Source organism: Bacillus stratosphericus, from assembly GCF_020524495.1.
Taxonomy (GTDB): Bacteria; Bacillota; Bacilli; order Bacillales; family Bacillaceae; genus Bacillus; species Bacillus stratosphericus_B.
This window is the reverse complement of sequence record NZ_JAIVLB010000004.1, coordinates 57,672-110,948: the sequence shown is the minus strand read 5'-3', so window position 1 is coordinate 110,948 and position 53,277 is coordinate 57,672. Positions and strand designations below refer to the sequence as shown.

At 42.2% G+C, this 53,277-nt stretch carries 52 protein-coding genes and 2 pseudogenes; 44 read left to right on the top strand and 10 right to left on the bottom strand.

Annotated features, from left to right (window positions below; genetic code table 11):
• Positions 1-141 precede the first annotated feature (141 nt).
• Positions 142-816: a YIP1 family protein gene (locus LC033_RS02885; protein ID WP_226566763.1), complete on the bottom strand. Its 675-nt coding sequence runs from the start codon at positions 814-816 to the stop codon at positions 142-144.
• A 175-nt stretch (positions 817-991) separates the two neighbouring features.
• On the opposite strand from LC033_RS02885, the gene LC033_RS02880 reads away from it, so the two are divergent.
• The 11 genes from LC033_RS02880 to LC033_RS02830 are packed head-to-tail and all read left to right on the top strand — an operon-like array spanning position 992 to position 11,142.
• A complete protein-coding gene (locus LC033_RS02880; RefSeq protein ID WP_226566762.1) occupies positions 992-1,762 on the top strand; it encodes a glycosyltransferase family 2 protein in 771 nt (256 codons plus the stop codon).
• 6 nt (positions 1,763-1,768) lie between these two features.
• Complete coding sequence (locus LC033_RS02875; RefSeq protein WP_226566761.1) at positions 1,769-3,181, top strand: capsular polysaccharide export protein, LipB/KpsS family; 1,413 nt, start codon at positions 1,769-1,771, stop codon at positions 3,179-3,181.
• A gap of 21 nt (positions 3,182-3,202) precedes the next feature.
• Complete coding sequence (locus tag LC033_RS02870) at positions 3,203-4,381, top strand: DegT/DnrJ/EryC1/StrS family aminotransferase (RefSeq protein ID WP_226566760.1); 1,179 nt, start codon at positions 3,203-3,205, stop codon at positions 4,379-4,381.
• Positions 4,378-5,253, top strand: coding sequence for a GNAT family N-acetyltransferase (locus LC033_RS02865; RefSeq protein ID WP_226566759.1), 876 nt, complete (start codon positions 4,378-4,380; stop codon positions 5,251-5,253). The genes LC033_RS02870 and LC033_RS02865 overlap by 4 nt, the downstream gene beginning before the upstream one ends.
• A gap of 1 nt (position 5,254) precedes the next feature.
• On the top strand, positions 5,255-6,379 hold the full coding sequence (locus LC033_RS02860; RefSeq protein WP_226566758.1) for an N-acetylneuraminate synthase family protein: 1,125 nt from the start codon (positions 5,255-5,257) through the stop codon (positions 6,377-6,379).
• Positions 6,369-7,109 (top strand): cytidylyltransferase domain-containing protein, encoded by a 741-nt coding sequence (locus LC033_RS02855; protein WP_226566757.1) that lies wholly within the window; start codon positions 6,369-6,371, stop codon positions 7,107-7,109. Before LC033_RS02860 ends, LC033_RS02855 begins: the two co-directional genes overlap by 11 nt.
• Positions 7,106-8,131 (top strand): PseG/SpsG family protein, encoded by a 1,026-nt coding sequence (locus LC033_RS02850; RefSeq protein ID WP_226566756.1) that lies wholly within the window; start codon positions 7,106-7,108, stop codon positions 8,129-8,131. Before LC033_RS02855 ends, LC033_RS02850 begins: the two co-directional genes overlap by 4 nt.
• A gap of 2 nt (positions 8,132-8,133) precedes the next feature.
• Positions 8,134-8,874: a sugar phosphate nucleotidyltransferase gene (locus LC033_RS02845; RefSeq protein ID WP_226566755.1), complete on the top strand. Its 741-nt coding sequence runs from the start codon at positions 8,134-8,136 to the stop codon at positions 8,872-8,874.
• Entirely contained in the window at positions 8,871-9,836 is a 966-nt protein-coding gene (rfbB, locus tag LC033_RS02840; protein WP_226566754.1) for a dTDP-glucose 4,6-dehydratase, read from the top strand. Before LC033_RS02845 ends, rfbB begins: the two co-directional genes overlap by 4 nt.
• A 3-nt stretch (positions 9,837-9,839) precedes the next feature.
• Positions 9,840-10,694, top strand: coding sequence for a dTDP-4-dehydrorhamnose reductase (gene rfbD / locus LC033_RS02835; RefSeq protein WP_226566753.1), 855 nt, complete (start codon positions 9,840-9,842; stop codon positions 10,692-10,694).
• Positions 10,687-11,142, top strand: coding sequence for a dTDP-4-dehydrorhamnose 3,5-epimerase family protein (locus tag LC033_RS02830; RefSeq protein ID WP_226566752.1), 456 nt, complete (start codon positions 10,687-10,689; stop codon positions 11,140-11,142). The genes rfbD and LC033_RS02830 overlap by 8 nt, the downstream gene beginning before the upstream one ends.
• 400 nt (positions 11,143-11,542) lie before the next feature.
• On the opposite strand, the gene hemQ is transcribed toward LC033_RS02830, so the two are convergent.
• Positions 11,543-12,310 carry a hydrogen peroxide-dependent heme synthase gene (gene hemQ, locus LC033_RS02825; RefSeq protein ID WP_226566751.1) on the bottom strand — a complete coding sequence of 256 codons (768 nt, stop codon included), beginning with the start codon at positions 12,308-12,310 and terminating at the stop codon, positions 11,543-11,545.
• 239 nt (positions 12,311-12,549) lie between these two features.
• On the opposite strand from hemQ, the gene pta reads away from it, so the two are divergent.
• The 4 genes from pta to LC033_RS02805 all read left to right on the top strand — a co-directional run bounded on the left by pta (position 12,550) and on the right by LC033_RS02805 (position 15,785).
• Positions 12,550-13,521, top strand: a complete 972-nt coding sequence (gene pta / locus LC033_RS02820) for a phosphate acetyltransferase (RefSeq protein WP_226566750.1) — start codon at positions 12,550-12,552, stop codon at positions 13,519-13,521.
• A 626-nt stretch (positions 13,522-14,147) separates the two neighbouring features.
• On the top strand, positions 14,148-14,990 hold the full coding sequence (lipL, locus tag LC033_RS02815; protein WP_226566749.1) for an octanoyl-[GcvH]:protein N-octanoyltransferase: 843 nt from the start codon (positions 14,148-14,150) through the stop codon (positions 14,988-14,990).
• Between the two features lie 47 nt (positions 14,991-15,037).
• Positions 15,038-15,523 (top strand): tetratricopeptide repeat protein, encoded by a 486-nt coding sequence (locus tag LC033_RS02810; protein ID WP_226566748.1) that lies wholly within the window; start codon positions 15,038-15,040, stop codon positions 15,521-15,523.
• A gap of 28 nt (positions 15,524-15,551) precedes the next feature.
• A complete protein-coding gene (locus LC033_RS02805; RefSeq protein WP_226566747.1) occupies positions 15,552-15,785 on the top strand; it encodes a DUF5970 family protein in 234 nt (77 codons plus the stop codon).
• A 34-nt stretch (positions 15,786-15,819) separates the two neighbouring features.
• On the opposite strand, the gene LC033_RS02800 is transcribed toward LC033_RS02805, so the two are convergent.
• Positions 15,820-16,617, bottom strand: a complete 798-nt coding sequence (locus LC033_RS02800) for a prespore-specific transcription regulator RsfA (protein WP_226566746.1) — start codon at positions 16,615-16,617, stop codon at positions 15,820-15,822.
• A 242-nt stretch (positions 16,618-16,859) separates the two neighbouring features.
• On the opposite strand from LC033_RS02800, the gene LC033_RS02795 reads away from it, so the two are divergent.
• The 3 genes from LC033_RS02795 (at position 16,860) to LC033_RS02785 (ending at position 19,083) form a co-directional block, all read left to right on the top strand.
• Positions 16,860-17,081: a YuzB family protein gene (locus tag LC033_RS02795; protein WP_003215259.1), complete on the top strand. Its 222-nt coding sequence runs from the start codon at positions 16,860-16,862 to the stop codon at positions 17,079-17,081.
• A gap of 169 nt (positions 17,082-17,250) precedes the next feature.
• A complete protein-coding gene (locus LC033_RS02790; protein ID WP_226566745.1) occupies positions 17,251-18,552 on the top strand; it encodes an HD domain-containing protein in 1,302 nt (433 codons plus the stop codon).
• A gap of 30 nt (positions 18,553-18,582) precedes the next feature.
• Complete coding sequence (locus LC033_RS02785) at positions 18,583-19,083, top strand: YwgA family protein (RefSeq protein WP_226566744.1); 501 nt, start codon at positions 18,583-18,585, stop codon at positions 19,081-19,083.
• 179 nt (positions 19,084-19,262) lie between these two features.
• Here LC033_RS02785 and thmT read toward each other — a convergent pair whose 3' ends face one another.
• Positions 19,263-19,442, bottom strand: coding sequence for a 2-hydroxymuconate tautomerase (thmT, locus tag LC033_RS02780; protein WP_226566743.1), 180 nt, complete (start codon positions 19,440-19,442; stop codon positions 19,263-19,265).
• 107 nt (positions 19,443-19,549) lie between these two features.
• On the opposite strand from thmT, the gene LC033_RS02775 reads away from it, so the two are divergent.
• Together LC033_RS02775 and LC033_RS02770 are read left to right on the top strand one after the other, a co-directional pair.
• Complete coding sequence (locus LC033_RS02775) at positions 19,550-20,212, top strand: site-2 protease family protein (RefSeq protein ID WP_226566742.1); 663 nt, start codon at positions 19,550-19,552, stop codon at positions 20,210-20,212.
• A 12-nt stretch (positions 20,213-20,224) separates the two neighbouring features.
• The gene (locus LC033_RS02770) at positions 20,225-20,743 is read left to right on the top strand and encodes a YwhD family protein (RefSeq protein ID WP_226566741.1); all 519 of its coding nucleotides are present in this window, start codon (positions 20,225-20,227) and stop codon (positions 20,741-20,743) included.
• A gap of 132 nt (positions 20,744-20,875) precedes the next feature.
• Here LC033_RS02770 and LC033_RS02765 read toward each other — a convergent pair whose 3' ends face one another.
• Entirely contained in the window at positions 20,876-22,945 is a 2,070-nt protein-coding gene (locus tag LC033_RS02765) for a transglycosylase domain-containing protein (protein ID WP_226566740.1), read from the bottom strand.
• 215 nt (positions 22,946-23,160) lie between these two features.
• On the opposite strand from LC033_RS02765, the gene speE reads away from it, so the two are divergent.
• From speE to argS, 5 genes are all read left to right on the top strand, one after another.
• On the top strand, positions 23,161-23,991 hold the full coding sequence (gene speE / locus LC033_RS02760) for a spermidine synthase (protein ID WP_226566739.1): 831 nt from the start codon (positions 23,161-23,163) through the stop codon (positions 23,989-23,991).
• 68 nt (positions 23,992-24,059) lie between these two features.
• Positions 24,060-24,932, top strand: coding sequence for an agmatinase (speB, locus tag LC033_RS02755; protein ID WP_226566738.1), 873 nt, complete (start codon positions 24,060-24,062; stop codon positions 24,930-24,932).
• 79 nt (positions 24,933-25,011) lie between these two features.
• A complete protein-coding gene (locus LC033_RS02750; protein WP_226566737.1) occupies positions 25,012-25,200 on the top strand; it encodes a hypothetical protein in 189 nt (62 codons plus the stop codon).
• 92 nt (positions 25,201-25,292) lie between these two features.
• Positions 25,293-25,715 carry a YwiB family protein gene (locus LC033_RS02745; RefSeq protein WP_226566736.1) on the top strand — a complete coding sequence of 141 codons (423 nt, stop codon included), beginning with the start codon at positions 25,293-25,295 and terminating at the stop codon, positions 25,713-25,715.
• Positions 25,712-27,385, top strand: a complete 1,674-nt coding sequence (gene argS, locus LC033_RS02740; protein ID WP_226566735.1) for an arginine--tRNA ligase — start codon at positions 25,712-25,714, stop codon at positions 27,383-27,385. Before LC033_RS02745 ends, argS begins: the two co-directional genes overlap by 4 nt.
• 358 nt (positions 27,386-27,743) lie before the next feature.
• Here the strand turns inward: argS and LC033_RS02735 are convergent.
• Positions 27,744-28,153: pseudogene (locus LC033_RS02735) on the bottom strand (LD-carboxypeptidase); the annotation flags it as partial.
• Positions 28,154-28,308: 155 nt separating this feature from the next.
• Between LC033_RS02735 and cls (LC033_RS02730) the strand changes: the two are divergent.
• From cls (LC033_RS02730) to LC033_RS02720, 3 genes and pseudogenes are all read left to right on the top strand, one after another.
• Positions 28,309-29,811: a cardiolipin synthase gene (gene cls, locus LC033_RS02730; RefSeq protein WP_226566734.1), complete on the top strand. Its 1,503-nt coding sequence runs from the start codon at positions 28,309-28,311 to the stop codon at positions 29,809-29,811.
• 18 nt (positions 29,812-29,829) lie between these two features.
• Positions 29,830-30,654: pseudogene (locus tag LC033_RS02725) on the top strand (ABC transporter ATP-binding protein); the annotation flags it as partial.
• 104 nt (positions 30,655-30,758) lie between these two features.
• Positions 30,759-31,721 (top strand): S66 family peptidase, encoded by a 963-nt coding sequence (locus LC033_RS02720; RefSeq protein ID WP_226566770.1) that lies wholly within the window; start codon positions 30,759-30,761, stop codon positions 31,719-31,721.
• A gap of 307 nt (positions 31,722-32,028) precedes the next feature.
• Here LC033_RS02720 and uvsE read toward each other — a convergent pair whose 3' ends face one another.
• Both uvsE and cls (LC033_RS02710) read right to left on the bottom strand, forming a co-directional pair.
• On the bottom strand, positions 32,029-32,991 hold the full coding sequence (gene uvsE / locus LC033_RS02715) for a UV DNA damage repair endonuclease UvsE (RefSeq protein WP_226566733.1): 963 nt from the start codon (positions 32,989-32,991) through the stop codon (positions 32,029-32,031).
• A gap of 12 nt (positions 32,992-33,003) precedes the next feature.
• Positions 33,004-34,200, bottom strand: a complete 1,197-nt coding sequence (gene cls / locus LC033_RS02710) for a cardiolipin synthase (RefSeq protein ID WP_226566732.1) — start codon at positions 34,198-34,200, stop codon at positions 33,004-33,006.
• A gap of 142 nt (positions 34,201-34,342) precedes the next feature.
• Here cls (LC033_RS02710) and LC033_RS02705 point away from each other — a divergent pair, with 142 nt between their 5' ends.
• The 7 genes from LC033_RS02705 (at position 34,343) to LC033_RS02675 (ending at position 42,221) form a co-directional block, all read left to right on the top strand.
• A complete protein-coding gene (locus LC033_RS02705; protein WP_226566731.1) occupies positions 34,343-36,454 on the top strand; it encodes a heterodisulfide reductase-related iron-sulfur binding cluster in 2,112 nt (703 codons plus the stop codon).
• A gap of 104 nt (positions 36,455-36,558) precedes the next feature.
• Positions 36,559-37,734 (top strand): acetyl-CoA C-acetyltransferase, encoded by a 1,176-nt coding sequence (gene mmgA / locus LC033_RS02700; protein ID WP_226566730.1) that lies wholly within the window; start codon positions 36,559-36,561, stop codon positions 37,732-37,734.
• A gap of 19 nt (positions 37,735-37,753) precedes the next feature.
• Complete coding sequence (locus tag LC033_RS02695; protein ID WP_226566729.1) at positions 37,754-38,617, top strand: 3-hydroxybutyryl-CoA dehydrogenase; 864 nt, start codon at positions 37,754-37,756, stop codon at positions 38,615-38,617.
• Between the two features lie 11 nt (positions 38,618-38,628).
• On the top strand, positions 38,629-39,741 hold the full coding sequence (locus tag LC033_RS02690; RefSeq protein WP_226566728.1) for an acyl-CoA dehydrogenase family protein: 1,113 nt from the start codon (positions 38,629-38,631) through the stop codon (positions 39,739-39,741).
• A 16-nt stretch (positions 39,742-39,757) separates the two neighbouring features.
• Positions 39,758-40,900, top strand: coding sequence for an acyl-CoA dehydrogenase (locus tag LC033_RS02685; RefSeq protein WP_226566727.1), 1,143 nt, complete (start codon positions 39,758-39,760; stop codon positions 40,898-40,900).
• Positions 40,901-41,262: 362 nt separating this feature from the next.
• Positions 41,263-41,451 (top strand): hypothetical protein, encoded by a 189-nt coding sequence (locus LC033_RS02680; protein ID WP_226566726.1) that lies wholly within the window; start codon positions 41,263-41,265, stop codon positions 41,449-41,451.
• A gap of 524 nt (positions 41,452-41,975) precedes the next feature.
• On the top strand, positions 41,976-42,221 hold the full coding sequence (locus tag LC033_RS02675) for an uberolysin/carnocyclin family circular bacteriocin (RefSeq protein WP_226566725.1): 246 nt from the start codon (positions 41,976-41,978) through the stop codon (positions 42,219-42,221).
• 912 nt (positions 42,222-43,133) lie between these two features.
• Here LC033_RS02675 and LC033_RS02670 read toward each other — a convergent pair.
• A complete protein-coding gene (locus LC033_RS02670; protein WP_226566724.1) occupies positions 43,134-43,307 on the bottom strand; it encodes a hypothetical protein in 174 nt (57 codons plus the stop codon).
• A 118-nt stretch (positions 43,308-43,425) separates the two neighbouring features.
• Between LC033_RS02670 and rpoE the strand changes: the two genes are divergently transcribed.
• Both rpoE and pyrG read left to right on the top strand, forming a co-directional pair.
• Positions 43,426-43,965: a DNA-directed RNA polymerase subunit delta gene (gene rpoE / locus LC033_RS02665; protein WP_226566723.1), complete on the top strand. Its 540-nt coding sequence runs from the start codon at positions 43,426-43,428 to the stop codon at positions 43,963-43,965.
• 238 nt (positions 43,966-44,203) lie between these two features.
• Positions 44,204-45,811, top strand: a complete 1,608-nt coding sequence (gene pyrG, locus LC033_RS02660) for a glutamine hydrolyzing CTP synthase (RefSeq protein WP_226566722.1) — start codon at positions 44,204-44,206, stop codon at positions 45,809-45,811.
• Positions 45,812-45,852: 41 nt separating this feature from the next.
• Here pyrG and LC033_RS02655 read toward each other — a convergent pair whose 3' ends face one another.
• Positions 45,853-46,383: a DUF2529 domain-containing protein gene (locus LC033_RS02655; protein ID WP_226566721.1), complete on the bottom strand. Its 531-nt coding sequence runs from the start codon at positions 46,381-46,383 to the stop codon at positions 45,853-45,855.
• Between the two features lie 179 nt (positions 46,384-46,562).
• On the opposite strand from LC033_RS02655, the gene LC033_RS02650 reads away from it, so the two are divergent.
• From LC033_RS02650 to rpmE, 7 genes are all read left to right on the top strand, one after another.
• On the top strand, positions 46,563-46,937 hold the full coding sequence (locus tag LC033_RS02650; protein ID WP_003214681.1) for a response regulator: 375 nt from the start codon (positions 46,563-46,565) through the stop codon (positions 46,935-46,937).
• Between the two features lie 178 nt (positions 46,938-47,115).
• Entirely contained in the window at positions 47,116-47,973 is an 858-nt protein-coding gene (locus tag LC033_RS02645) for a class II fructose-bisphosphate aldolase (protein ID WP_226566720.1), read from the top strand.
• Between the two features lie 111 nt (positions 47,974-48,084).
• Positions 48,085-48,723: a fructose-6-phosphate aldolase gene (fsa, locus tag LC033_RS02640; protein ID WP_226566719.1), complete on the top strand. Its 639-nt coding sequence runs from the start codon at positions 48,085-48,087 to the stop codon at positions 48,721-48,723.
• Positions 48,724-48,967: 244 nt separating this feature from the next.
• On the top strand, positions 48,968-50,257 hold the full coding sequence (gene murA, locus LC033_RS02635; RefSeq protein ID WP_226566718.1) for a UDP-N-acetylglucosamine 1-carboxyvinyltransferase: 1,290 nt from the start codon (positions 48,968-48,970) through the stop codon (positions 50,255-50,257).
• Positions 50,258-50,288: 31 nt separating this feature from the next.
• Positions 50,289-51,254, top strand: coding sequence for a class II fructose-bisphosphatase (gene glpX, locus LC033_RS02630; protein WP_226566717.1), 966 nt, complete (start codon positions 50,289-50,291; stop codon positions 51,252-51,254).
• 367 nt (positions 51,255-51,621) lie between these two features.
• Entirely contained in the window at positions 51,622-52,905 is a 1,284-nt protein-coding gene (gene rho / locus LC033_RS02625; protein ID WP_226566716.1) for a transcription termination factor Rho, read from the top strand.
• A 130-nt stretch (positions 52,906-53,035) separates the two neighbouring features.
• Positions 53,036-53,236, top strand: a complete 201-nt coding sequence (gene rpmE / locus LC033_RS02620; protein WP_003215407.1) for a 50S ribosomal protein L31 — start codon at positions 53,036-53,038, stop codon at positions 53,234-53,236.
• Positions 53,237-53,277 lie beyond the last annotated feature (41 nt).

The window sequence follows — 53,277 nt, the reverse complement described above, 5'->3', positions numbered from 1 at the left end:
AGCTAGCAAACTGGACATGGAAAGGACCATGTCCAGCGTAAGACAACTGATAAATTTTATCAAAATAAGTGAAAACCCCACTTTTACTTGAAGTAAAGGTGGGGTTTGTCTACGGTCTGGGAACTGCTTGGAGCAGTTCTTTTACATCATCCAGTTCATAGCCCGCTGGACATCAAATACAAGTGACATGATTATAAAAAACGCGGCCAACGGTGTGATGACGATCATGAAGGCTTGCCATACTCTTAGCTTCATTACAGCAACAATGCCTAACACAGCCATTCCGAATATCCATGTCTTTGCATATGCTTCAGTCAGTGTCAAAAGATCGAGATAATACCATACTTCATAATGCTGATCTAAATAAGGTGAGATTTTAACAAATGTATACGGACCAAGCATACCAACAGTGAAAATCCAAGTAAGAGCAAATAAAGCGGAAGGGAAAAAGACTGTCAGCGTGCAAGCTTTGAGCACATCTCGATACGCCGTTTTACTGCCAAAAAAGAGCCGTTCTAACCACTGTAAAATGAGTGCACCGAAAAATAAAATGAGATTGCCTACTAAAATACCATAACCCGCACCATGTAACAGAATAAAAGGAAATGGAATATGATTGCCCATATACTCACTAAAATACCCTTCATACATCCAGCTCGTACCAGCGATACTCGCAAGGAGCATCATCAACCAAATCGGAATAGAGGATTGTTGATATGAGCGAATAATCGTTTTTGTCGCGACAAAAATTTTAAAAAATCGAAAAAATCCTGTTACTTCCTCTTTTTGGGATAAATCATTCTTTATAGCTTCCAATGTTCTTTACTCCTTTAATACACACAAATGATTACTTATATTACCAAAAATTTCACGTTTTTCAAAGATAGATCATTAAAAGAATACAATTTTATAAAAAATAGGTCACTCTACAGTCTCTTTAAGAGAAGACACATATGATAACCATAGTTTGAAAGAGACCGAGGTGAAAACTTTGACAAAAGTAACTGTCATTATGACGAGCTACAACAAGGCGGCTTACGTTGGCAGATCGATTGAATCGGTGCTGCAACAGACTTTGTCAGACCTTGAACTTTTTATCATGGATGATGGATCAAACGAAAAAACCCTGGCTGCAATTAAGCCTTTTCGCAAAGATCCGCGCGTCCATTTTATCCAAAGCGGTGTCAAAACGCTGGAGGAGAGAACAGTTAAAACTCGCTATGCCGTGCTCATTAATCAAGCATTAGAAATGGCGAAGGGAGAGTATATTTCCTATGCCACCGATGACAATGTCTATGCACCGTACCGTTTAGAGAAGCTCACAAATTATTTAGATGCCCGCCTGAATGAAGATATTGTCTATTCTGGTTCAAAAGTGATCTATTTAAATAGCAAAAAAGAGCCAGTGAAGGAAACGATTCGACCTGCGCAAACAGTGCAATGGAATGCACCCTGTGCCATTGATCACTGCTCGGTCGTTCATCGTTCGTCCATTTTATCAAAAATTCACGATGAATTTGGTTCCTACTGGGACGAGAGTCCGCACTTTTATCGAATAGGGGATGCTCGGTTCTTTTTTAGATTAAATCACTTTTATCCGTTCTACCCCTTTAATGAAGTGTTAGATACAAATTACATCACAGAACAGTCAATTCATTATCAGTTGGCAGAAGAAGAGAAAAATGACTTTATTCAAGCACTTCCTCTGCAGTCTACCTGCTGGGAGCTTCGCCATATATTAAAACAAAGACATAGGAGGTGACCTTAAGTGTCGCACTATATTCATCATTATTGGCAGGTGTATTTTGAGTATGTGAATTTAATGAAGGATTTGTCCTATCGCCAAATTCCTCTTGGGTTGATCAGTAACTTTTATCAATACATCAGCCCTGAAGTGAGAGAACGCATGGAAGATGAAGCATTTGGTCAAGAACTGACAACCGCTTGTCCGCTGCCGCAAGAGATTCAGCCATTTTTTGATCAACAGAAACAACAAATCAAGCGTATCGCTTATCGTCCGAATAATGGAAAGGTCTTGCTTCACTTTGAACATTTGCGTTTTGCTGAGCACAATTATACACGGTTTCACCCGAACAAAACGGTGTTGCTCGCTCGTTGGAAAAAGGCTGATTATTTCGGATTACCAGTCATCAGCAAGCCGGAATTAGCCGGAGAGGTTAATAAAGAAGCCCATGCTGAATATATTGAAAAAGCAAATGCTCTACTGAAACCTTACGGACAGCACCCTGTCTTTGGCAATGTCTTTTTTAGAGAAAAACTTCGGAAGGACATTGTGCAATTTATTGATGTGATTGACGAGACAGAGACGCTGTTCCATTTGCAGCCTATTGCAGCGGTCATTGTTGGTACGACAGAGGATGTTTATAGCCGCGTGCTCGCTTTACAAACAGTGAAACGTCAACTCATCAGTATCTGTCTTCAGCACGGTGTGCTCATGGGAGACGAAGCCTTTTTGCCGATTTTCACCACCTGCCACGGAGTGTTTGGAAAGTATGAAAAGGACTGGTATGAAGACAAAGGCTGTAAGCCTGAACAGGTGGAGATTACAGGTCATCCTAGATTTGATTTGGTGCAGGATCGAACGCCGCTTCAACAGGAAATGGTCTTTCGTAAATTGAACTTCAGTCCAGCTAAAAAGACCGTGCTTGTGGCAACGCAGCCGTTTTCAGAGGACTTTTATGGAAATGTCCTTGAAACGATTGCGAAACGAAAAGATATTCAGCTGATCATGAAGCCGCATCCGTGGGAAATGGCTCGAAACCGCTTAAATGTATACGTGGCCATTGAGCGGACGGGGAACCATGTGAGATTGATTAAAAAAGAAATCGATTTGTATGACCTACTGTCATATATGGATATGGTCATTACGCTCACATCAACAGTCGGTCTTGAAGCGATGCTTTTTGAAAAAAGTGTGCTGATTGGGAAAATGCCAGAAGGCAGAAGATACCCTTATTACGAGTCGCTTGGCAGCTATTATATGGAAAACCCTGTTGAACTGGCTGAAAAAGCGATCCGTATTTTGCCTGATGAACAAGAGATGAAGCTGGCAAAACAGCAAGGGGCTCATTTCATTAAAGAAAATTATCCGCATGCGCGATCGACCGATGTTCTGCTTTCTCTGCTCAAAACAAAAACTGGTGTGGATTTTCAGAGATGAAGATAGGAGTGTGCAAACAATATGGGACAAAAGAGAGCACAATTTCTTCCTTATGCACTGCCTTTGATTGAACAGGAAGAAATTGATGAAGTCATTGGAACATTAAAGTCCGGCTGGCTCTCAACCGGACCAAAAGTAAGACAGTTTGAAGAAGAATTTAGGCAGCTGACAGGTGCAAAACACGCAATAGCTGTCAATTCATGTACAGCTGCTCTATTTTTAGCGTTAAAGGCGAGAGGTATTGGGAATGGTGATGAGGTAATTACAACGCCCCTGACGTTCTGCGCAACAGCTAATACGATCATCCATACTGGGGCAGCGCCTATTTTTGTGGATATTGATCCAGCGACACTCAATCTGGATGCAGAGAAATTGGAAGCGGCCATCACACCACATACAAAAGCGATTGTACCTGTTCATTTTGCTGGTCAATCATGCGACATGGACAGGATTTTAGCGATTGCCAAAAAGTATGATTTGTTTGTGCTGGAGGATGCCGCCCATGCCCTCTATACGACGTATCACGATCAACCCATTGGATCGATTGGTGATGCGACCGCCTTTAGTTTTTATGCAACGAAAAACATAGCGACTGGAGAAGGCGGCATGCTGACGACAAATGATGATGCACTTGCAGCTCGAATCAGAAGACTAGCGCTCCACGGGATGAGCAAGGGAGCGTGGAATCGTTATGGAGAAAAGGGAACGTGGTACTACGAGGTCGAGGAACCTGGCTATAAAATGAACATGTTTGACGTGCAGGCATCGTTAGGGCTCGTTCAGTTAAGCCGGCTGGATGACATGCAGACCTGCAGAGAACAGATTGCGCAGACATACAATGCGGCTTTTCAAAAAGAAGCAGGGCTGATCTTGCCGCCTGTCCACCAAGAGGGAAGACATGCGTGGCATTTGTATGTGCTGCAAGTTGATCCAGAAGAAGCATTCATCACACGTGATGACATGATCGATCAGCTACAAAAGGAATATAAAATCGGCACGAGTGTTCACTTTATTCCTGTTCATTTGCATCCATACTATCAACAAACCTATAGCTATTCACCAGAGGATTTCCCTGAATCACTCACTTATTACGAACGTACTCTCTCACTCCCGCTTTATCCAAGTATGACAGATGAAGACGTGCAGGATGTCATCACCGCAGTGTTGTCTATTCTAAAAGATAAGAAGGTATCTTCATGAAGGTTATTCATGCAATAGACGATCAGGTGCTTGCCGCTTGGCTGGAGAAATATGATCATCAGGCAAAACACATGGAAGGCTTCAAGCAATTTGCCCTTGTCAGCGGTGCCCAGCTCAAAGCGGTGCTGTTATACGAGTGGTCAAAATGGGAGAGTGGAATTTTCAACCAGCACATTTTTCATGTGAAGCTCGTGGAAGCTGAGTCGGCATCTGCTTTTAAAGAATTGATGGAGCGATTCATCAATTGGATGAGAACCGAAAAATGTGATTTCTTCTTTTTACGTCTTGAAGCGGCTGATCTTGAAAAAAACCGTATTATCCAAAAGCTATCACATGTGTACTATGTCGGCGGTCTCACGCGGCTTGAGGCACCGCCTGCTCAAATAGAGATGCCATTAACAGGTCAAGATGTGGTGATGAGTCTGCCAAATGAAAAGGAATACGATGAAGCGGTGTTACTTGGTCATCAGGCTTTTGTGAAAAGCCGCTATGCACTTGACCCATATTTAGACCAAAGGGTCGTTCAGCATTTCTACCAGGAATGGATGAGAAATAATTTACTTGGACGCGCAGATATCAATCTCGTGGCAAAGCTGAACAATGAAGTGGTTGGCTTGATTCAAGGGATGACAAAGGGCAATGAGATGGCGCTTGAGCTTTTTGCGATTAGACCAGATGTACAAAGAAAAGGGATTGGGAAAAATCTGTTTATTGAGATGATGAAGGTCTCTCATGACAGAGGGCATCATTTCATTTCTGCCGGGACCCAGTTGCATAACACGACAGCCATTCAGCTGTATGAAAAGATGGGCTTTAGGACAACAAATGCCTTTTTGTATTACCATGTATGGCCGAAAAAAGGAGAGAGGTAAGATGGCGCATTTCTATATTGGAGATCGCAAAGTGGGGGGTGGTGCGCCTGTCTTTATCATTGCAGAGGCAGGCATTAACCATGATGGAAAGCTGGATCAGGCGCTTGCTTTAATTGATGTGGCGAAAGAATCAGGTGCCGATGCGGTAAAATTTCAAATGTTTCAAGCTGATCGAATGTATCAAAAGGAACCGGGCTTATACGAAACGGCAAAAGGAGAAGAGGTGTCCATTTTTTCTTTAGTGGAACAAATGGAGCTGCCGCCAGAATGGCTGCCGACCTTATTAACGAGATGTAAGGAAAAGGGACTGATTTTTTTAAGCACAGTGTGTGACGAAGAATCTGCGGATCTATTGAATCAAACCGATCCTCCTGCTTTTAAATTGGCATCCTATGAAATTAATCATTTGCCCCTTTTGCGTCACACCGCTTCATTTCAAAAGCCGATCATTTTTTCAACAGCTGGGGCGACCATTGCTGATGTTCATGAAGCATATGAGACCATAACGAACCAGCAAAATAAGCAAGTCGCTATCATGCATTGTGTGGCAAAGTATCCAGCGCCTAGAGCATACACGAACCTTCGTGTCCTTCAAACCTTAACCTCAGCTTTTCCCGAGGCAGTCATTGGCTTTTCCGATCATAGTGAGCATCCAACTGAAGCGCCTGTTGCCGCTGTGAAGCTTGGTGCAGCGATGATTGAAAAGCATTTTACAATCGATAAAACGTTACCTGGAGCCGATCATTCCTTTGCACTTGATCCTGAACAATTGAAGGAAATGGTTCACCACATTCGAGCAGCAGAAAAGCAGCGGAATCAAACAGAAGCAGATGTTCAATCTTTGCCAGAGGAGATCCTTGGCAGTTCTTATAAAACGACAACTGCCATTGAAGGTCAGATTCGAGAGTTTGCGTATCGAGGGATATTTACGACAAAAGGCATTGCAAAGGGCGAGACCTTTACTTCAGAAAATCTAGCCGTGCTACGTCCAGGGCAAAAAAGCCAAGGTCTTCACCCACGTTATATGGCGATTTTACTTGGTGCAAAGGCTATGAGAGACATTCCAGCCCATACAGGCGTTTCGTGGAAAGATGTGCTCGCACAGGAGTCCCAAGATGATCAATGATGTGCTCTTTGTCATCCAGGCTAGGATGGGTTCAACAAGACTTCCAAAAAAGGTGATGAAGCCGATCGGCGGCATGGCGCTGATCGACTTGATTGTTGAGCGGGTAAAGCAATCAGATGATTACAATCACAAAACGCAAAACCTCATGATCGCCACAACTGTCGAGGCAGAAGATGACTTTTTGGCTCATTATTGTCTATCAAAGGGCTATAAGGTGTTTCGAGGCAGTGAGACGGATGTGTTGCAACGATTTACGCAAATTGTCCGCCAGTTTGAACCACAAACTATTGTACGTTTAACGGGAGATAATCCATTTATAGATCCTCCACTTTTGTCGAAAATGCTTGAAAAACATAGACAGGAGAAGGCTGATTACACCTATACGAACGGAACACCACTAGGTATTTCCGGGGAAATGATTGACGCAGCTATTTTAAGTAAAATCGACACATTTCCCCTCACGCATCAGGAGCGTGAGCATGTCACTCTGTATATCAGAAAGCATCCGGAGCAATTTCACCTTCAATTAATCACACCGCCCAAAGAACTTGCATATCCTGCTTATCGATTCACGATTGATACAGAAGAAGATTACGTGTTTGCTATCCGTTTACTTGAGAAAGCTGGCGGTTCCATTGCTGTGCCAACGGCTGAGCTCATATCCATCTGTGAACAGGATCGAGACATTGTTCGTTTGAATCAATTTGTGAGACAGAAGGATGCTGAATGAACAAAAAAATCATGATTGTTGTCTATGGTGGTTTTTTAAGAGGGATGGGGCATGTCGTCAGAATGAAACGGTTAGCAAGGGAGCTACTTCAGGAAGGGAACGACCTATTTTTCTATACAAATGAGCAGATTTGTGTAGAAATGCTTTCCCATCCAGAGTGGCACGTCCACATGTTGCAGGAATCGAATGCGGTCATTCAATTGCAGCAAGACATGAAAGAGCTGAAACCAGATCTTCTTCTGATTGATGTTCTTGATTGTGACCTGCAGTTCCTTCAAACGATCAAGGATTCCTGCGGCTCAAGACTGGTCTTATTCGAGGAAAAAAGAGATGAAGCCGGTGAGCTTGCGGATGCTGTCGTCAACGGTATCTATGGAGGTCTGGACGGGAAGCACATGCAAGTAAATGGGACGGAATATTTTTATGGAACACCTTATTTATTGTTAGATCACGAGATTGGCCGATTAAAAGACACTTATGAGGTTCGAAAAGAATGCAAAAAGGTGGTCATCAGTCTTGGGGGCAGTGATCCGAGTGGATTGTTATCAAAGGCTGTATCAGCACTTCTCCAAGAAAATCATTTACAGATTCTAGCGGTTACAGGAAAAGCCTCTCACATCAAAGAGCAAGTAGAGGCTGAGCATATTCAATTCATTCGCCATACAGATCAATTACCTGTTCGTCTATCGGAAGCTGATTTGGCCATTGTGGCAGGTGGCATGACGTTATATGAGGCAGTTTGTATTGGGGTGCCCAGTATTGTACTCACGCAAGTAGACCACCAAGCAGTTACAGCGAGCAGTTTTGCGCAAAAGGGAGCCTGTCATCACCTTGGATTAGGCGACCATGTAGATGAAAAAGATCTATTGCGTGCGGTTCAAAGGTTGTCCGAAAGCTACTTCCTCCGCAGGAGCATCCATCTCAATGGACGGACACTCATTGATGGAAAAGGAACCGAGCGAGTGAAAAACATTCTTATACACCTCATGAATCATCACCAAAAAGAACATAAGGATGTGTAGATGTGAAGGGAGTTATTTTAGCAGGAGGAAAGGGATCAAGACTAGCACCATTAACGAAAATTTTCAACAAACATTTATTGCCGGTTGGACCATACCCGATGATTTATTGGTCATTGTTCAAATTGAAGGAAGCGGGTATTTTAGATGTGATGCTAATTTCACAGGAAGAACAAGTCCCGATGTTTCAAAAATTGCTTGAAGGTGATCAGGAACTTGGGATGAACATTGTGTATCAAGTACAGCCAGAGGCTTCTGGTATTTCGGATGGGTTATCCTATGCAAAGCCCTTTGTAGAAGGGAAGAAGTTTGTGCTCATGCTTGGTGATAATGTATTTGAGGATTCGTTAAGCCCTTTTGTCGAAGCCTTTCAGCAGCAAGAAGGCGGAGCCAAGGTACTTTTAACAGAAGTGGCAGACCCGAAGAGGTTTGGCATTGCAGAAATTGATTCCGCACACCACCGGATTTTATCAATACAAGAAAAGCCAAAGCATCCGCGTTCATCCTATTGCGTCACTGGCATCTACTTTTATGATCAAGAAGTCTTTCAATATATTGAGAAAATCTCGCCGTCAGATCGAGGGGAATTAGAGATTACAGACGTGAATAATCTCTATATCTCAAACAGCCAACTGACCTATGATATGTTAAAAGGGTGGTGGATTGATGCAGGAACACATGAATCTCTCCACCAAGCATCTACGAAAATGTTTGAAACGATGAAGAAAAAAGAGGGGTACGTATGACGAAGTCTTATTTAATAACAGGCGGAGCAGGATTTATTGGACTGAATTTTGTGAAACTGCTACTTCAGGAATCGGATGCCCGGCTCACCGTATTTGATAAATTAACGTATGCCAGTCATCCAGAGGAAATGGATGAATTATCAAAGTTTTCTCATTTTCGTTTTATTCAAGGGGATATCACCCTACAGCATGAGCTGGATCAAGTATTTGATGAAGCCTATGATGCCATCATTCATTTTGCAGCAGAGTCGCATGTCGATCGCAGTATTGAATCGGCAGAGCCCTTTATTCAAACAAACGTTCTCGGTACCTATCGTATGCTAGAAGCTGTCTTAAAGGGAAAGGCGAAAAAACTCATTCATATTTCAACAGATGAAGTATATGGAGATTTGGAGATGGATGATCCTGCTTTCACAGAACAAACACCACTTTCACCGAATAACCCTTATTCAGCAAGTAAGGCGAGTTCAGACATGCTTGTGAAATCTTATATCCACACCCACCAATTACCCGCCATGATTACTCGATGCAGCAACAACTACGGCCCCTATCAGCATGAAGAAAAATTAATACCTACCATTATCAAAAAAGCGATCAATGGAGAAAAGATCCCGATTTATGGAGACGGCCAGCAGATTCGCGATTGGCTATATGTAGAGGATCATGTAAGAGCTGTGAAGCAGGTAGTAGAAAATGGTAAATCTGGGCAGATTTACAATATTGGCGGTGGCAACGAGAAATCGAATCTTGATTTAACCAAAACCATTCTCACACATCTCGGCATCAGCCATGACCAAATTGCGTTTGTTCAAGATCGAAAAGGGCATGACAGACGGTACGCCATTGATGCCGGTAAACTAAAAGGAGAGCTTGGCTGGGTCCAGGCGACTTCATTTGAAGAAGGTATCGAAAAAACGATCAAGTGGTATCGTGCCAAATATGATCAGAGCGAAGAAGGGTGACCGATGAAAGTTTTAATTACCGGTGCAGGCGGCCAATTAGGGAAAGAATTGAGCAAACAGCTCAAGGAAAAAGATATCACCGTCATTGCTTTAACAAGGAGCATGCTCAATATCGCAGATCAACAAGCAGTCAGACACGCGATGAGACACTTCAGGCCTGATATTGTGGTCAGTGCGGCAGCATACACATCTGTTGATCAATGCGAAACAGAAATTGAAAAGGCCTATCTTGTGAATGGCATTGGTGCTTATTATACAGCGCTAGAAGCAAAACACGCAGGGGCAGATGTGTTACATGTTAGTACAGATTATGTGTTTGATGGGCAAGCGAATGCCCCTTATCAGGTCGATGCACAAGCGGATCCCCAAACCATTTATGGAAAGAGTAAAAAGCTCGGCGAGGAATTGATTCATCTTGTGTCAGACGAAGTGAAAATCATCCGTATATCGTGGCTCTATGGACATGAGGGACACAACTTTGTTAATACCATTCTTCGGCTAGCTGAAACGAAGGATCATGTGCGCATCGTAAATGATCAAATAGGATCTCCTACTTATACAAAGGATGCAGTAGAGGCCTTGATTCATTTGTTTGATCAGAAGGCGGGTATCTATCACGTCAGTAACCGAGAGAGCTGTTCCTGGTTTGAGTTTGCGTCAGAAATTGTTGCAAAGAGCGGCCTGTCTACCACCATTGAGCCGATTTCCACGGAAGAGTACGGATTCCAAACACCTCGTCCAGCCTATTCTGTTTTAGACCTTGAAGCGATTGAAGCCACAGGCTGGCAGCCAAGACATTGGAAGGATGCACTTCACGAATATTTGCAAAAAGAAGGGAGATGGCATCAGCATGATTGATGGTGTGCAAACGAAAAAACTAATGAAGCATTGTGATGATCGCGGCTTTTTTGCAGAGCTCATTCGAGATGACGAACCGATGCTGAAACGCTTTGGGCAGGCGTCGTGGTCGAAAAGCTTTCCAGGAGTGATCAAAGCCTTTCATTACCATGAAAAACAAGATGACGTTTGGTTCTTCCCAGCAGGTCATGCCCAGGTCGTTTTATACGATTTGAGGGAGGGTTCTCCCACAAAGGGTCAAACCGATGTGTATTATATGGGAGAAGACAATCCGATGTTGCTCCTTATTCCAAAGGGGGTCGCACATGGTTATCGTGTACTAGGCGAGACGCCTCTGCAAATTGTTTATTTTACAACAGAATCCTACGATACGAAAAACCCAGATGAAAAAAGAATCGCTTGGAATGATGAGGCGATCGGATTTGATTGGGAAACGACGTTTAAATAAGAAGAGAGGCCTTTCGCAGGAGAAAGGTCTTTTTGTTGAGATACATTCTGTATGTGCCATTTTATGTATATTTATGAAGATCAAAAGAAAAGGGATGTGTATGAATTTGTCTAAAAGAATTGCATTTGTGACAGGGCAAGTACAGGAATTGGAAAGGCAATCGCCATAAAGCTTGCCGATCAGGTCGATGTTTAAGGTGTTCCTTTGAATACCGATCCCGCCGCAAAGACGCATCCAGTAATCAGCTACCTTTGAGGCAGAGATGGATACATGGAGATCGTTTCGAAAATGCACCTAGCCTTAATGCAAAAATAGCGATGGGGAGTTTTTCATGATGAGAACACCTTTCTAAACAAATACATAAAAAGACTTCGGAGAGATCCGAAGCCTTAAGAGTTTATCAAACATGGAAATAAGACGCTAGCTGCTCGTTTGCTAATCGGTTTCCAACAAAGAAGGAACCAAATTCGCCGTAACGTGCACTAACTTCATCAAAGCGCATTTCATAAACCAGTTTTTTAAATTGAAGAACATCGTCAGAGAAAAGGGTGACGCCCCACTCATAATCATCGAAACCGACTGAACCTGTAATGATCTGTTTGACTTTCCCAGCATAGCTTCGGCCAATTAAGCTGTGGCTTCTCATAAGGGATTTACGTTCGTCCATTGAGAGCATGTACCAGTTGTCATTGCCAGAACGTCTTTTATCCATTGGATAGAAGCACACGTATTTAGAAGAAGGGAGCTCTGGGTATAGACGCGCACGTACATGTGGGTTTTCGTAAGGATCCCCGCCGCCTTCCCCTGCTAAGTAGTTGCTTAATTCAACAACTGAAACGAACGAATACGCTGGAATTGTGAATTCTGCTAGTCGTGACTTGTTGAATTCAAGTTCAATTTCACCCAGTTCTTCTATTGTTGGACGTAAAATCATGAGCATAATATCTGCTTTTTGGCCCACAATACTATAGATTGTTTGGCTTCCAGCCTTATCGTGCTCAACTATCTTCCATTTTTCTAGTAGAGCTGTAAACTCATGAATAATGGCTTGACGCTCATCGCTTGTCAGCAGCTTCCAAGCTGTCCAGTCAATCGTTCTAAAATCATGCAGCGCATACCAGCCGTCTAGTGTTTGAGCTGCTTCATTTGTTTTATGTTGTTCGCTCATTTCTTTCACTCCTATTTACAGTTTTCCATCTGTTCCAACTATAACATAGTTTGTCCAAATGGAGATGTGATCAAAACTTGACGAAGACAACCGTTTTTATCAAAATTGATTGAATTAGTTTGAAAAATAAGAATTTAAATTGTAAGCGCTATAATGTAAGTTGGTAGTTTGAATTTATGTAGAAGAAGAGTATGCTTAAAAGAGAACGCTTTTTTGTAAAATCAAGGAGGGTAATTGAAGTGGCAGATATTTTTTCAACAGTTCAGGAAAAGGTTGCAGGTAAAGGAGTTAAGATCGTTTTTCCTGAGGGAATGGACGAACGCATTTTAACAGCCGTTCAAAAACTAGTAGATGGCAAAGTATTACAGCCGATTATTCTAGGCAAGAAACAAGAAGTTGAAGCCAAAGCAAAAGAATTAGGTCTTACACTTGAAGGTGTTGACGTGTATGATCCTCATACATATGAAGGTTTTGAAGAGCTTGTACAAGCTTTCGTAGAAAGACGTAAAGGAAAAGCAACAGAAGAGCAAGCAAGAAAAGCATTACTAGATGAAAACTATTTCGGTACAATGCTTGTGTATAAAGGTCTTGCAGACGGACTTGTGAGCGGTGCAGCACACTCAACTGCTGACACAGTGCGTCCAGCACTTCAAATCATTAAAACAAAAGAAGGCGTAAAGAAAACTTCTGGCGTCTTCATTATGGCTCGCGGAGAAGAGCAGTATGTATTTGCTGATTGTGCGATCAACATTGCACCAGACAGCCAAGATCTAGCTGAAATTGCGATCGAAAGTGCAAATACAGCGAAAATGTTTGATATTAGACCACGTGTGTCCATGCTTAGCTTCTCAACAAAAGGCTCAGCAAAATCAGACGAAACAGAAAAAGTATCTGAAGCGGTTCGCATTGCAAAAGAAAAGGCACCTGAGCTTGTACTTGATGGAGAATTCCAATTTGATGCAGCTTTCGTTCCTTCAGTTGCAGCGAAGAAAGCACCAGACTCCGTCATCAAAGGGGACGCTAGCGTATTTGTTTTCCCTAGCCTCGAAGCTGGAAACATTGGCTACAAAATTGCACAGCGCTTAGGTAACTTTGAAGCTGTAGGTCCAATTCTACAAGGCTTAAACCAACCAGTAAACGATCTTTCCAGAGGCTGTAATGCCGAAGACGTTTATAACCTTGCGCTGATCACGGCGGCTCAAGCACTATAATATGACAATCAAAAAAAGCTAGCTTCGTTTTTACGCAAAGCTAGCTTTTTTTGTATATTTGTTGAATTCGTATTATTTGGAGAACAGACCAAGCCCTATCCAAAGCCTCTATTATCTCAATCATCAAAATAGCGAAGGTTGGAAAATGTTTTTAAGATTGATCATGGGAAGAATGTGGTGAATAAGGTTACTACTAATACAGAGAGTAAAATAGATTCTAATACAATAAAAGGAGTTAAAAAATTAATGGGCCATGAACTATGGATCGATCCATATTCTGTAAGGTGCTTTCGGTTAAGAGTTAATGACTTTGAATTATCTTGATATCGAAATCCATTGATTGGTTAAAAGCCTTTCAACGTTTATTTTATAATCATTCAACTATAGTATTACGAGGAGTACATAAATGGAAATATAAGTGCGGAGTGACCCATCTAGTTATTTCTACAGATAAAGCAAACATTCAAAACAGAGCATCTATTTAGGAGACTCCCAAAAATGATCAATTTACCTCAAATCCCCAACCTGCTCATTAATTGAACCTGAACATGATTTCCCTCCCATTCATCCCATATTCCTTCCATGGTATAATAAACACAGTTTATGAACGAGAGGATATGCAGGAGATGAAAAATGAACCTATTGAGTTACTGACACAGTCGAAATGGCGAATCATCGATCAGTCAAGTCTGGGTCCTTATGTGGATCCAAAGCAATCCTTTGCCATGGATGATACGCTTTGTGCATCGGTGGGGAAGGGGCTTTCACCAGCGACAGCCCGTTCTTGGGTGCATCACAATACGATTGTTCTTGGTATTCAGGATACAAGGCTTCCATTCCTTCAATATGGCGTGAAGCTGCTTGAGGAAGAGGGGTATCGTGTGATTGTGCGCAATTCAGGTGGTCTTGCTGTGGTGCTGGATGAAGGTGTACTGAATGTGTCGTTAATCTTTGCGGAACAAAAGAAGGGTATTGATATCGACCGAGGGTATGATGCAATGGTGGCGCTGATCCGACGAATGCTGGCGAAGTATGAAGTGAAGATCGAAGCCTATGAAATTGTTGGCTCTTACTGTCCAGGAAGCTACGATTTAAGCATTAATGGAAAGAAATTTGCAGGCATATCTCAGCGTAGATTACGCGGAGGAGTCGCTGTGCAAATCTATTTGTGTGCAGATGGAAGTGGACGAGAACGAGCAGATTTGATTCGCCGTTTTTATGATGCTGCCTTAAAGGATAAACGACAAGAGGTCAAGGCGGTATTTCCTGATATACAGCCTGATACGATGGCATCCCTATCAGAATTAATAGGAGAACCAATTGATTGTACGCTTCTGATGCGTCTTTTACTAGAAGAGCTTCAAAAGCTGAGTGATCAACTGACAGCGTCAGGCCTCACCGTAGAAGAGCAGCTTGAATTTGAGAAAAACATGACGCGGATGATTGAGCGGAATGAGAAGGTGTTTTGATAAAACACATAGGTACTTCAATTTTGAAAAAATTGAGAGGTGAAGTAATGGAAACAAAGCTTGTGAAAGCCATTGAACTTCGAAAAAGTGGACACCTTCAAGAATCAAATGAAATGCTCACTCATCTTGTGGAAGAGTATCCAGACCATGCCTCCCTTTACTATCAATGTGCCTGGAGTTATGACTTGTTAGGAGAGGAAAAACAAGCTGTCTTTTTTTATGAAAAGGCAATCGAGTTAGGGTTGTCTTCAGAAGAACTAGAAGACGCTTTAATAGGGTTAGGAAGTACATACAGAACCTTAGGAGAATATGAAAAGTCAAAACAGATATTCCTAAACGCTATGGAAGCTTATCCGAAAAACAAAGCCATTCAAACATTCTATGCCATGACTTTGTATAATTTGAATGAACATAGCGAAGCGATGGAGGTATTACTGAACTGTTTAACTGAAACAACAAAAGATCCTAATATTTTAAGTTATCGAAAGGCCATTGATTTTTATTCAAATCAGTTAGATACATTGTGGAAATGATATGGTTTAATAGAAAGGAAGGATTCCGGTGAAATCCAAAAACGGCAGTTACCTCTATTTACTTTGGCTTTCTGTGATCATAGGAGCCGGCTACGGCATTTCACTTTTAGTGCCGTTTCTTCAGCCTGTACTGACACTTGGCATCGCAGGTCTTTATATTTTTATCTTTGGTGATTTTCAGGTGAGACAGGTCAGATATATTTTTATGTTCGTGTTTTTGATTAATGTCCTTTTTAGTGTGATGCTATTTTTGGATATTTAAAAAAGTGCTTCCCGTAAGTGGGGAGCACTTTTTGTTATTCTGCCATTTTTTCAAGGTTGCCGTTTCGGTCCATTTTAAAGGTTGGCGCGGCATTGTCGTCATCCTCAAACAAGACTAGTTTTCTCGCACGATTCATGATTTTGACAAGTGTTTCATAATCTTCTTGAATCGTGAGCTGATCCTTTTCAAGCTTTTTCACTTCCGCTTCTAGATGCGAGACTTTATGTGAAAGTTCGTTGTTTTCTCGTTTTAACCGGCTGTTTTCCATACGTAAGGCAGAGGATTGATGTCCATCACCTTCATAGCGGCGTAAGAAATCAATGATATCTTCGATCGTTAATTCCTGACGCTGCCTAAATGGGTTGGTTTCTGGCATTTTCTCTGTGACGTGAGAAGCCTGTGACAATAAATGTGATAAACTAGCTAACTCTTCATTGTAGTTTTGATCAACAAATTGGAGCTGTTCTGCTGTTTCAGCTGCTGGTGCAAATGTTTCTTCTTTCGCTGGTTCCAGCTCTTGAGAGAATTCCTGTGTGATCGTTTCCTCTACTTGCGGCTGATAGAGTAAGCGTTTTTTTGCAGGCTGACCATTGCCGAGTGCGCGCATTCGTTGTTTTCGCTGTTTTTTGGCAAGTGCCAACGCTTTTTCATATTGATGCCTTACGACAGCATTCCATCTAAATCCGCATGCCGCTGAGGTGCGGTTCAGCTTGTCTCCTACTTCTTCAAACGCATTTAGCTGTGTGCTGCCCTCTCTGACATGACGTAAGACGGTTTCTGCCAGAAGGAGATCATTTTCCTCAGACCAAGCATCTTGTCTTTGTTTTGACATGTGTTTAAACCCCCAAATGATTTGATGGTATTAGATTAGCCAAGTTAAAGAAGGTTTATACAAGTTTGCTAAAAGGATAGTGGAAAATACGATCTTTTATGTAAACGTGTATTAGCACTGACAATGCGCCTTGCATGTCTAGGCACTTCGATGTACAATGTTTGGTGGTATATTACTCACTCTTGGTTGTCCAACTGTTTCATATAGAATGAAGTTTCATCATTGAAAGGAAGCGTAAGACCATGGCTAATGAGTTTCGCGTATGTGACGATTGTGATGCGACGAACCTAAAGACGTTATTGCCTCGACTCAAATCGGTTGACCCTGATGCAAAAATTGAGATTGGCTGTCAATCGTATTGCGGTCCAGGACGAAAAAAGGCTTTTGCGTTTGTGAACAATCGCCCATTATCAGCACCAACAGAGGATGAATTACTCGAAAAGGTTCAAAAAAAAGTCAAATAAATGTCACTGAATGTGTTCAGTCGACCTAAAAAGAGGTCCGTCCCTGTCAGGTCGGGCTTTTTATGTCCGTGAAATCTTCGAGAACACATTCATCAGCAAATTCAAGGATGTTTTCGGGAAAAGTTACCCGATATAATAGAAACACGTCTTAAAAAAGAGGGACGAAACGATGGCGTATCCAAAAGGGAAATTATCTGAAGAAAAGGTATTTAAAGATCCTGTGCACCGTTATGTTCACGTACGGGACGCATTAATATGGGATTTAATAGGGACAAGAGAGTTTCAGCGCCTTAGACGAATTAAACAGCTAGGAACCACTTACTTGACGTTTCATGGGGCAGAACACAGCCGATTCAATCATTCACTCGGTGTATACGAGATTGTGAGACGGATTGTGGATGATGTGTTTAAAGGACGACCAGAATGGGATGAGGGGGAGCGCGAGCTTGTACTGAGTGCAGCCTTGCTTCATGACCTTGGTCATGGTCCGTTTTCTCATTCCTTTGAAAAGGTCTTCCACTTAGATCATGAATCGTTTACAACAGATATCATTTTAGGGCAAACGGAAGTAAATGAAGTGCTTCGCCGGGTCAGTGATGATTTTCCAAAGCATGTGGCGGAAGTCATTGCCAAAACCTATCAAAACAAACAGGTGGTCAGTTTGATCTCAAGTCAAATTGATGCCGACCGAATGGACTATTTACAGCGTGATGCCTACTATACAGGCGTCAGCTATGGCCACTTTGATATGGAACGTATTTTGCGTGTGATGCGTCCGAGAGAAGACCAAATTGTGATGAAGCAAAGCGGGATGCATGCCGTAGAGGATTATATTATGAGCCGCTATCAAATGTACTGGCAAGTGTATTTCCATCCAGTGACGCGCAGTGCGGAAGTCATTTTAACGAAAATTCTACATCGTGCAAAAGAGCTGCATGAAACTGGTTATATGTTTACACATGCCCCAGTTCATTTTTACTCGATTTTTGAAGGGAATGTCACCACAGAGGACTATATTAAACTGGATGAATCCATTGTCTTATTTTATTTTCAGGCGTGGGAAGACGAAGAAGATCACGTGCTGGCTGATTTGTGCCGCCGTTTTATGAACCGCCGATTGTTCCATTATACAGAGTTTAATCCAAACGAAGAAATGACGAAATATTTCAAGCTGACCGCTTTGTTCGAGAAGGCAGGAATTGATCCTGACTATTATTTAGTGGTCGACTCTTCCTCTGACTTGCCCTATGACTTCTACAGACCAGGGGAAGAAGAAGAGCGGCTGCCGATCCACCTCTTGACGCAAAGTGGTCATATTAAAGAACTGTCGAGACAGTCAGATATTGTTGACGCCATTTCCGGTAAACGAAGAACCGATCATAAACTTTATTTCCCGATGGACTTAATTGTAGATATGTCGGAAAAAGCTGAAGAAAAGAAGGCGATCATGAAGCTGCTTGAATTGGGATAAGGAAGTATTGAAAAAGGAGATGTCGGGAATTTGTTGAAAGAGCATGCAAAGTTGATGAAGGTGTTCTCTGAATCTGGGGAAATCGTTGGACGGAAGAAGCTGCAAAAAATGATTTACATTGCAAAAAAGTTAGATTTGCCTTTTTACGAGAAATACGATTTTCATTTTTATGGCCCCTATTCAGAAGAGTTGACGCTCAGAATTGAAGAGCTGTGCAACCTTGGATTCTTGGACGAAATGAAGGAAAAAAAGGGCGGATACTATCAATATCGCTATTCGCTGACGGACAATGGGAAAGAATTTCTTGATCAGTGTGAAGTGGACATGCCTGATCTCAAAGTGGTGACGCAGCAGATGAACGAGCAATCATCTCGTTTTCTAGAGCTCGTCTCAACGATTTTATACTTTGATGTCCTGCCTCAAGATGAGGTGAAGGAAAAGGTCTTCACCATTAAAAGCAAGCAGCGCTATACGGACGAAGAATTTGAAGCTGCCCTTACTTATATCAAGCAATTGAAGGAAATGAACTAGTTGGCTTGCCGCATGATCCGCAAGGCAGCGGAATTGTCTCCTTAATGAATTATGATGATTCCTACACAGTCGATTACTTCGATGCGGCTCAAAAAAATCAAGTCAACCGTAACAAAGCGTGTATAGTTAAGATAGGAGACAAAAGGACAAACGCCTCTCTGTTTGTCCTTTTTATATGCTTACAGGTCACTCACTCGCTTCCCTGCTACGGCATAGTGTTCTTTTTTTATTTCTTCAATAATGACAGAAACTTTTTCTGCGCCTGTTGTTTGGACAACGGCATCAGTGACTTTCTCCACAAGGGCTCTTTTCTGCTCGTCTGTTCTTCCTTCAAGCATTTGAACGGTGACAATCGGCAATGCGAAAACCTCCTTTTTCCTTTAGTGTTTCGCTTCCCTTTAGTTTAAGGGACTTCTTATAGTATACTGAATGAAGTAAATCATTGTATAGAAAGAAAGAGGGATTCATGCCTTTGAACCAATTTCTTGTTTATCCATTAGAACTTATTCCATATGTCGCCATTACGCTTGTTGTTGCATTTACGATGCACGAGCTGGCGCATGCATATGTTGCGTATCGTTTTGGAGATCCTACAGCTAAAAATCAAGGCAGATTGACGTTAAATCCACTAAAGCATCTGGATATATTGGGGACGATCTTGATCTTTGTGGCCGGGTTTGGCTGGGCGAGACCTGTACCGGTAAATCGTTACCACTTTAAGAACCCACGCTTAGCAGGGATTTGTGTCTCCATCGCTGGGCCTTTAAGTAACTTGGTTTTAGCATTTTTAGGCTTTTTTGTGTATGTGCTTCTTCAGAAATTTGGTGGAGAGTGGATCATGGGCTTTGAGCCGGGAGTCGATTATTTCTTCCAAATCTTTATTAACCTGAACGTCATTTTGTTCCTATTTAACCTATTACCACTCCCACCGCTGGATGGGTATCGAATTATTGAGGATGTCGTCAGTCCCGGCATTCGTGCAAAAATGACGCAATTTGAACAATATGGGGTGATCATTTTCCTCATATTCGTCATTACGCCGCTTGGTCAGTTTGTTTTTGGTCCATTAATCAGTATGAGAGATCAAATGATAGACTGGTTTAATTTTATTTTGAAACCGCTGCTTTAGGAGGTCTAATGAATGGAAGGTAAAAAAAAGAAACCAATTGGTTTTAACATTATTAAAAAGACAGATGCAACCGATGGACATGGAGGCTTTGGGGCGGGTTCACTAAGCCTCGATAACATCTCGCCAGTCATCATTGATGTAGAGGAAAAGGAAGCTGTCATTGATATTGGAGCAATGCATGCAAGAAGTGCCGTGGAAAAAGGGATTAAATTTTTGAAAAGCAAAGAAGAGGTGCCAAACGGAAAGCCGTATTGGCTCGTATGGGTGACCATTGACCGAAGAGAAGAAGGGCCTTATTATGCAGGGGTAACGGCCTGTGAAATGACAGTTGACCGCTCGATTCGCCGCGGGTATAAGTCGCTTCCAGAGCATGTGAACTTAATGGATAAATCCATGAAGCGTAAAATCATTGTCAGCCATATGGATGATGGATCGAAAAAGGTGCTTGCTGATTTCTTGAAGAGCCACAACGAAGCATTATGGGAAGCATCCACAACTGAATTGAAAGAAGGATTGGCTGTCCCTGAGTAATTGTGAAATTTTTGTGAAGAATGGCGGATGGCTACCAATTCCAGTCGTTTTTTGAGTAAACTGGTGTTAAAGCTAGGACATGGAGAATCCCGAGATGTATATCTCGGGGTTTTTCATGTTTTTTTTTATTCTTCATCGTTTCATCCACTTTTCCCACCATTTCTTTGGCTGTTGATCTTGAGCCGGGTCTTGCTCAGATGCCTTTTCCTCAGCACCATAGCAGACACCTGTAGGCTCCGTTCCTTCTATAAAATAGGTGAATACCTTTGATTCACATCCTGGACCTGCAAGATCACCGGTTTTTGGATTGATATACACACCTTTTACGCCGTCTGGCGGCATGAAGGAGGAGGATGGCTTCTTTGAGAGAGCTGATTCCATAAAGGAGGCCCAAATCTTTTTCGCATAGGCGGTTTCTTCGACTGAGTCAATGGTGCGCCCTTTGTCATAGCCGGTCCACACACCTGTTACGAGCTGGGGAGAGAAGCCGATCATCCAACTGTCTGCTCCTGTCGTCCCCGATTTCCCCCCATATGTCCGCGTAAGTTCCTTCATAATGGTACGTCCAGTGACACTTGTATAGCCGTTTAATTGATCATTGAACATCCCAGACATCATATCGGTGGTGACAAAAGCTGCTCTTTCATCTAGTACTTGCTCCCGTTTTTGTTTTTCCTTAAACAGCACGTTGCCTTTTGCATCCGTTACTTTCGTAATAAAGGTTGGCTTGACCCGTTTGCCGCCATTGACAAGCATGGCATAAGCATTGGTCATTTCAATTGGTTTGACAGGAGATGTCCCTAGCGCAAGTGACGGCACTTGATCCAGTTTCTCGTTGATACCAAACATCTTGCCGGCACGTACAAGCTGTTCCATTCCTAAAAACAGATGGGTTTTAACTGCATAAATATTATCAGATAGAGCCAAAGCTTGAAGCATCGTAATGCCGTCATTGGCGTAATAGCCGTGATAGTTGCTTGGTGAATAATTGGCACCGCTTCCTTGGTCATCCAGTTTAAAAACTGTTTCCTCACTGCGCATGACGGTTGCTGGTGTAAATCCATTTTGCAAGGCCATGTAATAGAGAAGTGGTTTCATTGTCGAGCCTGGCTGTCTTTTAGACTGTGTGACTCGATTGAATGGACTTTTCTTATAATCTCTTCCTCCAACTAGGGCAAGCACATGTCCTGTTTGGGGATGGATGGCGGTAAATCCAATTTGGATGTTTGAGTCGGAATTCATCGTGTTTTTCAGCGTCTTCTCTGCGATTTTCTGTAATTCAGGATGTAAGGTGGTTTGAATATGAAGTCCATAGGTTTTGATCTGTTCCTCTGTTAGGCCCAAGTTTTGCTTCAGTTCTCTAATCACATCATCATAAAAATACGGGGCTTGCTTTGCTTGTAGCTGCTTCTGATGCAGCGAACGATAGGACAGCTTTTCTTTTGCTGCATCAGCGGCTTCTTTTTTCGTAATCACGCCATCCTCTTTCATTTGCCTTAGGATCAAGGCTTTTCTTGAGTCCGCTTTTTCCTGATTGACATAAGGGGAATAGAGAGAAGGCCCCTTTGGTATACCGGCAAGCAAGGCAGATTCAGCTAGTGTCAAATTCTTCGCCTTTTTCCCGAAATAAAGACGGGAAGCGGCTTCCACACCGTACGCTCCGTGACCATAATAGATGGTGTTCAAGTATCCTTCTAAAATCTCATCTTTTGTATAGTTTTGCTCTAAGCGGATCGTGTAAAAGGCTTCATTCCACTTCCGCTTCCACGTTTTATCATGATCTAAATATAGATTCCGTGCATATTGCTGGGTGATTGTGCTAGCACCTTGCACCTTTGCCATTGCACGAATATCAGCCACCGCGGCACCCGCCATCCGTTTCACATCAAACCCATGATGGTCATAAAAAGTTTTATCCTCAACAGCTACAACTGCCTGCCTGATATGCGGAGACATGTCTTTTAATGAAACCCAATACCTCTTTTCTCCAAAGCTGGATTCTCCGAGTTTTGAGCCATCTGCTGCATAAATGGTCGTGGATTGGGGAACTTGAACAGAAGGGGCACCTTGCCACTTTGCAAGTAAAAGAATCGTCAAAAAAACAGTGCCTGCAAATAGAAAGGCAAGCAAGCCAATAAAAAAGCAGGCTCGAATCGTTTTCACGGTCATGCGGATTTTTTTATTACTCATGATTGTGTCCATGCAAAGCCCCCATTTTGACGGTTTTTTATCAGTATGGAACAAAGAAAACCGTTTTAAACAAGCGATCGCATCAGTGTGCGTTGAAAAATGATGCGGTTCTTTACAATTTGATATGAATCCACTATACTTTTTTCTTGAACAATCGATAACGTCATAGCCGTTAAAAGGCGCTAATAATAGATGTTTGTTTATTATTGGATGAGAGGAAGAGAACAATGAGCGAACTTTGGTATACAGAGAAGCAAACGAAGAATTTTGGCATTACATTGAAGGTGAATAAAACCCTTCACACAGAACAAACAGACTTTCAGCATTTAGAAATGGTGGAAACAAGAGAGTTTGGCAATATGCTGTTTTTAGACGGCATGGTGATGACATCAGAGAAAGATGAGTTTGTATACCACGAAATGGTGGCACATGTTCCTCTTTTTACTCATCCAAACCCGGAAAATGTACTTGTCGTAGGCGGAGGGGACGGCGGTGTCATTCGTGAAATCCTCAAGCATCCAAGTGTGAAAAAGGCCACGCTTGTTGATATTGATGGCAAGGTGATCGAATACTCAAAGAAATTCCTTCCTATAATTGCTGGAAAACTTGACGATTCTCGTGTGGATGTCAAAGTGGGAGACGGCTTTATGCACATTGCGGAAGCGGACAACGAGTATGATGTCATCATGGTTGATTCGACTGAGCCAGTTGGACCAGCTGTGAACCTGTTCTCTAAAGGATTTTACGCAGGAATCTCAAAAGCTCTCAAGGAAGACGGGATTTTCGTGGCACAAACGGACAACCCTTGGTTCACACCGGAATTGATTACGAATGTACAGCGTGATGTGAAGGAAATTTTCCCGATCACAAAGCTTTACACGGCGAATATCCCAACGTATCCAAGCGGTCTTTGGACATTTACAATCGGTTCTAAGAAATATGATCCACTTGCTGTGGAAGACAGCCGCTTCTTTGATGTTGAAACGAAATATTACACAAAAGAATTGCACAAAGCAGCATTCGTTCTGCCGAAATTTGTGAGCGACTTAATTAAATAAATGAAGCGAAATGGAAATGCGCAAATGACTCTTTGCGCATTTTTTGAGCATAAAAGGAGGAATCTTGCGTGAGATTCGACGAGGCTTATTCAGGTAAAGTGTTTATTGGAAGTCAGCCTACATGGGAAGATGCAAAAGTCATTTTATACGGTATGCCGATGGATTGGACGGTCAGTTACCGCCCAGGCTCACGTTTTGGCCCGAACCGCATCCGTGAAGTATCTATCGGTTTAGAGGAATACAGTCCTTATTTAGATCGTGAGCTGCATGAGGTGCCATTCTTTGATGCAGGTGACATTCCACTTCCATTTGGGAACGCACAAAAAAGCTTAGATTTAATTGAGGCATATATCGACAGTATTTTAGAAAAAGAGAAATTTCCATTAGGAATGGGTGGAGAGCATCTTGTATCTTGGCCGGTTTTCCGTGCGATGCATAAAAAACACCCTGATTTGGCCATCATCCATATGGATGCACATACGGATCTTCGTGAGGAATATGAGGGAGAGCCGCTATCTCATTCCACACCGATTCGTAAAGTAGCAGGACTTATTGGACCTGAAAATGTGTTCTCCTTCGGTATCCGTTCTGGTATGAAAGAAGAGTTTGAATGGGCAAAAGAAGCGGGCATGCACATTTCTAAATTTGAAGTACTAGAGCCATTAAAGGAAGTTTTGCCAAAGCTGAAAGGCCGTCCAGTTTATGTGACGATCGACATTGATGTACTAGACCCAGCACATGCGCCTGGTACTGGAACGGTCGATGCTGGCGGTATTACGTCAAAGGAGCTACTTGCATCCATTCATGCGATAGCAGGTTCTAATGTTCAAGTGGTTGGTGCTGACCTTGTCGAGGTAGCGCCTGTATACGATCACTCTGATCAAACGGCGAATACAGCGAGCAAGCTTTTACGTGAAATGTTGCTTGGATTTGTGAAATAACATGTTGATAGAAGAGCTTGTCATCTCATGTAGACAAGCTCTTTTTTTGCATTGGACAAAAAGATAAAGAAGGCAGCTTATGTTTGCTGCTATATTCATGGTGTTCCCGCTTTATTGTGTTAGCGGCAGGCTTTCTTACGCTGAAAAGAGAGCTAGCAACAGAGCCGTCTGTTTTCGCTTCAAAAAAGGAGACAAAGGAAGAGATCGTTGGTCTGTTTCATTTTTCTTTTTTTCTAAAGTGATGTTTGAAGATCAAAACGAAGTTTAATGAGAGTGAAGGTGAGAAATGATGGTATGATAGGCAATCGTGAATATGGTATACTATTTTAGTTAAACGGGTCTTAACAAAGGAAGTGCAAAATGACACAAAACCAAATTTCAATTCATGTAAAGTCAGTGATGAAACCAGAGACGGGGCCGGCTGAAACGATCGAATTCCGAACAACTGGAACGTACCAAGAGAAGAATGACAAAACGTATCTCACTTACCATGAAGAACATGAAATGGGTAAAGTAAAAACCGTTGTGAAAATAAGTGAAAAAGGGATTTTTATTATGAGATCAGGTGCCATTCAAATGAAGCAGCGCTTTCTCATTGGAGAGACGACCGTGACACATTACACGATGCCATTCGGCACACTTCAGCTCGATGTGCATACACATAGCATTGATCTCGATGTGGACAACGGTTTACTGCACATTACGTACGATATGCTGACAGGTGAAGATCAAAAGCATTTACATACATTATCGATTTCGTATAAGGAGGATTTACGTACATGAATATCGCAGAACAGGTCAAAGATGCGTTAAAAGAAGAAATCATTGCGGCAGTCGTCAAAGCAGGACTTGCTGATGAAAGTCAGGTGCCAGATGTCCTTTTGGAAGTGCCGAAAGAGAAAACGCACGGTGATTATTCCACCAATATGGCGATGCAGCTTGCCCGCATTGCGAAAAAAGCACCTCGTCAAATCGCAGAGGACATTGTCAATGCGTTTGATAAAGGGAAAGCTTCTATTGAAAAACTGGATATCGCAGGTCCAGGATTCATCAATTTTTATATGAACAATCAGTATTTAACAAAGCTGATCCCAGCTGTCCTTGAGGCAAAAGAGGCATATGGTGAAACGAATACAGGCACTGGTCAGAAGGTACAAGTCGAATTCGTTTCTGCAAACCCAACAGGTGACCTTCACCTTGGACATGCCCGCGGAGCAGCTGTAGGTGATTCCCTTTGCAACATTCTGGATAAAGCAGGGTTCGACGTGAGCCGTGAATACTATATCAATGATGCAGGTAATCAGATCAATAATTTGGCTTTATCTGTAGAAGTGCGTTACTTTGAGACGCTCGGTCTTGAAAAAGAAATGCCAGAAGATGGCTACAGAGGAGAAGATATCAAAGGCATTGGCCAGAAGCTTGCTGATGAATTTGGTGACCGTTTCGTGCATGAGTCAGAAGAAGAGCGTTTAAAATTCTTCCGTGAGTACGGATTGAAATACGAATTAGAAAAATTACGTGGAGACCTTGAGAATTTTCGTGTCCCATTTGATGTATGGTATTCTGAAACATCTTTATATGAAAACAGAAAAATCGAGCCAACGCTAGAAGCGCTTCGTGAAAAAGGCTATATCTTTGAATCAGACGGCGCAACGTGGCTAAGTTCGACTGATTTTGGCGACGACAAGGACCGAGTGCTGATTAAAAAAGACGGCAGCTTCACGTACTTGCTTCCAGACATCGCATACCATAAGGACAAGCTTGACAGAGGCTTTGACCAGCTAATTAACATTTGGGGAGCGGACCATCACGGCTATATTCCTCGAATGAAAGCGGCGATTCAGGCACTTGGATATCCAGCAGACAAGCTTGAAGTCGAAATCATTCAGCTCGTTCACCTATACAAAAACGGTGAAAAGATGAAGATGAGTAAACGGACAGGAAAAGCAGTCACCATGCGTGATCTGATTGAAGAAGTAGGCTTAGATGCCACTCGTTATTTCTTTGCGATGAGAAGTGCGGCAACACATATGGACTTTGATCTGGACTTAGCGATTTCTACGTCTAACGAAAACCCTGTGTACTATGCACAATATGCGCATGCGAGAATTTGCAGCATGCTGCGTCAAGGTGAAGAAAAAGGCTACGAGCCGAACCTTGAGAAAGCAGATTTCTCTCACATTCAGTCGGAAAAAGAATACGATCTTCTGAAAATCATTGGTAGCTTCCCAGAGGTAGTAGCAGAAGCGGCTGAAAAGCGTATTCCGCACCGCGTCACCAACTATATTTATGACCTTGCATCAGCCCTTCACAGCTTCTACAATGCTGAGAAGGTTATTGATGTAGAAAACGAAACAAAAACAACAGCCCGTCTATCACTCATGAAAGCAACACAAATTACGCTAGCCAACGCATTAAAACTAATTGGCGTATCTGCACCGGAAAAGATGTAACTATAACTATGAAAGCCCCGCTATCTTTTAAAGACAGCGGGTTTTGAACATATTAATAATGTTAGAAATAGAATCGAATAATTGGCTGAGGACATCTCAAAACATGTTTTTGCCTCCTCTCTTTTCGTTGTGACATCTTAACGAGGGGGGGGTGAAGGTTTGATCAATTTTTTAAAAATATTTTTAAATTCGATCATGTCATACAAAAAAGCACCTCATTTGGGACTGACCCCCTAAGATGAGACAAATAAAAAACACCTTCAAGTTTGAAAACGGACCGTTGTGATCCGAAATAAAACATGGAGGTGTTTTTTCTATGGGGACAAGAGTGAGTTATCCAGTTGAAGTCAAACAGAAGGCTGTAGAAATGAGGACCTGAATACGTCACCATATCACATTTGGCAGTAATGGCGTTGGCGAGTGCTGTGATATCACTGTAGCCGCAAAGAACTTTTGGGTGCTGACGGATCAAATCATAATCCATATAAGGCAAAAGCTCATTGCAATTAAAGTCGCCGATTGCTGTCAAAATGCCGTCAACTTCATCATGTGAGAACGCCTCATGTAGATCAGAAATACGGTGTTCAATGGACGATGAGGAATGAAGATCACATTCAAACACGTGTTTTCCAAAAGAGACAGTGAAGCCTAAAGACTCTAAACGGTTTTTGGCCTGAGAGATTCCTTCTTTTGATAAAATACTCGCACTTCGGCTTGGGGCGATGACATGAAGATGATCGTTCTTTTTAAAGGAGATGGTGTACGCATAAGCAATTCTTCCTTTCCATCACATATTTCTCCATTATATCGGATTAATTCGCTCCAGTCTGTAAAAGCTAGAAGAAAGCAGTAGACCGTGCGTTTCATACAAACTCTGCAAAGGGTATGGAAGAGAAAAAGACAGAACGAATGAGGGCGAGAATGTGAAAAAGAGGAGACTGGAATTTTTATTTTTATATTTCATGATATTCGGGGCATATGTGGTGTATTGGTGGCCGGTGCCAGCTTGGGCTTTCCAGTTGTACGTAGCTAGTTATATCGCCATTATTTTGTTTAGTATTATCTCACTGATGCTAGAGAACCGGACATCACAGCACACATTGTTATGGATGTATGTGCTGATTTTTTTCCCAATCATCGGCTATATGTTTTATTTGTTCTCAGGGCAGCTCTACATAAAAGGTCATTTGTTCAAATCAAAGAGAATGTATAACCGTGAAAAATTGCGCAGAATATCAGAGCTTGAGAGCAAGCCGGATGAAACATGTTTAACCGATAACCAGCGTGCTTTTTTTCAATACACCGAAAAGGCGACAGGGATGCATGTGAATACAAATAGTGATATGGAGATTTTAAAGAATGGGGAGGAAACCTTTCCCCGGATTTTTGAGGAGTTAAAAAAGGCAAAAAGGTTCATTCATATTGAATATTACATGTTCAAATCTGATTTTCTCGGTCACCGGATGATGGAGATTCTGATTGAAAAAGTCAAGGAAGGCGTAGATGTTCGCTTCATATATGATGCGGTAGGCAGCATTCGCTTCTCCCGTAAAGATATTAAACGGTTAAAGCAGGCAGGTGTAAAAGTCGCTCCCTTTTTGCCTTTAAAATATGGATTCTTTAATCAAAAATTCAATTTCCGAAATCATCGAAAAATCGTGATTATTGATGGGGCAACGGGATTTGTCGGCGGGTTAAATGTTGGGAAGGAATATGCCGGACGAGATGAAAACATCGGCTTTTGGCGAGATACGCATGCGATGTTAAAGGGTGAAGCGGTTCAGAGGCTTCACTCCATTTTTATGCTGGACTGGGAGTATGTATCAGATGAAGTGTTAATTGATGACCCGAAATACTATACGCCGCACCCTGTTACAGGAGAAGATGTTATTCAGGTCGTCCCAACTGGACCTGATATGAAGGAAAGTATGAGTGATTTATATGATGCACTCATTTCAAATGCGAAACAATTAGTCTGGATTGCGACACCGTATTTTGTGCCAAATGAGTCGATTCGCACAGCGTTAAAAATTGCTGTCACCAGAGGGGTTGATGTGCGTGTGATGGTGCCTGAGACAAATGACGGCTTTCTCACGCAATACGCCACACGGTCCTATTTTGATGAGCTTCTGAAAGAGGGTATCAAGGTGTATCATTATCAAAAAGGCTTTATGCATCAAAAAGTCATGATCGCAGATGGAGAGCTTGCCTCGGTCGGCACAGCGAATGTCGATATGAGAAGCTTTCAGCTCAATTTTGAGGTCAATGTCTTTACAGCGGCGAAGAAGCCAATCGAGCAATTGATGGCCCATTATGAGGAAGATATAAAGGAATGTGAGCAGATGAGACCGGTTCATTTTTATAAAAGGGGTTTAAAAGAGCGTTTGAAGGAATCGTTTGCCCGGTTGTTTTCAGGTGTATTGTGATGCGTGTGCTATTGAAATTCGGTCAATAGATCGATCAGTTATATTTTAACGCATCTTGTGACCCTGTTTGTCCTTCTGGCAAGTACATGGTTTATGCTGCAAGGTCAATTGAGCCGGATGTCAAGGATAAAGAAGGGGCTTCAGATGTATACGGGCTGCATGGTGAAATTGAATATCGATATTTGACGTTTGACTACGATGAGCGCAGTCGTGTATTAAAGGATATCAATTTGAAGATCAAACAAGGGGAAACCGTTGCGTTTGTCGGGCCTTCAGGGGCGGTGAAATCGACCATTTGCAGTCTTTAATGGTGTGAGCACAAAGTCCATGACCTTGTCTTCTTTAAGACAGCAGATCGGGATTGTGCAGCAGGATTCTTTTTATTCTCAGGCACGATTCGTGAAAACATTGCGTACAGTGATTTAGAAGTAAGCGATGCACAGATTTGGGAGGCAGTACGACGTGCACATTTAAGAGGAGCTCGTTCAGCGTTTCCCAGAGGGTTTAAATACCGTCATTGGAGAGCGCGGGGTCAAACTATCAGGCGGTCAAAAGCAGCGCCTGTCGATTGCACGGATGTTCCTGAAAAATCCTTCGATCATCATTTTAGATGAAGCGACGTCAGCACTTGATACAGAAACAGAAAAAGCGATCCAAGACGCACGAGCGAACTTGCATTCGGACGGACACACTGGTCATTGCCCACCGACTTGCGACAATCAAACACGCAGTCGTATCATCGTTGTGACAGAGGAAGGTATCCAAGAACAAGGCCGTCATCAAGATTTAATCCAAATGGGCGGCGTCTACAGCAGACTGCATGAAGCGCAGTTTGGTCATTGAAGAGAAAATCCTTTTGATAAAGGGCTTTTTTTGTTAGGATATAAAAAACTTGTGTAGGAAGGATCTGATGGAAGGGACTTCGGCGTTTACAGAAGGGCGATAAGATCGGCATTTTTTCTCCCTCAAGTCCAGCATCAGCTACCTCGCCTATTAGATATCAGCGGGCGAAGGAATGGCTCGAACAAAAAGGATTCATTGTGGTACCAGGATCATTAACAGGGAAAGAGGATCACTATCGTTCGGGTACGATTCAAGAAAGAGCAGCTGAGCTGAATGAGCTGATGGCGAGAGAGGATTTGTCCTGCATCATGTCGATGATTGGCGGGACGAACTCGAATAGTTTGCTGCCTTATCTCCATTTTGAGCTGCTGAACAAGCATCCGAAATTCATGATTGGTTATTCAGATGCGACGGCGATTCTTTTAGCGGCTTATGAAAAAACGGGTCTGCCTGTTTTTTACGGACCTGCGCTTGTGCCGTCTTTTGGAGAGTTTGAACCATTTGTCAATCATACATATCAATCTTTCGAGGACATTCTCATTCATCCGCAGTCCACCCCATATCAGGTGAAAAAGCCGCCCTTTTGGACTGATGAACGGATCAACTGGGAAGAGAAAATACGAGACAAAGAAAAACGTCCAAACGATTGGATGTGCTTCATAGAAGGGCAGGCAGAAGGCAGACTGATCGGCGGGAACTTAAATGCCATGTACGGCATATGGGGAAGTGAATTCATGCCTCAAGTTAAAAAGGGTGATATCCTTCTCATTGAGGATAGCATGAAAACCGCCTCGATTGTCGAAAAAAACTTCTCTCTTTTAAAGGTAAATGGTGTGTTTGAACGGGTATCTGGTATCCTCTTAGGGAAACATGAGCTGTTTGATGATGAAGGAACGGGCAAAAAACCGCACGATCTTTTACTTGAAGTGCTGGGAGATACAAAGAGGCCGCTCATCGCGGAGTTTGACTGTGCCCATACCCACCCGATGCTCACTATGCCAATCGGTACACAAGTGAAAATGGATGCAACGTCATGCGAGGTTTGGCTGACAGAAGCGTTGATATAAGAAAAAGAGCTAAAATAAAAATTATGGTAGCTCCTTGTCCATTCTGAAAGCAGTTGAAGAAGGTCCTGTGCCTTTTCCCCTCTACCATATTTAAGTAGTATGACTCTAAATGAGTGAGTCTGAAGGTTTCTAGCTCTATGATATTCTTAATGTTGACATTGTTTTTTTGAATACACATATAATCGATGCTGAGCCTGTTGGCACTTGAATTCGGATTGAATAGATTTGAGACATCTTCATATCCTCCTGTTCATTACTTTCTCATAATAGCTTTGTTATCCCTGTTTGCACAGGGATAAACCTTTCTCTATGGTTTCCAAACAATGGTCCCTCCACCCGTTCGCCGATTCCCTCTAATGGCAGACAGCTCTTTGACAAGGCGGAGTAGTGCTTGATCTTTTAACTTCGCCTCAATCATAAAATCCACATCACGCCCGAACGGCTTTAATGCTTGAAAAAGCGGTAAGACAAAGGATATGTCCACATTATCCGCATGGCTCCGTATGGCCTTTTCTGATTTTGGTGAGGACAAATGAATTTTAGGCGGAATGCCGGTGCTTGCCCAAGTGTCGAACATTCTTGGCAGGATGTCCTCAAGCGTGGCATCGTCATCTTTGTTTGCGACGTGATGATGGTAATCAAAAACAAATGGAATGTCGTGCTTTTCGCATACACCGAGTGTTTCTAATGACGTATACGTTTTATCATCATTTTCAAGAGTCATTCTCTTCTTGATATGGGAAGGAAGCTGTTTGATATTTTCATCAAAGCGGGCAAGAGCCGATTCCTTATCTCCGTATGCACCACCCACATGAATATTTATATAGCCTTCCTCTTCAAGATTCATCGCCTCAAGCATCTGAAAATGGTACGTCATATCAATCACGGCATTCTCTGTGATAGAGGGCTTTGGGCTTGTAAATAAGGTGAATTGATTGGGGTGAAAGCTCACTCTTAATCCATGCCGTTTAACCAATTGGCCAATCTCAACAAACTCGTTGCGAAAGGGTGTCACAAAGTCCCATCGAACCTCAGGATGGGTTGCCAGCGAAACAATTGAGCTGGAAAAACGGTAAAGCGAAATATCATGAGCAATGGCAAAATAAAGCGTTCTTAGCGTATTGACGAGATTGGCCTTCGTTGTTCGTAACAAAGCCTGCTCTCTGTCTTCCTTTGAGAGCTTGCTGTATCTTGCAAAGGTCAGCGACTTGGCAGGAGAAGCTTCCCACAAGGTCATGGCATTGGATACATAACCAAATCGATAGCGCATAGGTCATCTCCTTTATAAAAAATAAGAAAACATGACGCCAATCCACTCGAGCGGCCGCATCTTAAGAGGACGCTGTTTGTATTTCTCATATGTCATGAGCTCAGAAACTTCAATGTGTTCACGGATCTTTTTCTCCACGTGAGCTGTAAAGGCTGCATCTTCAATGGCTACATCTACTTCTTCATTTAAAAACAAGCTGCGCTTATCAAAATTCGCCGTACTGATGATGCAGCGTCTATGATCAATGAGAATGGCTTTCGAATGATAAAACCCTTTATAAAATCGATACACAAGACAGCCAGCAGCAATCAGATCCTTCAAATAATGAAATCCAGCCTCTTTGACAAGAGGATGATCCGCCTTCATTGGGATGATGATTTCGATAGTGACGCCTCGCCTGCGCGCCTCAAGGAGAGCCTTGAGAAGAGGGGCAGATGGAATAAAATAAGGTGTACAGATGATGATCTGCTGCCTAGCCTGCTGAATATCTTGGAGAAATAAGCTTTCTAAAGAAAATCCAGCCGTCGCACGTGTTGTGCATTGTAATGTTCCCGGTTCTAGTGCAGGAAAAACCTCGTATTGTAGCTGGTGAATGCCAGATCCCCGGTACAAATCATTGAGGAACACATGCTGGAGGTCTGCAACAACCTGTCCTGTCATTCGCAGGTGATAGTCTTTCCAAATGCCAAATCTGCCCTTTTTCCCTATATATTCATCGCCAATATTAAACCCGCCAATATAGCCAATTTTCCCATCAATGACCGTAATCTTACGGTGATTTCTCATGTTTAAACGATAAATCCAAAAAGGAAAACGAGGTTTATTTAAAAAGTAAAATTGTATGCCGCTTTTTTCTAGCATGTGGATCGACTTTTGATCAAATGGATAGGAGCCTAATCGATCGGTTAGCAAAAAGACAGAAACGCCTTGCTCCGCTTTGGCTTTAAGTGCATGTAAAATTCTTTGCCCAATCTTGTCGTTCTTTACAATAAAGAACATCATATGAATAGAAGAAGAGGCTTGCTGAATATCCATGAGCAGCTGATCAAAAAGTGGTTCGCCATCATGATAAAAGACTGCATCGCCACTTGTTTGGTCAAAAGTCCGTTCGAAAGCATGGGTAGAAAAATATTTTTTGCCCATATAAAGGTCCAAAATCACAAGTAGTACGATGGCAATGAATACGAGTAGAATGATCAATGCGATCATGAAGGTTCCTCCTTTTTTGCATATTTCAATAGTGTACCCAAACGTGTAAAAAATATTGACTGAATACTCATTCATTATTTATGATAGAGGTACAACATGGATACGAACAAAATGGGTTTTGTGGAATGAAAGGGGGAGCAAGATGAATAGCCTTTTAATGATGAACTTGATTGCATTTGCGGCGGTGACCGCGTACGCTGTGTATTTGTTTATTTATCTTATTCGAACACGAGCGGCGTATATTCGTCTTGGTAAAAAAGAAGAGTTTCAACAAGACATAAAGAAACGCTTAGAGCGTGTCTGGGTTAATGTGTTTGGACAAAAGAAGCTGTTAAAGGACAAGAAGAGCGGCATCATTCATGTGCTGTTTTTCTATGGATTTATTCTGGTTCAGTTCGGAGCCCTTGATTTTATTATGAAGGGACTTGTCCCAGATAGCGGGCTTCCATTAGGGCCGCTGTATGGCGCCTTTACGTTTTTCCAAGAGGTCGTCACACTTTTCATCCTAGTGGCGGTTGTTTGGGCTTTCCATAGAAGATATGTTGAAAAGCTTGTTCGTTTAAAAAGAGGCTTTAAATCAGGTCTTGTGCTATTGTTTATTGGTGGTTTGATGCTGACTGTATTACTGGGGAATGGCATGAATATCATTTGGCATGGACATTCACTGTCACCAACTGAGCCAATTGCTTCAGCCATTGCCTTCTTGCTAGGTGGACTTTCCCCACTTGCGGCAACGATTGTTTTTTATGTGGCATGGTGGGTGCATCTCCTCATTTTGCTGACGTTCTTAGTGTATGTCCCGCAATCAAAGCATGCCCATCTGATTGCAGGTCCGTTAAATGTATTTGCAAGCAGATTAGACCCACCGGGCAAGCTGCAAAAAATTGATTTTGAAGATGAAACTCAAGAGACCTTCGGTGTTGGGGAAATTGAAGATTTCCGGCAGTCTCAGCTGATCGATCTTTACGCCTGTGTGGAATGTGGGCGCTGCACGAATATGTGCCCGGCAACAGGAACTGGGAAAATGCTTTCTCCAATGGATTTGATTTTAAGGTTAAGAGATCATTTAACAAATAAAGGGGCTGCGATTACATCGAAGACGCCTTGGGTGCCGCAGCTTGCCTTTAGGCAGACAGCAGGGAATCAGTTGGCCATGCAGGCGAGAGGAGCTGGAGCTGAGGAATCAGCCGCTAGTACCATGTATCATCCTTCACTGATTGGTGAGGTCATTACAGAAGAAGAAATCTGGGCATGCACGACTTGCCGAAACTGTGAAGATCAATGCCCTGTCATGAACGAACACGTCGACAAGATTATTGATATGCGCAGATATCTCGTGCTGACAGAAGGAAAAATGGACCCAGATGCACAGCGTGCCATGACAAGCATTGAGCGCCAAGGAAACCCTTGGGGATTGAATCGAAAAGAAAGAGAGAATTGGCGTGATCTCAGGGAAGATGTGCATGTGCCGACAGTGAAAGAATTGAAAAAATCAGATCAGTCCTTTGATTATTTATTCTGGGTCGGCTCAATGGGAGCATATGACAATAGAAGCCAAAAGATTGCGCTTGCATTTGCAAAACTCCTCAATGAAGCAGGCGTCTCCTTTGCCATCTTAGGCAATAAAGAGAAAAACTCGGGCGATACACCAAGAAGACTCGGCAATGAATTTTTGTTCCAAGAGCTTGCCACAAAGAACATTGAAGAATTCCAGAAAAATGGTGTCACAAAAATCGTCACGATTGATCCTCACGCTTACAATTTATTTAAAAATGAATACCCGGACTTTGGGCTTGAGGCAGAAGTGTACCATCATACAGAATTACTATCAGAGCTAGTCAAAGAAGGGAAATTAACGCCTGTACATGAAGTAAATGAAGTGATTACCTTCCACGATTCTTGCTATCTGGGCAGATATAACGAAGTGTATGATCCACCAAGAGATATTTTAAAAGCCATTCCTGGTGTGACACTGAAAGAAATGGAGAGAAACCGTGAAACCGGTATGTGCTGCGGTGCAGGTGGAGGATTAATGTGGATGGAAGAAGAGACAGGTACTCGGATTAACACAGCACGAACGGAGCAGGCATTACAGGTGCAGCCGTCCATCATCAGCTCGGGCTGCCCATATTGTTTAACCATGCTGGGAGATGGGACGAAAGCGAAGGAAGTAGAGGAGCAAGTAGGCACGTTTGACGTAGCAGAACTTCTTGAAAAATCAGTGTTTGGCGAGACTAGAACGCAGGCTTCGTAATGATGATATGCCGATGAATCTTATGTTCATCGGCATGTGTATGGCGAAATTTCATCAACCGTCTAGATTATATGTAAGCGGTAACAAACGGGAGGGGGAAATCAATGAGCACGACAGTCATTGTATCTGGAGCGAGAACACCATTTGGAAAACTGGGTGGATCTTTAAGTAGTTTAACTGCCGCACAATTAGGCGGAATGGCGATAAAGACTGCAATGCAAAGAGCCTCAACTTCTCATGAGGTGGATGAGGTCATCATGGGAAGTGTCCTTCAAGGAGGACAAGGTCAAATTCCTTCAAGGCAAGCAGCTAGACATGCAGATCTTCCATGGACGGTTCCTACGCAAACCATCAATAAAGTCTGTGCTTCTGGAATGCGCAGTGTCAGTACAGCAGATCAAATCATTCGAGCAGGAGATGCTGAGGTAATCGTGGCAGGCGGTATGGAATCCATGTCTCATACCCCTTATCTTCTAAAAAAAGCGCGATGGGGCTACGAAATGGGAGATGGTACGGTACAAGATGCGATGATTTTAGATGGATTAACCTGTTCGTTTACAGGTGTTCATATGGGCGAGTATGGAAGTATGGCAGCGAAGGAGCTCGGAATCACGCGAGAAGAGCAAGACCTTTGGGCGCTAAGAAGTCATGAGCGAGCCGTCGAAGCTCAAAAACGTGGATTTTTTAAAAATGAAATCACCCCAGTCACAGTCAAGACGAAAAAAGGAGATCAGCTTATCACGGAAGATGAATCCCCGCGGCGTGATACGTCATATGAAAGATTATCAAAGCTCATGCCTGTTTTTGATCAGACCGGTACCATTACTGCTGGAAACGCACCGGGTGTCAATGACGGAGCAAGTGCGCTTCTTTTAATGAAAGACACTTATGCTATGAAGCTTGGCGAAAAGCCAATGGCAGTCGTACTTGGTTATGCAGAGGTAGGGGTAGAGGCAAAGGACTTTCCAAAAACACCAGCCGTTGCCATCGAAAAGGTTTTAAAGAAAACAGGAAAGCGTTTAGAGGATATCGATTTGTTTGAAATCAATGAGGCCTTTTCAACGGTGGCTTTAGCATGTGAAAAAACACTCGGGCTGGACCGGCGGAAAATGAATATTAACGGAGGAGCCGTCGCGCTTGGTCACCCAATTGGGGCAAGTGGAACGCGTATTATACTGACCTTGATTTATGCATTAAGACAAAGAGGCGGCGGCATTGGCATCGCAGCGATTTGCAGTGGCGGCGGTCAAGGGGACGCCATCATGATCAAGGTGGATTAAAAGGGAGGCGTTTATTGTCATGCGTACAAAAGAGACCGTCATGGTCGTCGGGGCTGGTCAAATGGGATCGGGCATTGCCCAAGTATTTGCACAGTCCGGCTACACCGTCTTGCTCCATGATGCAGCTGAAGAGCAGATTCATAGAGCCATTTCTTCTATGACCCATCAGCTGACGAAACGAGCGGAAAAAGGAAAGCTGGCACATCAGGCAGTCCGTGACATTACGCAGCGGCTTGCCGTCTCAACAGATTTAAAGGACGTACAGCAGGCACATTTAGTGGTTGAAGCTGCCTCAGAACAAATAAGTGTCAAGAAACAAATCTTTCAAACCCTCGATCAATTTGCAGAGGCTGAGTCGATATTTGCAACAAATACGTCTTCTCTGTCGATCACAGAATTAGCAGCCGTTACGAAAAGGCCAGAGCAAGTCATTGGCATGCATTTTATGAATCCGGTTCCTGTGATGAAACTGGTTGAAGTTATCCGTGCGCTGCAAACGAATGACGAAACGTATCAAGTCATTTTTGAAACAGCGAGGAAATTAAACAAAACCCCAATTGAAGTAGAAGACTTCCCAGGGTTTGTTTCAAATCGCATTTTGATGCCAATGATCAATGAAGCCATCTACACCCTTTACGAAGGTGTGGCAGATGCAGAAAGCATTGATGGCATCATGACACTTGGGATGAATCACCCAATGGGTCCGCTTCGTCTCGCTGATTTAATTGGACTGGATACCTGTTTATTTATTATGAATACCCTTCACGAGGGTCTTGGAGATAGCAAATATCGTCCTTGCCCTCTTTTGAAAAAATACGTAAGCGCAGGCTGGCTAGGTAAAAAGACAAAGAGAGGTTTTTACACATACCACGACCACTCATAGGGGGAGTCAGGATGGATGTTTTGCTAACGGAAAAACAACGTCTCTGGAGGAAACAGGTAGCAGCATTTGCACGCCAGCATGTAGATCCTGAAATAGAAGCCATGGAACAAGGCCAGTTTCCGAGAACACTTTTAACTGAGATGGGACGGCAAGGCTTTCTAGGGATTCCGATACCAGTTGCGTTTCAAGGATTAGGAGCAGATTTTACAACGTATATCCTTGCGATTCATGAATTGTCGAAAGTGAGCGCAACCATCGGTGTCATTGTGTCTGTTCACACATCTGTTGTGACGATGCCTATTTTGGCTTTTGGTACAACCGAGCAAAAAGCATCCTATGTTCCGCTGCTTGCAACCGGTCAAAAGTTGGGAGCCTTTTGTCTGACTGAACCAATAGCTGGATCAGATGCCTCTAGTATTCAGCTAAGAGCAGAGCGGGTAGACGACCACTATGTGTTAAATGGAACGAAAATTTTTATCACGAGCGGCGGGGAAGCGGAGCTGTATCTTGTATTTGCAGTGACAGATCCTGCTTCTACTAAAAAAAATATATCGGCGTTCATTGTCGAGAAAGATACACCGGGATTTACAATTGGAAGAGATGAGAAAAAGATGGGACTGCATGGGTCAAAAACAGTGACGCTTCATTTTGATGGCGTATGCATTCCGAGGGAGCAGCTGCTCGGTGCAGAAGGAGAGGGCTTCCGAATTGCCATGTCTAGCTTAAATGCGGGAAGGATCGGTATCGCAGCCCAAAGCCTAGGTATTGCAGAGGCCGCATTAACTGAGGCAGTAACCTATTTAAAGCAGTATCCAGCCGGCCTTGAAACGACCATTCGGCTAGGCGATCTGGCGGCGAATTGGGAAGCGGCCAAGCTCCTTGTCTATCAGGCAGCTTCTTATAAAGAGGCCAATCGACCGGTCACAAAGGAAGCGTCGATGGCGAAGTTATTTGCCTCCAAAACGGCAGTTGAAATCAGTACAGAAGCCATCCATTTGCTTGGCATGGATGGTTATACTAATCGATATCACGCAGAGCGCTACTTTCGTGATGCGAAAATTTGTGAAATCTATGAAGGAACAAGTGAAATTCAAAGGCTGGTCATTTGTAAACAGCTAATATGAAATGAGGTGGCTCAGGATGCAGTTCCAATTATGTGACGAACATGAAATGATACAAAAAATGGTGAGAGATTTTGCGAGAAATGAAGTGGAGCCAACAGCAGCAGAGCGAGACGAGACAGAGACCTATGATCCATCTATTTTTCGTCAGATGGCAGAGCTTGGTTTAACGGGCATACCTTGGCCGGAAGAGGTGGGCGGCATTGGCAGTGACTATTTGGCTTATGTGATAGCGGTTGAGGAGCTTTCAAGAATGTGTGCCTCTACTGGCGTCACCCTGTCTGCCCACACATCACTCGCCTCTTGGCCAATTTATACATTTGGGACAGAGGAGCAAAAGGAGACATATTTAAAGCCGCTTGCAGAGGGAAAGAAGATAGGAGCATACGCACTGACTGAAAGTGGCTCAGGTTCAGATGCAGGGGGAATGAAGACAACAGCAGTGAAAGCTGGCAGCGAATACATCCTGAACGGTGCGAAGATTTTTATTACAAATGGAGGGATTGCAGATACCTATATTGTGTTTGCAGTGACAGACCAAGAAGCTTCATCTCGAAATACAACCGCCTTTATTGTAGAAAAAGAAACACAGGGCTTCTCGATAGGCAAAAAAGAAAGCAAACTCGGCATACGCTCATCACCAACGACTGAAATCATCTTTGAAGATTGTCGTATTCCCGAAAGGAACCGGCTCGGTAAAGAAGGAGAAGGATTTAAAATAGCCATGATGACGCTGGATGGCGGGAGAAACGGCATTGCTGCACAGGCTGTTGGGGTCGCTCAAGGTGCTCTTGATGCGGCAGTCAGTTATGCAAAGGAGCGCAAACAATTTGGCAAACCGATCATTCAGCAGCAAGGGATCGCTTTCAAGTTAGCCGATATGGCGACATCGATTGAAGCATCAAGGTTGCTTACCTATCAGGCAGCATGGCTTGAAACGAAAGGGCTTCCGTATGGAAAGGAATCAGCCATGTCCAAGCTCTTTGCTGGTGATACAGCTATGAAGGTGACGACAGAAGCCGTTCAAATTTTCGGCGGATACGGCTATACAAAGGATTATCCAGTCGAACGATACATGCGTGATGCGAAAATCACTCAAATCTATGAAGGCACACAAGAAATCCAGCGGCTGGTCATCTCACGGAAACTGCTAGATATGTAGAAAACGAGTAAAGACCACCTGAACGTAAGGTGGTCTGTTTTAGTGCGGTTGACTCAGCTTTAAGAGCACCTCATTATTTTAATTCAGTAGCAAAATCTAAAGGTTTTTTAGGAAAAAAAGGATTGTGTCAGCAAAATGAAATTTTTAGCTTAAGAGTGACCTGTCAACGATGATGTGGAGTATATCGATACATATGAACTGGCCACAAGCCTACTAAAGTATTAAACTTCAATAAAGATATAGCTAAACCCACATACAAGGTAATAGTCAATTTTCCCTGAATTTTAGATAATTTCCAGTATCGATCCATATTATAATGGGATTATGTTAAAATTGAAGAAATATAAATATGGGAGGTTATTATGAACGCTGCTACCACCTTAGGAATCGTAACCATGGTGATATGGATTCTGGTTTCCGCAGAACTTTCAAAGACTTCAAAAAGAGACAATGATCAAAAAGAAAACAGTCGTAGAAAATTAATTGTCTTAATGATTGCAGGAATTGTATTGACCATAGCTGTAGTAATCTCATTATTTCAGAAACTTTAGATTAAGATCAATTATAAAAGTGTATAGCTATAAAGTTTTCATCATTTAATTTTTACACATATTATATAGTGTAAGTAAAACTTGAGGCAATCACAGAGAATAGAATGAGAGAGAGTTATTCATTGAATTTATTTCTGTCTTTAGTAAAGATGAACGTGTTTATTAATAATATTCCGTTAATAACTTCAAGGATAAAGGTAGCTTTCTTACTATAAATATAAATGCCATAATCTTTTAAGTGATGATAAAAGTTTACCTACCTCTAAGACAGGTCAATAAAGATTTGAAACGAATTGATTTCTTGATAGTGTATATTAGATATTTTGACTAGTTTTTAGAGAATTAAGCATTTTATGCCATTACATAAGTGCCCTGTAAAAATAAAAAATGAACTTAATCCCTGATAAGAATTGGTTATAAATCCCTCTATTTAAATTAATGTTACATATTTTACAAAAAATGTTGATATGTATTTTAATTCTTGTTGACTAAAAGAGTGGTAAATAATAGAAGGAGGTCATATTATGACGAAAGCAACAGATTCTAAGTTTTATGCTTTATTATCGCTATCACTTCTTGCGGTAACATTAGTAGCTTTAGTGATTGGTAATGGTTCTTTGATTGCAGCAAATCTGGGTGTTAGTACTGCAACTGCGGCAACAGTAGTTAATTTCTTAGATACTTGGTCCTCAGTAGCGACAGTCATTACAATCGTTGGCGTTTTCACTGGCGTAGGAACCATTAGTTCAGGTGTAGCTGCTGCTTTTTAAAATGACTTATGCATAAAATAAATAAGCTATTTAAAATATATGATCAAAGTATAATGGGGTATCTCAATTATATTGGGATGATTCTTTTTTCTTTCATTGTTATGGTAGCGTTGATTTTCTATCGGAATGAGATTCCCAGCACTTACCTAAACAGCTTTATTTTTATTTCAATATACATTGTAGCTACAGCTAATATTAATCGTTGTGTATTACCGTATAGAAGACAGCAGCCAGGCTTGGTCTTTATCTCTAAACAATTGTTGTTGAAACATTTATTCTTTACGATTCGAAACTAGATGATTTAAGAGCTTTGTTAGAGGATATGTCCTATGAAACGATGCTGAATCTAATTGTTGTCATTACAACAATTCTAACCACCATCAGTCTCTTAGTACAATATCTCATCGCTAAATTCTTATTAATGATCTTTGCTCCGGAGGTTAAGAGTCATTTGTTTTATGCTCTGATTCCTAAGATTATCATTATGTTTATTAATGTAATATGTATGGGGATCTTGCAAATACATAGCTTATGGCTGTACATCTTCACGGCACTTATAGGAGCAGTGTTGATCTTGTTCTTTTTTCAATACAAAAAAGCGAACTGGAAAGCATCAATTCTCTTTGCGACACCATTTATTATGGATGCTTTAATTTCCTTAGGAAAAGAAATAGTCGCTGTACTGTAATGCAATAATAAGTAGAGCATGAAATTTCAAGTTAAACAAAGCTTGCGAAAAGAAGTAAAGGTATTCACATAAAAATCGAAAAAAAGGTTTATACAATTTTTTCATTATAGGTACACGTAAACTTAACCCGTTGACGTGTGCCTTTTTATAAACTTTATAAAAAATGGGCAAATCACTTCGTCCGAACGATAGCCAAACAGATGCTGTTATCTTGTACAGTCATTTTATTCATTCATCAGTGCTGCCTTTGGTTGTTCCAATTTTTTCGTTTGGAATGAATAGAACGGCATACAAAAAGCATGCCGGACACCAGAACCAGTCCAATTTCCCGCAGATAAAGGACCAAAAGGTGCTCCTCGTGCGAAAAAATCAAAAATTAACATGATTAAAGGTGGCATAAACTCTCCTAATTTGTTTATAATGAGAGGTATGGTTTGTCGTAAAAATAAGGTATAAATACTTATTATTTCACTGGTAAATGGATACATACATGTAATAGAAAGGGAGTGTCTGACCTTGAGTTTGAAAGAATACTCACAGGAACAGCTCAAACAAATGTCTTTAGTTGAACTTGCTTATGAAATTTCCAGAGACAGCAAAACGCCGATTACGTTTTCCGAGTTAATAGATGAAATGGCCCGTCTGCAAGGGATACAAAAATCAGATCTTGATGATCGATTAGCTCAATTTTATACAGATTTGAATATAGATGGCCGCTTTATTTCGCTAGGTGATCAAAGGTGGGGACTTCGCAGCTGGTATCCAGTTGATCAAATGGAAGAAGAAGTTCAGCAAGCTGTGAAATCAAAAGCGAAAAAGAAAAAAGCGAAAGCGGCTGTCGTTGAAGAAGACTTCGATGATTTAGAAGAGGAAGAAGAAATCGATGAGCTTGAAGAAGATCTTGATCTGGTTGAAGACGACGATGACATTGACTTAGATGATGATGAAATTGACGAAGAACTAGAAGACTTCGACGAAGACGATGACGAAGACGAAGACGATGATGGCTTAACTGAAATTCAAGACGAACTAGACGATGATGAGGAAGACAAATAATCCTCTCAAGCCAGGTCTTCAAACAGGACAAAACCGTCTTGACTTTCGAGAGCGAACTATGTAGTATGTATTTTGGGCTCTCTAAAAAAGAGTACGTAAAGATACGTTCATTTACGCTCCCTTTCATTTATTTGAAAGGGAGCTTTCTTATTTTTCAAGAGATTTAGCGATACACTCTAAAGGGATGAAGCTGTGCATGTCTAGTCATGCAAGGGTAAAAAAGAGAGGAGCATACGAAATGACAAAGTATATTTTTGTAACAGGAGGAGTTGTTTCCTCACTTGGAAAAGGGATTACGGCTGCATCGTTAGGCCGCCTTCTTAAAAATAGAGGGATGAATGTCACCATTCAAAAGTTCGATCCATATATAAATGTAGACCCAGGGACAATGAGTCCATACCAGCACGGTGAGGTGTTTGTCACAGATGATGGTGCTGAAACAGATCTTGACTTAGGTCACTACGAGCGTTTTATTGATATTAACTTAAATAAGTATAGCAACGTGACGACTGGTAAAATTTACTCTACTGTCCTGAAGAAAGAGCGCCGTGGCGACTATTTAGGCGGTACAGTTCAAGTTATTCCCCATATCACAAATGAAATCAAAGATCGTGTATACCGTGCGGGAAAAGAAACCGGTGCAGATGTTGTCATTACAGAAATCGGGGGAACAGTTGGGGATATCGAATCCCTTCCATTCCTTGAAGCGATTCGTCAAATGAAGAGTGACATCGGTCGTGAAAATGTGATGTACATTCATTGTACCCTTGTTCCTTACATTCGTGCAGCAGGCGAGCTGAAAACAAAACCAACACAGCATAGTGTGAAAGAACTGCGCAGCCTTGGCATTCAGCCAAACGTCATTGTTGTCAGAACAGAAATGCCAATGACACAAGATATGAAGGACAAAATAGCTTTATTTTGTGATATTGATACAAAAGCTGTGATCGAATGTCAGGATGCAGACACACTTTATTCGATTCCGCTAGATTTACAAAAACAAGGATTAGACAAGCTTGTATGTGAGCACATGAAGCTCGATTCCCAAGATGCAGACATGAATGAGTGGAAGGCTCTTGTCGACAAAGTGCAAAGCCTTTCAAAGCAAGTAACAATTGGACTTGTAGGGAAGTATGTGGAGCTTCAAGATGCTTACATTTCTGTTGTCGAATCACTTCGTCATGCAGGCTATGCATTTGATGCTGATGTTCAAATCAAATGGATCAATGCAGAGGAAGTCACAGCAGATAATATGGCTGATTTCGCGCAAGATGTAGACGGCATTATTGTACCTGGAGGCTTCGGAGATCGAGGAGTTGAAGGGAAGATTATTGCAACGCAATTTGCTCGTGAAAACAAAGTGCCTTTCTTCGGTATTTGCTTAGGTATGCAAGTAGCATCTATCGAATATGCGAGAAATGTACTAGGTTTTGAGGGAGCACATTCAGCAGAAATCGATCCAGAAACAGCATTCCCAATCATTGATCTTCTTCCAGAACAGAAGGATGTAGAGGATCTAGGCGGAACACTACGTCTTGGCCTGTACCCTTGTAAATTAAATGAAGACACAAAAGCATTTGCTGCATACAATGACGAAGTAGTATACGAACGTCACCGTCATCGCTATGAATTCAATAACGAATACAGACAGCAAATGGAAGCAGCAGGGTTTGTATTCTCTGGTACAAGCCCAGATGGACGTCTTGTCGAAATTATCGAGCTGAAGGATCACCCTTGGTTCCTAGCTTCTCAGTTTCACCCAGAATTCACTTCAAGACCGACAAGACCACAGCCATTATTTAGGGATTTCGTTGGTGCTTCACTGCAAGCATCTGAAGCAAAATAGAACAAAAAACAGCCGAGAATATCATCTTCTCGGCTGTTTTTTTATTCATATTCCTCAACAATTTCTTTCACAGTAAAAGATAGTGCATGGTAGACGTATAAGCAGGTCATCAAAGCAGGATAGCCGAATCTTGTTCCATCTTCAGCGGGCACAAGTGGTTTTTTAAGCCGGAAATCAATATGGACATCACAATGCTCTTCAATCACTGACAGCTCCTTTTGTGCAGGCCCCACTCCAACAATGGGCGTACCTTGGGTGTACAGTTCTTTTACAAGGGATTGGATCTCCGGATCTTCTTGATCTGAATAAAATAGCAGCACCCTGTCACTTAGATAAAGTAAGCTGCGCTCCTTTTGATCCTGCGGCAGCACTTTTGCACCGGGAAATGGCTCCTTGCTTTCGGATGCCTCTAAGGCCACAGCAGCTAGCTCATTCTTTCCATGGAAATAAACAGCATGTCCACTGATTACGGCTTGAGCAAGAAGGCGTGCGCCCTCTTCAATCGCTTCTGTTTGTTTTTCTCCGATACGTGAAAAAATACTTGATAACTGGGTTGTGAATATTTTTAACAAGACTCATTTCCTCCTTCGGTCAAATCATTTTATAATGAATATAAAGAGAATATTAGGAAAAATGCTCAGAAAATGTAGTAAAGTAAACTATTATAATTAAAGGAAATGTGAAAATCAAACAGAATTATTTAACAACTGCTCTTTTTATGGCGAAAAACGAAAGCAATGGGGTGTAACAGATGAATGAGAAAATTTTAATTGTCGATGATCAGTACGGTATTCGAATCTTACTGAATGAAGTGTTTCATAAAGAAGGCTATCAAACCTTCCAAGCGGCCAATGGATTACAGGCGTTAGATATTGTGAAAAACCATAGACCGAACCTTGTTCTGCTAGATATGAAAATTCCCGGAATGGACGGGATTGAGATTTTAAAACGGATGAAATTAATTGATGAAGACATTCGCGTGATCATTATGACAGCCTATGGCGAACTAGACATGATTCAAGAATCCAAAGAACTTGGCGCATTGACGCACTTCGCAAAACCATTCGATATTGATGAAATCCGAGATGCAGTCAAAGAATATTTGCCGCTTGAAACAAATGGTTAGATGGAAATGATTGAATCAAGTCATTCTATTGCCGATTTGTCGAATAATTGGTATTCTAGATAAGAAGAAGAAAGCGATCTGACTTTGAAAGTTTACATATGGCGAGAAAATCTGGTCATGCTAGGGTAGAGAGCTTTTTTTAGTAAGCAAATTAGCTACATAGGGAGGATTTTTCATCATGCCTTTAGTTTCAATGACAGAAATGTTGAAAGATGCAAAGGAAAAAGGTTACGCTGTTGGACAGTTTAACTTAAATAATTTAGAATTCACACAAGCGATTTTACAAGCTGCTGAAGAAGAGAAATCTCCAGTTATCTTAGGAGTATCTGAAGGAGCAGGACGCTATATGGGCGGCTTCAAAACAGTTGTCGCAATGGTTAAAGCGTTAATCGAAGAATATAATGTAACAGTTCCTGTTGCGATTCATTTAGATCACGGTTCAAGCTTTGAATCTTGTGCAAAAGCGATTCATGCAGGATTTACTTCTGTCATGATCGATGCTTCTCACCATCCATTTGATGAGAACGTGGCAACAACTGCAAAAGTAGTTGAGCTTGCACATTTCCACGGTGTATCTGTAGAAGCTGAGCTTGGAACTGTTGGTGGACAAGAAGATGACGTCATCGCTGAGGGTGTTATTTATGCTGATCCAAAAGAGTGTCAAGAGCTTGTAGAACGTACTGGCATTGACTGCCTTGCACCTGCTCTAGGTTCAGTACATGGTCCATACAAAGGTGAACCAAACCTTGGTTTCACCGAAATGGAAGAAATTGGAAAATCAGCAGGTCTTCCACTTGTTCTTCATGGCGGAACAGGTATCCCGACTGCTGACATTAAGCGTGCAATATCACTTGGTACAGCAAAAATTAATGTAAACACTGAAAACCAAATTGCTTCTGCGAAAGCAGTTCGCGACACACTTGCTGCAAAAACAGAAGAGTATGATCCACGTAAATATCTTGGACCAGCTCGTGACGCAATTAAAGAAACTGTTATCGGCAAAATGCGTGAATTTGGTTCTTCTAACCAAGCATAATTTGATGAGAACCGAAAGCCGCCTGATTCACAGGCGGTTTTCTCCATATCTTGAGAAAGCGCAATTCAATTTACATGTCAGACAATTTATTGATAGGAGAGAGGCACGGTTATGTTATTTTTCGTAGATACAGCGAATATCGAAGACATCAAAGAGGCACACGAGTTTGGCATATTAGCAGGCGTCACAACAAACCCTAGTTTAGTAGCGAAAGAAAAGGGTGTATCATTTCATGATCGTCTTCGTGAAATCACTAACGTGGTGTCAGGTTCTGTCAGCGCGGAAGTCATTTCTCTAAAAGCCGAGGAAATGATTGAAGAAGGAAAAGAGCTTGGTGCTATTGCACCAAATATCACGGTGAAAGTTCCAATGACAACTGATGGACTAAAAGCAGTCAAAGCCCTAACAGACCTTGGTATTAAAACAAACGTCACATTGATCTTCAATTCAAATCAGGCACTGCTTGCAGCAAGAGCGGGTGCGACGTATGTTTCTCCATTCCTTGGTCGTTTAGATGACATCGGCCACAATGGTCTTGATCTCATTAGCGAAGTGAAAACCATTTTTGATGTTCATGGATTAGATACACAAATTATTGCTGCATCCATTCGTCACCCTCAGCATGTGACAGAAGCTGCGATTAGAGGTGCTCATATCGGCACAATGCCGCTGAAAGTCATCAAGCAACTGACAAAACACCCATTAACGGATGCAGGCATTGAGCAATTTTTAGCAGACTGGAATAAATAAGCGAGTGGCAGGCGGAAAACCCTTCCGTTTGCCGCAGTTTTCCTAAAAAACGCTAAGAAATGTTTTGTGTAAAGAAGAGAACATCACAGCCTCGCAAAGCTTCGATTATTTTTCTTCCGACAAATTTTGTTTAACCTGTATTCTTTCTCTTGATATTGGCTAAATTTTGGACAAGACCTTTTAAAGCGCGACATCCACAAACAGTATAACTCCAACAGTGATCTTCTTAAGAAGGGAGACAAATATGGAAAAGTTAAACATTGCCGGTGGTGACCTCTTGTGTGGGACCGTACATATTAGTGGTGCGAAAAATAGTGCTGTGGCACTGATTCCTGCCACGATTCTCGCTAATTCTCCAGTAACTATTGAGGGCCTTCCGCATATTTCAGATATTGACACGTTACGAGATCTGTTAGAAGAAATTGGCGGGAAGGTGACATTTGAAAAAGGTGAAATGGTTGTCAATCCTTCAACAATGATCAGTATGCCGCTTCCTAATGGGAAAGTCAAAAAATTGCGTGCGTCCTATTACTTAATGGGGGCGATGCTAGGCAGGTTCAAACAGGCTGTTATTGGTTTGCCAGGAGGATGTCACTTAGGTCCTAGACCGATTGACCAACATATAAAAGGCTTTGAAGCACTTGGAGCTGAGGTGACAAACGAGCAGGGTGCCATTTATTTGCGTGCTGAAAAATTAGTCGGAGCACGTATTTACCTTGATGTTGTGAGTGTAGGTGCGACCATTAATATTATGCTGGCGGCCGTGTTGGCCAAAGGCAAAACAGTGATTGAAAATGCCGCAAAAGAGCCCGAAATTATTGATGTAGCGACACTGCTTGCAAGCATGGGAGCTAAAATCAAAGGTGCGGGCACTGATGTGATTCGGATCGAGGGTGTAGAATCTCTTCATGGCTGCAAGCATTCAATTATTCCTGATCGCATAGAAGCAGGTACGTTTTTAATTGCTGGTGCAGCGATGGGAGATGAAGTTGTACTTGATAATGTGATCCCAACTCATTTAGAATCAATTACGGCGAAACTTAGAGAGATGGGGTTCACCATTGAAACGAGTAACGATCAGATGCTAATTGTTGGCAGGAACGAAGGACTCAAGCCTGTCGATTTCAAAACCCTTGTGTACCCTGGCTTTCCGACTGACCTTCAGCAGCCGATGACGGCCTTATTAACAAAAGCGAAAGGCACAAGTGTTGTCACAGATACGATCTACTCTGCCCGCTTTAAACACATTGACGAATTGCGTCGAATGGGTGCAAATATGAAGGTGGAAGGGAGATCTGCCATTATTACCGGACAAACTAAGCTCCAAGGGGCAAAGGTAAAAGCAAGTGATTTGCGTGCAGGTGCGTGTCTCGTTGTCGCTGGGTTAATGGCAGACGGTGTGACCGAAGTCACAGGGCTTGAACATATAGACAGAGGATATAGTATGCTTGAGGAGAAGCTAGAAGGCTTGGGTGCAACCATCTGGCGTAAAAAGCTCAGTGACCAAGAAATAGAAGAACTTCAAAATTCATAAGGCTTGACTGCGAGAGGAGATTTGGACGAAAATGGAAAGAAGTTTATCGATGGAACTAGTACGCGTGACAGAAGCAGCCGCATTAAAATCTGCCCGTTGGATGGGGAGAGGGAAGAAAGACGAAGCAGATGATGCTGCAACAAGTGCAATGCGTGATGTATTTGACACCATTCCGATGAAGGGAACAGTGGTCATCGGCGAAGGGGAAATGGACGAAGCACCAATGCTTTATATCGGGGAAAAGCTTGGGAACGGATATGGACCTCGCGTGGATGTCGCTGTTGATCCATTGGAAGGAACAAATATTGTGGCAAGCGGCGGCTGGAATGCCTTAGCTGTCATCGCTGTTGCTGATCATGGTAACTTGCTAAATGCACCTGATATGTACATGGATAAGATCGCAGTAGGTCCAGAAGCGGTAGGCTGCATCGACATTGAAGCGCCTGTCATTGATAATCTTCGCGCTGTTGCAAAAGCGAAAAACAAAGATATTGAAGATGTTGTTGCGACGATTTTAAACAGAGATCGACATGAGAAAATTATTGCTGAGCTGAGAGGAGCAGGAGCAAGAATTAAATTGATCGACGATGGTGACGTCGCAGGAGCCATTAATACAGCATTTGATCACACTGGTGTTGATATTCTATTTGGTTCAGGCGGAGCACCTGAGGGTGTCCTTTCTGCTGTTGCGTTAAAGGCACTTGGTGGTGAAATCCACGGTAAGCTTCTTCCTCAAAGTGAAGAAGAGCTGAGACGCTGTGAGAAGATGGGGCTGGATGTTGGAAAAGTCCTGAGAATGGAAGACCTCGTGAAAGGAGACGACGCCATTTTTGCAGCGACAGGTGTAACGGACGGAGAGTTATTAAAAGGTGTTCAATTCAAAGGCTCTGTTGGAACAACACATAGTGTTGTCATGCGTGCGAAATCTGGTACTGTTCGATTCGTCGATGGCAGACACAGCTTAAAGAAAAAACCGAATCTTGTCATTCTTCCGTAATCAGAAAGCGGGTATTCATTACCCGCTTTTATAGGTGTCAAATGTATATCATTTTCTTTTTAAAGTTGAATATTCTCTGCAAATGAGGTAAAACTAAAGAGTGCTGCGAAATTTTCTGCGAATTTACTTCTTTTAAGCTTCAACAAGTTTAAATACTGCCGCACAATGACAATATATTCATTATCCTTCTCTATGTTGAAAAAGCTCTATTTCACCTTGTTTCTATCTTCCATGATATAACGAGTGGGAGCGTTAGTTACCATGAGAGTGAGGTCATTCCAACAAAAAACGGAATTAAAAGCTAATCAAATACAATGGTCATGCATTTGTAATGAAATACATTGACTAGAAAAGTGTGGTGTCCATATTGAAAGATGTTTCGATATCATCTTTGGAAAATATGAAATTAAAAGAGCTGTATGAGTTAGCAAAACGTTATAAAATCTCTTATTACAGCAAACTAACAAAAAAAGAATTAATCTTTGCAATCTTAAAGGCAAATGCAGAGCAAGAGGATCTCTTATTTATGGAAGGGGTTCTGGAAATTATTCAGTCTGAGGGATTTGGTTTTTTAAGACCAATTAACTACTCCCCAAGTTCTGAAGATATTTATATTTCTGCTTCACAAATCAGACGCTTTGATTTACGAAATGGAGATAAGGTGTCAGGAAAGGTACGACCTCCAAAAGAGAATGAACGCTACTATGGCCTCCTTCATGTAGAAGCAGTAAATGGGGATGACCCAGAGTCAGCAAAGGAACGTGTTCACTTTCCTGCACTTACACCGCTATTCCCAGATCGCCAAATGATTCTTGAAACACAGCCAAATCACCTGTCTACTAGAATTATGGATATGATGGCACCAGTTGGGTTTGGACAGCGTGGATTAATCGTTGCGCCGCCTAAGGCAGGGAAAACCATTTTGCTAAAAGAAATTGCCAACAGCATTTCAGAAAATCATCCAGAGGCAGAACTAATTGTGCTTCTGATTGACGAACGCCCAGAGGAAGTAACAGATATCGAACGTTCTGTTGCAGGAGATGTTGTTAGTTCAACCTTTGACGAAGTACCGGAAAACCACATTAAAGTAGCAGAGCTTGTATTAGAGCGTGCAATGCGACTTGTTGAACATAAAAAAGATGTCATAATCTTAATGGACAGCATCACAAGGCTTGCCCGTGCATACAATCTTGTCATTCCACCAAGTGGAAGAACACTATCTGGCGGGATTGATCCAGCCGCTTTCCATCGTCCAAAACGTTTCTTCGGTGCTGCGCGTAACATTGAGGAAGGTGGAAGCCTGACCATTTTAGCCACAGCACTTGTTGATACAGGGTCACGTATGGATGATGTGATTTATGAGGAGTTTAAAGGAACTGGAAACATGGAACTCCATTTGGACCGCTCACTTGCAGATAGAAGAATTTTCCCAGCGATCGACATTCGTCGTTCTGGTACAAGAAAAGAAGAACTCCTTGTGCCAAAAGAGCATCTTGACCGTCTATGGGCGATGAGAAAATCGATGTCTGATACACCTGACTTCGCTGAGAAGTTCATGCGCAAAATGCGAAAAACAAAGACAAACCAAGAATTTTTCGATATTTTAACGCAAGAATGGAAACATGCGAATATGTCTGCATCAAGAAGGTAGCTTCCTGAAAAAATACATTTGCAATCATAGACTCACACTGTTATAATTTCATCATGTGCGTTTCAGAACTTATTCTGAGATATTAACTCTGTTTCCGAATTGGATTCAGGGCGGAAGGAGATGACAGTAGATGAAAACAGGAATTCATCCTAACTACAAAAAAGCTACAGTCAAATGCGCTTGTGGAAATGAGTTTGAAACTGGATCAGTAAAAGAAGAGGTACGCATTGAGATTTGCTCTGAATGCCATCCTTTCTATACAGGCCGTCAAAAATTCGCTTCTGCTGATGGACGTGTTGACCGCTTTAACAAAAAATACGGTCTTAAGTAATAATAGATACAATAAACAGGCAGGAATCCGTTCTTGCCTGT

What these genes read in the sequence shown, in the direction of transcription:
- LC033_RS02870 (WP_226566760.1), top strand. Translation starts at nt 3,203, where the DNA reads ATGGGACAAAAGAGAGCACAATTTCTTCCTTATGCACTGCCTTTGATT.
- LC033_RS02865 (WP_226566759.1), top strand. Translation starts at nt 4,378, where the DNA reads ATGAAGGTTATTCATGCAATAGACGATCAGGTGCTTGCCGCTTGGCTG.
- LC033_RS02860 (WP_226566758.1), top strand. Translation starts at nt 5,255, where the DNA reads ATGGCGCATTTCTATATTGGAGATCGCAAAGTGGGGGGTGGTGCGCCT.
- LC033_RS02855 (WP_226566757.1), top strand. Translation starts at nt 6,369, where the DNA reads ATGATCAATGATGTGCTCTTTGTCATCCAGGCTAGGATGGGTTCAACA.
- LC033_RS02850 (WP_226566756.1), top strand. Translation starts at nt 7,106, where the DNA reads ATGAACAAAAAAATCATGATTGTTGTCTATGGTGGTTTTTTAAGAGGG.
- rfbB (WP_226566754.1), top strand. Translation starts at nt 8,871, where the DNA reads ATGACGAAGTCTTATTTAATAACAGGCGGAGCAGGATTTATTGGACTG.
- rfbD (WP_226566753.1), top strand. Translation starts at nt 9,840, where the DNA reads ATGAAAGTTTTAATTACCGGTGCAGGCGGCCAATTAGGGAAAGAATTG.
- LC033_RS02830 (WP_226566752.1), top strand. Translation starts at nt 10,687, where the DNA reads ATGATTGATGGTGTGCAAACGAAAAAACTAATGAAGCATTGTGATGAT.
- hemQ (WP_226566751.1), bottom strand. Translation starts at nt 12,310, where the DNA reads ATGAGCGAACAACATAAAACAAATGAAGCAGCTCAAACACTAGACGGC.
- lipL (WP_226566749.1), top strand. Translation starts at nt 14,148, where the DNA reads ATGAAAAATGAACCTATTGAGTTACTGACACAGTCGAAATGGCGAATC.
- LC033_RS02810 (WP_226566748.1), top strand. Translation starts at nt 15,038, where the DNA reads ATGGAAACAAAGCTTGTGAAAGCCATTGAACTTCGAAAAAGTGGACAC.
- LC033_RS02800 (WP_226566746.1), bottom strand. Translation starts at nt 16,617, where the DNA reads ATGTCAAAACAAAGACAAGATGCTTGGTCTGAGGAAAATGATCTCCTT.
- LC033_RS02795 (WP_003215259.1), top strand. Translation starts at nt 16,860, where the DNA reads ATGGCTAATGAGTTTCGCGTATGTGACGATTGTGATGCGACGAACCTA.
- LC033_RS02790 (WP_226566745.1), top strand. Translation starts at nt 17,251, where the DNA reads ATGGCGTATCCAAAAGGGAAATTATCTGAAGAAAAGGTATTTAAAGAT.
- LC033_RS02775 (WP_226566742.1), top strand. Translation starts at nt 19,550, where the DNA reads ATGCCTTTGAACCAATTTCTTGTTTATCCATTAGAACTTATTCCATAT.
- LC033_RS02770 (WP_226566741.1), top strand. Translation starts at nt 20,225, where the DNA reads ATGGAAGGTAAAAAAAAGAAACCAATTGGTTTTAACATTATTAAAAAG.
- LC033_RS02765 (WP_226566740.1), bottom strand. Translation starts at nt 22,945, where the DNA reads ATGGACACAATCATGAGTAATAAAAAAATCCGCATGACCGTGAAAACG.
- speE (WP_226566739.1), top strand. Translation starts at nt 23,161, where the DNA reads ATGAGCGAACTTTGGTATACAGAGAAGCAAACGAAGAATTTTGGCATT.
- LC033_RS02750 (WP_226566737.1), top strand. Translation starts at nt 25,012, where the DNA reads ATGTTTGCTGCTATATTCATGGTGTTCCCGCTTTATTGTGTTAGCGGC.
- LC033_RS02745 (WP_226566736.1), top strand. Translation starts at nt 25,293, where the DNA reads ATGACACAAAACCAAATTTCAATTCATGTAAAGTCAGTGATGAAACCA.
- argS (WP_226566735.1), top strand. Translation starts at nt 25,712, where the DNA reads ATGAATATCGCAGAACAGGTCAAAGATGCGTTAAAAGAAGAAATCATT.
- uvsE (WP_226566733.1), bottom strand. Translation starts at nt 32,991, where the DNA reads ATGCGCTATCGATTTGGTTATGTATCCAATGCCATGACCTTGTGGGAA.
- cls (WP_226566732.1), bottom strand. Translation starts at nt 34,200, where the DNA reads ATGATCGCATTGATCATTCTACTCGTATTCATTGCCATCGTACTACTT.
- LC033_RS02705 (WP_226566731.1), top strand. Translation starts at nt 34,343, where the DNA reads ATGAATAGCCTTTTAATGATGAACTTGATTGCATTTGCGGCGGTGACC.
- mmgA (WP_226566730.1), top strand. Translation starts at nt 36,559, where the DNA reads ATGAGCACGACAGTCATTGTATCTGGAGCGAGAACACCATTTGGAAAA.
- LC033_RS02695 (WP_226566729.1), top strand. Translation starts at nt 37,754, where the DNA reads ATGCGTACAAAAGAGACCGTCATGGTCGTCGGGGCTGGTCAAATGGGA.
- LC033_RS02690 (WP_226566728.1), top strand. Translation starts at nt 38,629, where the DNA reads ATGGATGTTTTGCTAACGGAAAAACAACGTCTCTGGAGGAAACAGGTA.
- LC033_RS02685 (WP_226566727.1), top strand. Translation starts at nt 39,758, where the DNA reads ATGCAGTTCCAATTATGTGACGAACATGAAATGATACAAAAAATGGTG.
- LC033_RS02680 (WP_226566726.1), top strand. Translation starts at nt 41,263, where the DNA reads ATGAACGCTGCTACCACCTTAGGAATCGTAACCATGGTGATATGGATT.
- LC033_RS02675 (WP_226566725.1), top strand. Translation starts at nt 41,976, where the DNA reads ATGACGAAAGCAACAGATTCTAAGTTTTATGCTTTATTATCGCTATCA.
- LC033_RS02670 (WP_226566724.1), bottom strand. Translation starts at nt 43,307, where the DNA reads ATGCCACCTTTAATCATGTTAATTTTTGATTTTTTCGCACGAGGAGCA.
- pyrG (WP_226566722.1), top strand. Translation starts at nt 44,204, where the DNA reads ATGACAAAGTATATTTTTGTAACAGGAGGAGTTGTTTCCTCACTTGGA.
- LC033_RS02650 (WP_003214681.1), top strand. Translation starts at nt 46,563, where the DNA reads ATGAATGAGAAAATTTTAATTGTCGATGATCAGTACGGTATTCGAATC.
- LC033_RS02645 (WP_226566720.1), top strand. Translation starts at nt 47,116, where the DNA reads ATGCCTTTAGTTTCAATGACAGAAATGTTGAAAGATGCAAAGGAAAAA.
- fsa (WP_226566719.1), top strand. Translation starts at nt 48,085, where the DNA reads ATGTTATTTTTCGTAGATACAGCGAATATCGAAGACATCAAAGAGGCA.
- murA (WP_226566718.1), top strand. Translation starts at nt 48,968, where the DNA reads ATGGAAAAGTTAAACATTGCCGGTGGTGACCTCTTGTGTGGGACCGTA.
- glpX (WP_226566717.1), top strand. Translation starts at nt 50,289, where the DNA reads ATGGAAAGAAGTTTATCGATGGAACTAGTACGCGTGACAGAAGCAGCC.
- rpmE (WP_003215407.1), top strand. Translation starts at nt 53,036, where the DNA reads ATGAAAACAGGAATTCATCCTAACTACAAAAAAGCTACAGTCAAATGC.